Origin of the sequence: Arthrobacter sp. CAN_A212 (assembly GCF_015752345.1) — a bacterium.
In the GTDB taxonomy this organism is placed as follows: domain Bacteria; phylum Actinomycetota; class Actinomycetes; order Actinomycetales; family Micrococcaceae; genus Arthrobacter_D.
Genome location: NZ_JADOUT010000001.1, coordinates 170,761 through 227,568, shown reverse-complemented (window position 1 = coordinate 227,568; position 56,808 = coordinate 170,761). Strand labels below are relative to the sequence as shown.

Annotated in this window: 53 protein-coding genes, 3 tRNA genes and 1 pseudogene (2 of these 57 cut by a window edge); 35 read left to right on the top strand and 22 right to left on the bottom strand. The window is 63.7% G+C overall.

Going from position 1 to position 56,808, the window contains the following annotated elements; translation table 11 throughout:
• From IWX64_RS01125 to IWX64_RS01090, 8 genes are all read left to right on the top strand, one after another.
• Positions 1-1,224: the 3' portion of an FAD-dependent oxidoreductase gene (locus tag IWX64_RS01125; protein ID WP_196865312.1), read on the top strand. The gene continues 201 nt to the left of window position 1, outside the view; the window shows 1,224 of its 1,425 coding nt (coding positions 202-1,425); its start codon lies beyond the left edge, outside the window; its stop codon occupies positions 1,222-1,224.
• A gap of 82 nt (positions 1,225-1,306) precedes the next feature.
• Positions 1,307-1,726, top strand: coding sequence for a hypothetical protein (locus tag IWX64_RS01120; protein ID WP_196865311.1), 420 nt, complete (start codon positions 1,307-1,309; stop codon positions 1,724-1,726).
• Positions 1,727-1,870: 144 nt separating this feature from the next.
• Complete coding sequence (locus IWX64_RS01115) at positions 1,871-3,178, top strand: GAF domain-containing protein (protein WP_196865310.1); 1,308 nt, start codon at positions 1,871-1,873, stop codon at positions 3,176-3,178.
• Positions 3,179-3,338: 160 nt separating this feature from the next.
• Positions 3,339-4,862, top strand: a complete 1,524-nt coding sequence (gene exaC / locus IWX64_RS01110; RefSeq protein ID WP_196865309.1) for an acetaldehyde dehydrogenase ExaC — start codon at positions 3,339-3,341, stop codon at positions 4,860-4,862.
• 9 nt (positions 4,863-4,871) lie between these two features.
• Positions 4,872-5,267 (top strand): DUF779 domain-containing protein, encoded by a 396-nt coding sequence (locus IWX64_RS01105; protein ID WP_395939792.1) that lies wholly within the window; start codon positions 4,872-4,874, stop codon positions 5,265-5,267.
• 284 nt (positions 5,268-5,551) lie between these two features.
• Positions 5,552-6,313 (top strand): TetR/AcrR family transcriptional regulator, encoded by a 762-nt coding sequence (locus IWX64_RS01100; protein WP_196865308.1) that lies wholly within the window; start codon positions 5,552-5,554, stop codon positions 6,311-6,313.
• A gap of 95 nt (positions 6,314-6,408) precedes the next feature.
• The gene (locus IWX64_RS01095) at positions 6,409-8,976 is read left to right on the top strand and encodes an MMPL family transporter (RefSeq protein WP_196865307.1); all 2,568 of its coding nucleotides are present in this window, start codon (positions 6,409-6,411) and stop codon (positions 8,974-8,976) included.
• Positions 8,977-9,040: 64 nt separating this feature from the next.
• Entirely contained in the window at positions 9,041-9,646 is a 606-nt protein-coding gene (locus tag IWX64_RS01090; RefSeq protein WP_196865306.1) for a TetR/AcrR family transcriptional regulator, read from the top strand.
• 121 nt (positions 9,647-9,767) lie between these two features.
• On the opposite strand, the gene IWX64_RS01085 is transcribed toward IWX64_RS01090, so the two are convergent.
• Together IWX64_RS01085 and IWX64_RS01080 are read right to left on the bottom strand one after the other, a co-directional pair.
• Positions 9,768-11,261: a catalase gene (locus tag IWX64_RS01085; protein WP_196865305.1), complete on the bottom strand. Its 1,494-nt coding sequence runs from the start codon at positions 11,259-11,261 to the stop codon at positions 9,768-9,770.
• Positions 11,262-11,310: 49 nt separating this feature from the next.
• Positions 11,311-11,760: a Fur family transcriptional regulator gene (locus tag IWX64_RS01080; RefSeq protein ID WP_196865304.1), complete on the bottom strand. Its 450-nt coding sequence runs from the start codon at positions 11,758-11,760 to the stop codon at positions 11,311-11,313.
• A 91-nt stretch (positions 11,761-11,851) separates the two neighbouring features.
• On the opposite strand from IWX64_RS01080, the gene IWX64_RS01075 reads away from it, so the two are divergent.
• From IWX64_RS01075 to htpX, 4 genes are all read left to right on the top strand, one after another.
• On the top strand, positions 11,852-12,625 hold the full coding sequence (locus tag IWX64_RS01075; protein WP_196865303.1) for an alpha/beta fold hydrolase: 774 nt from the start codon (positions 11,852-11,854) through the stop codon (positions 12,623-12,625).
• Complete coding sequence (locus IWX64_RS01070) at positions 12,612-13,319, top strand: esterase/lipase family protein (RefSeq protein WP_196865302.1); 708 nt, start codon at positions 12,612-12,614, stop codon at positions 13,317-13,319. Before IWX64_RS01075 ends, IWX64_RS01070 begins: the two co-directional genes overlap by 14 nt.
• A 78-nt stretch (positions 13,320-13,397) precedes the next feature.
• On the top strand, positions 13,398-14,678 hold the full coding sequence (locus tag IWX64_RS01065; RefSeq protein WP_196865301.1) for an MFS transporter: 1,281 nt from the start codon (positions 13,398-13,400) through the stop codon (positions 14,676-14,678).
• Between the two features lie 94 nt (positions 14,679-14,772).
• Positions 14,773-15,651, top strand: a complete 879-nt coding sequence (gene htpX, locus IWX64_RS01060; RefSeq protein ID WP_196865300.1) for a zinc metalloprotease HtpX — start codon at positions 14,773-14,775, stop codon at positions 15,649-15,651.
• 126 nt (positions 15,652-15,777) lie between these two features.
• Here the strand turns inward: htpX and putP are convergent, their stop codons facing one another.
• From putP to IWX64_RS01030, 6 genes are all read right to left on the bottom strand, one after another.
• Positions 15,778-17,304, bottom strand: a complete 1,527-nt coding sequence (gene putP, locus IWX64_RS01055) for a sodium/proline symporter PutP (protein WP_196865299.1) — start codon at positions 17,302-17,304, stop codon at positions 15,778-15,780.
• 446 nt (positions 17,305-17,750) lie between these two features.
• Positions 17,751-19,103, bottom strand: coding sequence for an HNH endonuclease signature motif containing protein (locus IWX64_RS01050; RefSeq protein ID WP_334683046.1), 1,353 nt, complete (start codon positions 19,101-19,103; stop codon positions 17,751-17,753).
• A gap of 760 nt (positions 19,104-19,863) precedes the next feature.
• A complete protein-coding gene (locus IWX64_RS01045; RefSeq protein WP_196865298.1) occupies positions 19,864-20,532 on the bottom strand; it encodes a cyclase family protein in 669 nt (222 codons plus the stop codon).
• A complete protein-coding gene (locus IWX64_RS01040; protein ID WP_196865297.1) occupies positions 20,519-21,955 on the bottom strand; it encodes a purine-cytosine permease family protein in 1,437 nt (478 codons plus the stop codon). Before IWX64_RS01040 ends, IWX64_RS01045 begins: the two co-directional genes overlap by 14 nt.
• A gap of 4 nt (positions 21,956-21,959) precedes the next feature.
• Positions 21,960-22,385 (bottom strand): YybH family protein, encoded by a 426-nt coding sequence (locus tag IWX64_RS01035; RefSeq protein ID WP_196865296.1) that lies wholly within the window; start codon positions 22,383-22,385, stop codon positions 21,960-21,962.
• 206 nt (positions 22,386-22,591) lie between these two features.
• Complete coding sequence (locus IWX64_RS01030) at positions 22,592-23,080, bottom strand: YajQ family cyclic di-GMP-binding protein (RefSeq protein WP_019484312.1); 489 nt, start codon at positions 23,078-23,080, stop codon at positions 22,592-22,594.
• A 165-nt stretch (positions 23,081-23,245) separates the two neighbouring features.
• Here IWX64_RS01030 and IWX64_RS01025 point away from each other — a divergent pair, with 165 nt between their 5' ends.
• The 4 genes from IWX64_RS01025 to trxA all read left to right on the top strand — a co-directional run bounded on the left by IWX64_RS01025 (position 23,246) and on the right by trxA (position 24,736).
• Complete coding sequence (locus IWX64_RS01025; RefSeq protein ID WP_196865295.1) at positions 23,246-23,536, top strand: hypothetical protein; 291 nt, start codon at positions 23,246-23,248, stop codon at positions 23,534-23,536.
• A gap of 104 nt (positions 23,537-23,640) precedes the next feature.
• Positions 23,641-23,722 (top strand) — tRNA-Tyr (locus IWX64_RS01020).
• Positions 23,723-23,948: 226 nt separating this feature from the next.
• Entirely contained in the window at positions 23,949-24,092 is a 144-nt protein-coding gene (locus IWX64_RS17220; RefSeq protein WP_196865294.1) for an alpha/beta hydrolase fold domain-containing protein, read from the top strand.
• Positions 24,093-24,301: 209 nt separating this feature from the next.
• Positions 24,302-24,736, top strand: coding sequence for a thioredoxin (trxA, locus tag IWX64_RS01010; protein ID WP_196865293.1), 435 nt, complete (start codon positions 24,302-24,304; stop codon positions 24,734-24,736).
• Between the two features lie 82 nt (positions 24,737-24,818).
• Here the strand turns inward: trxA and IWX64_RS01005 are convergent, their stop codons facing one another.
• Positions 24,819-25,100 (bottom strand): putative quinol monooxygenase, encoded by a 282-nt coding sequence (locus tag IWX64_RS01005; protein ID WP_196865292.1) that lies wholly within the window; start codon positions 25,098-25,100, stop codon positions 24,819-24,821.
• A 10-nt stretch (positions 25,101-25,110) separates the two neighbouring features.
• Positions 25,111-26,145, bottom strand: a complete 1,035-nt coding sequence (locus IWX64_RS01000) for a DNA-3-methyladenine glycosylase family protein (RefSeq protein ID WP_334683043.1) — start codon at positions 26,143-26,145, stop codon at positions 25,111-25,113.
• 368 nt (positions 26,146-26,513) lie between these two features.
• On the opposite strand from IWX64_RS01000, the gene IWX64_RS00995 reads away from it, so the two are divergent.
• Together IWX64_RS00995 and IWX64_RS00990 are read left to right on the top strand one after the other, a co-directional pair.
• Positions 26,514-27,890: a cystathionine beta-synthase gene (locus IWX64_RS00995; RefSeq protein ID WP_196865291.1), complete on the top strand. Its 1,377-nt coding sequence runs from the start codon at positions 26,514-26,516 to the stop codon at positions 27,888-27,890.
• 20 nt (positions 27,891-27,910) lie between these two features.
• Entirely contained in the window at positions 27,911-29,068 is a 1,158-nt protein-coding gene (locus IWX64_RS00990) for a cystathionine gamma-synthase (protein ID WP_196865290.1), read from the top strand.
• 81 nt (positions 29,069-29,149) lie between these two features.
• On the opposite strand, the gene IWX64_RS00985 is transcribed toward IWX64_RS00990, so the two are convergent.
• Both IWX64_RS00985 and IWX64_RS00980 read right to left on the bottom strand, forming a co-directional pair.
• Entirely contained in the window at positions 29,150-29,599 is a 450-nt protein-coding gene (locus IWX64_RS00985; RefSeq protein ID WP_196865289.1) for a hypothetical protein, read from the bottom strand.
• 1 nt (position 29,600) lies between these two features.
• Positions 29,601-30,776, bottom strand: a complete 1,176-nt coding sequence (locus tag IWX64_RS00980) for an amidohydrolase (protein WP_196865288.1) — start codon at positions 30,774-30,776, stop codon at positions 29,601-29,603.
• A gap of 135 nt (positions 30,777-30,911) precedes the next feature.
• On the opposite strand from IWX64_RS00980, the gene IWX64_RS00975 reads away from it, so the two are divergent.
• The 9 genes and pseudogenes from IWX64_RS00975 to IWX64_RS00935 all read left to right on the top strand — a co-directional run bounded on the left by IWX64_RS00975 (position 30,912) and on the right by IWX64_RS00935 (position 39,024).
• The gene (locus IWX64_RS00975; protein WP_196865287.1) at positions 30,912-31,664 is read left to right on the top strand and encodes an SDR family oxidoreductase; all 753 of its coding nucleotides are present in this window, start codon (positions 30,912-30,914) and stop codon (positions 31,662-31,664) included.
• A 42-nt stretch (positions 31,665-31,706) separates the two neighbouring features.
• Positions 31,707-33,251 (top strand): sensor histidine kinase, encoded by a 1,545-nt coding sequence (locus IWX64_RS00970; protein ID WP_196865286.1) that lies wholly within the window; start codon positions 31,707-31,709, stop codon positions 33,249-33,251.
• Positions 33,248-33,918: pseudogene (locus IWX64_RS00965) on the top strand (response regulator). The gene IWX64_RS00970 and the pseudogene IWX64_RS00965 overlap by 4 nt, the downstream one beginning before the upstream one ends.
• A 20-nt stretch (positions 33,919-33,938) precedes the next feature.
• Positions 33,939-34,583, top strand: a complete 645-nt coding sequence (locus tag IWX64_RS00960) for an MOSC domain-containing protein (RefSeq protein ID WP_196865285.1) — start codon at positions 33,939-33,941, stop codon at positions 34,581-34,583.
• A gap of 368 nt (positions 34,584-34,951) precedes the next feature.
• Complete coding sequence (locus IWX64_RS00955) at positions 34,952-36,886, top strand: DEAD/DEAH box helicase (protein WP_196865284.1); 1,935 nt, start codon at positions 34,952-34,954, stop codon at positions 36,884-36,886.
• Positions 36,887-37,015: 129 nt separating this feature from the next.
• A tRNA-Thr gene (locus IWX64_RS00950) sits at positions 37,016-37,087 on the top strand.
• Positions 37,088-37,144: 57 nt separating this feature from the next.
• Positions 37,145-37,218, top strand: a tRNA-Met gene (locus IWX64_RS00945).
• Between the two features lie 144 nt (positions 37,219-37,362).
• Complete coding sequence (locus IWX64_RS00940) at positions 37,363-37,929, top strand: type 1 glutamine amidotransferase domain-containing protein (protein ID WP_196865283.1); 567 nt, start codon at positions 37,363-37,365, stop codon at positions 37,927-37,929.
• A 153-nt stretch (positions 37,930-38,082) separates the two neighbouring features.
• Complete coding sequence (locus IWX64_RS00935) at positions 38,083-39,024, top strand: DUF2797 domain-containing protein (RefSeq protein WP_196865282.1); 942 nt, start codon at positions 38,083-38,085, stop codon at positions 39,022-39,024.
• A 10-nt stretch (positions 39,025-39,034) separates the two neighbouring features.
• Here the strand turns inward: IWX64_RS00935 and IWX64_RS00930 are convergent, their stop codons facing one another.
• The 5 genes from IWX64_RS00930 to eat all read right to left on the bottom strand — a co-directional run bounded on the left by IWX64_RS00930 (position 39,035) and on the right by eat (position 44,803).
• Positions 39,035-39,817 (bottom strand): 3-oxoacyl-ACP reductase, encoded by a 783-nt coding sequence (locus IWX64_RS00930; protein ID WP_245345566.1) that lies wholly within the window; start codon positions 39,815-39,817, stop codon positions 39,035-39,037.
• Between the two features lie 28 nt (positions 39,818-39,845).
• Positions 39,846-41,213, bottom strand: coding sequence for an aldehyde dehydrogenase family protein (locus tag IWX64_RS00925; RefSeq protein WP_196865281.1), 1,368 nt, complete (start codon positions 41,211-41,213; stop codon positions 39,846-39,848).
• Positions 41,194-41,955: a gamma-glutamyl-gamma-aminobutyrate hydrolase family protein gene (locus IWX64_RS00920; protein WP_196865280.1), complete on the bottom strand. Its 762-nt coding sequence runs from the start codon at positions 41,953-41,955 to the stop codon at positions 41,194-41,196. The genes IWX64_RS00925 and IWX64_RS00920 overlap by 20 nt, the downstream gene beginning before the upstream one ends.
• The gene (locus tag IWX64_RS00915) at positions 41,936-43,312 is read right to left on the bottom strand and encodes a glutamine synthetase family protein (protein WP_196865279.1); all 1,377 of its coding nucleotides are present in this window, start codon (positions 43,310-43,312) and stop codon (positions 41,936-41,938) included. Before IWX64_RS00915 ends, IWX64_RS00920 begins: the two co-directional genes overlap by 20 nt.
• 63 nt (positions 43,313-43,375) lie before the next feature.
• The gene (eat, locus tag IWX64_RS00910) at positions 43,376-44,803 is read right to left on the bottom strand and encodes an ethanolamine permease (protein WP_196865278.1); all 1,428 of its coding nucleotides are present in this window, start codon (positions 44,801-44,803) and stop codon (positions 43,376-43,378) included.
• 155 nt (positions 44,804-44,958) lie between these two features.
• Here eat and IWX64_RS00905 point away from each other — a divergent pair, with 155 nt between their 5' ends.
• The 5 genes from IWX64_RS00905 to IWX64_RS00885 all read left to right on the top strand — a co-directional run bounded on the left by IWX64_RS00905 (position 44,959) and on the right by IWX64_RS00885 (position 48,082).
• On the top strand, positions 44,959-45,732 hold the full coding sequence (locus tag IWX64_RS00905; protein ID WP_196865277.1) for a FadR/GntR family transcriptional regulator: 774 nt from the start codon (positions 44,959-44,961) through the stop codon (positions 45,730-45,732).
• A 99-nt stretch (positions 45,733-45,831) separates the two neighbouring features.
• Positions 45,832-46,071, top strand: coding sequence for a hypothetical protein (locus IWX64_RS00900; protein ID WP_196865276.1), 240 nt, complete (start codon positions 45,832-45,834; stop codon positions 46,069-46,071).
• Between the two features lie 54 nt (positions 46,072-46,125).
• Complete coding sequence (locus IWX64_RS00895; protein ID WP_196865275.1) at positions 46,126-46,575, top strand: FAS1-like dehydratase domain-containing protein; 450 nt, start codon at positions 46,126-46,128, stop codon at positions 46,573-46,575.
• The gene (locus tag IWX64_RS00890; protein ID WP_196865274.1) at positions 46,575-47,012 is read left to right on the top strand and encodes a MaoC family dehydratase; all 438 of its coding nucleotides are present in this window, start codon (positions 46,575-46,577) and stop codon (positions 47,010-47,012) included. Before IWX64_RS00895 ends, IWX64_RS00890 begins: the two co-directional genes overlap by 1 nt.
• Positions 47,009-48,082 (top strand): UDP-N-acetylmuramate dehydrogenase, encoded by a 1,074-nt coding sequence (locus tag IWX64_RS00885; RefSeq protein WP_196865273.1) that lies wholly within the window; start codon positions 47,009-47,011, stop codon positions 48,080-48,082. The genes IWX64_RS00890 and IWX64_RS00885 overlap by 4 nt, the downstream gene beginning before the upstream one ends.
• Positions 48,083-48,084: 2 nt before the next feature.
• Here the strand turns inward: IWX64_RS00885 and asd are convergent, their stop codons facing one another.
• The 4 genes from asd to IWX64_RS00865 all read right to left on the bottom strand — a co-directional run bounded on the left by asd (position 48,085) and on the right by IWX64_RS00865 (position 52,643).
• Positions 48,085-49,239, bottom strand: coding sequence for an aspartate-semialdehyde dehydrogenase (asd, locus tag IWX64_RS00880; protein WP_196865272.1), 1,155 nt, complete (start codon positions 49,237-49,239; stop codon positions 48,085-48,087).
• 67 nt (positions 49,240-49,306) lie between these two features.
• Complete coding sequence (locus IWX64_RS00875; RefSeq protein ID WP_196865271.1) at positions 49,307-49,870, bottom strand: dihydrofolate reductase; 564 nt, start codon at positions 49,868-49,870, stop codon at positions 49,307-49,309.
• Positions 49,867-50,628 (bottom strand): thymidylate synthase, encoded by a 762-nt coding sequence (locus tag IWX64_RS00870; protein WP_334683125.1) that lies wholly within the window; start codon positions 50,626-50,628, stop codon positions 49,867-49,869. The genes IWX64_RS00875 and IWX64_RS00870 overlap by 4 nt, the downstream gene beginning before the upstream one ends.
• Before the next feature lie 98 nt (positions 50,629-50,726).
• Positions 50,727-52,643, bottom strand: a complete 1,917-nt coding sequence (locus IWX64_RS00865; protein WP_196865269.1) for a primary-amine oxidase — start codon at positions 52,641-52,643, stop codon at positions 50,727-50,729.
• Between the two features lie 89 nt (positions 52,644-52,732).
• Here IWX64_RS00865 and IWX64_RS00860 point away from each other — a divergent pair, with 89 nt between their 5' ends.
• From IWX64_RS00860 to IWX64_RS00850, 3 genes are all read left to right on the top strand, one after another.
• Positions 52,733-53,320, top strand: a complete 588-nt coding sequence (locus IWX64_RS00860) for a TetR/AcrR family transcriptional regulator (protein ID WP_334683039.1) — start codon at positions 52,733-52,735, stop codon at positions 53,318-53,320.
• 153 nt (positions 53,321-53,473) lie between these two features.
• Positions 53,474-54,883 carry an aldehyde dehydrogenase family protein gene (locus IWX64_RS00855; protein WP_196865268.1) on the top strand — a complete coding sequence of 470 codons (1,410 nt, stop codon included), beginning with the start codon at positions 53,474-53,476 and terminating at the stop codon, positions 54,881-54,883.
• Between the two features lie 136 nt (positions 54,884-55,019).
• Entirely contained in the window at positions 55,020-56,555 is a 1,536-nt protein-coding gene (locus IWX64_RS00850) for an APC family permease (protein ID WP_196865267.1), read from the top strand.
• A 60-nt stretch (positions 56,556-56,615) separates the two neighbouring features.
• Here IWX64_RS00850 and IWX64_RS00845 read toward each other — a convergent pair whose 3' ends face one another.
• Positions 56,616-56,808, bottom strand: the end of a protein-coding gene (locus tag IWX64_RS00845) for an NUDIX hydrolase (protein WP_196865266.1). Its footprint extends 773 nt past the window's final position; 193 of the gene's 966 nt are visible here — the last part of the coding sequence; its start codon lies off the right edge, out of view; its stop codon occupies positions 56,616-56,618.

The window sequence follows — 56,808 nt, the reverse complement described above, 5'->3', positions numbered from 1 at the left end:
AAGGGAATAGTCAACGCCCTGCATAAGGTGCTGGACCGTGGCGACATCCGCTTTCTGGGGAATATTAACTATGGCCGGGACCTCACGCTGTCTGACTTCCGCAAGTTCTACGACGCCGTCATCTTCTCGACCGGTGCGATCAAGGACGCTGAACTGGCCATCCCTGGAGTCGACCTGGAGGGTTCCTTCGGCGGAGCCGAGTTCGTTTCCTGGTATGACGGCCACCCCGATGTGCCGCGTGACTGGCCCCTGGACGCCCAGGAGATTGCCGTCATCGGGAACGGAAACGTTGCCCTTGACGTCGCCCGGGTGCTGTCCAAGCACGCCGATGATCTGCTCGCGACCGAGATCCCTGACAACGTCTACGCCGGATTGAAGGCGTCCCCGGTCACTGACGTGCACGTCTTCGGCCGCCGCGGCCCGGCGCAAGTGAAGTTCACTCCGCTGGAACTGCGTGAACTCTCGCACTCCCGCGACGTGGATATTGTGCTGTACCCGGAGGACTTCGACTTCGATGAAGCCTCCGAACAGCAAATCGCCAGCAACAACCAGACCAAGACGATGGTCAAGACCCTCACCAACTGGCTGGTCGACGACGAACCAACCGGCGCTTCCCGCCGGTTGCACCTTCACTTCCTCCACTCACCCGTCGAGATCACTGACTCCCCGGAAACACCAGGCAAGGTCGCCAACATCCGGTTCGAGCGCACCGCGCTGACCGGCGAGGGGACCGTCCGGGGGACAGGCGAGTTCATCGACTACCCGGTGCAGGCGGTCTACCGTGCCATCGGCTACTTCGGGTCGGAGCTGCCCGAGGTCGGATTCGACAGCCAGCGCGGCGTCATCCCCAACGAGGGAGGCAGGGTCATCGACCAGGAGGGCACCCCGGTCCCCGGCATTTACGCCACGGGCTGGATCAAGCGCGGCCCGGTGGGGCTCATCGGCCATACCAAGGGCGACGCGCTGGAGACCATCGGGTTCCTTCTTGAGGACCGGTTGAACCTTCCCCCGGCCCAGGACCCGTCCGAAGACGCCATCATCGACCTCCTCACCGAACGCGGCATCCGGTACACCACCTGGGAAGGCTGGCTCAAGCTCGACGCCCATGAGCTGAAGCTCGGTGCCAACTTCGTGCCCGACGGCGGCACCAATGCCGAGCTGGTCAGGGAACGTGTGAAGGTGGTTCCCCGCGACGAGATGATCGCCATTTCCCGCGACGAGTAGCCTGCCAACCCAAGCCGGTACCGCCCGGTGCATCGGCGCAGGAGCGTCGTCGGTGCGCTGTCGGCAGACCTAGACTGGGTCCATGACACGCAGGCACATGCAGCTAGCTTTCGTCCTCGCCGGGGCGGCGCTTACCGTCGGGTGCAGCGGTGCCGAGGCCGAACCCGACCTCGGCACCCAACCGCTCGCCACCTACAGCGACCCCGACGACGCCGGTGATGCAGCGGGGATCTCCGGCCGGCTGGTGCTGGAGGAGGGGTGCGTCTACCTGACCAGCCCCGAGTTCTCCGAGCGGTGGGTGCCGGTTTTCCGCGCCGAAGCAGAACCCGAGTGGCGTGACGGGACCCTCATCTTCGACGGTGAGGAGTATTCAGGTGATGAGACAGTAGGCCTGGGTGGTAGCGAATGGGGCGGCGACGACGCCGACCTGTCGATCCCCGATGCCTGCGACGATTCCCCACGCTGGGCGGCCTGGCAGGTCCTTCCAGGGGACGCGCTCTAGCCTTTCCGGGATCACCCAGCCCCAGGGTCAGCCAGCCCCAGCGGCCGGTGCAAGAAAAAGCGTGAGACACCCGCGACAGCGGGACTCCGCCGGCACTAGACTGATGCAACCCCACCGGCGGGGAGACCATGAAGCGGAGTGTCGATGACGCAGCAGCAACTGCCGATTCCGGGGGGACTCACGTCGAGAACCCTGCAGCAGTACGCCCACCGTGCACACGAACGGCTCGGTAGCGCTCCTCCTTCCGGTGTGCGCTCGCTCGTCAGGGACTCCTGGCTCCGGTCGCTGCAGCATCTACCCAGCCCCGACGCCGCCCGGGCGCCCCTGTTCTACACGGACGAGGAGCTCGAAGCTTACCGCCGGGGGCACCCCCTCGCGGTGGTCCTGCCCATCATCCGCAAGCTTCTGGTCCAACCCAGTCTCGACAGTGGCCTGCTGGTCGCGGTGGGTGACGCGGACGGGCGGCTGCTCTGGGTGGAGGGAGACCGCCAGCTCCGCCGTCGCGCGGAGGAGATGATGTTCGTCGCCGGCTCGGACTGGTCGGAGTCGGTTGTCGGAACCTGCGCTCCGGGTACCGCACTGGCGCTCGGACGCAGCGTACAGATTGCCGGGGCCGAGCATTTCAGCCCCCAGGTGCATCCGTGGAGCTGCACCGCCGTCCCCGTCCATGATCCTGACACGGGGATCGTGCTGGGCGTGGTGGACATTACCGGTACCGATGACGCGGTGGCAGTCCACACCCTCTCCCTCATCGAAGCAACCGTCGCGGCAGCGGAAGCACATCTCAGCCTGCATCGACTGCGGGCCAGCCAGCCGGCACGGAAGCGGGCCGCGGCGAAAACGCACTCCGTCTACCGGGACGGGCTGCAGATTCTGGGACGTGATCACGGGGTCATCCAGCTGGGCCGACGGTCGGTGGAGCTCAGCGCCCGGCATGCCGAGCTTGTCGCTCTGCTTGCCCTCCACCCCGGCGGTCTGAGCGCCGATCAGCTCGCGGCGATGGCCTATCCCGAGCATGTCTCGGTTACCACCGTGCGGGCCGAGATGCTGCGCCTGCGACGGGTGCTTGCTCACCAGCTACCGTCCCTGGTGCCATGGTCGCGGCCGTACCGCCTGCCGCGCGAGCTGACGGTCGACGCGTCACAGGTGCTTGATTACCTGCAGCGGGGAGCACACCGGATGGCGCTCAACCTGTACCGCGGCCCCGTGCTGCCCCGGTCCGAGGCGCCGTCGATCGTGCGGCTGCGCACCGAGGTCAGCTTCCTGCTCCGCGAGGCGGTACTCAACGACGGGGCTGCCGACGCCGTCCTGCAGTACCTGCAGCTCGCTGAAGCGCAGGACGACGTCCAGGCGTGGACGGCCGCACTGAAGGTGCTGCCTCCACGTTCGCCGCGCCGGGCCGCCGTCGTCGCGCATGTCGAACGGCTGGAAGCCGAGCTGAGCCTGCGCTGACGCCTCGCTGACACTTCACCGGTCGCTCCCGCGGTGCGGCACCGCCATGCGTCCCGGTGCCGGGTCCGCGACTGCCGGTGCAACCCCCGTGCAACCGGTGCCCGCCTACAGTTCGGAGGAAGGACGACGACGTCCCTTTCGGAACCCAAGGAGTCAAACAATGACTGTGTACGCCCAGCCCGGCCATGACGGATCCAAGATCACTTTCAAGCCGCGGTACGAGAACTGGATCGGCGGCGAATGGGTTGCCCCGATCAAGGGCCAGTACTTCGAGAACATTTCACCCGTCAATGGCAAGGCTTTCTGCGAGGTAGCCCGGGGTACCGCCGAGGACATCGAACTGGCCCTCGACGCCGCCCACAAAGCCGCCCCCGCGTGGGGCAAGACGTCGGTGGCAGAACGAGCGGCGATTCTCAACCGGGTCGCGGACCGGATCGAAGAAAATCTGGAAATGCTGGCGGTCGCCGAGACCTGGGACAACGGAAAACCCATCAGGGAGGTCCTTGCGGCGGATCTGCCCCTCGCCGCCGACCATTTCCGCTACTTTGCCAGCGCCGTCCGCGCCCAGGAGGGACGCCTGTCCCAGCTGGATGAGGACATGACCGCCTATCACTACCACGAGCCCCTCGGCGTGGTGGGCCAGATCATCCCCTGGAACTTCCCGATCCTGATGGCCACCTGGAAGCTGGCGCCTGCGCTCGCAGCAGGCAACGCCGTCGTCCTCAAGCCGGCGGAGCAGACTCCCACCTCGATCCTGGTCCTGATGGAGCTCCTCAGCGACATCCTCCCGCCGGGCGTGCTGAATGTGGTGAACGGGTTTGGTGTGGAGGCAGGTAAGCCGCTGGCATCCTCGAAGCGGATCCGGAAGATCGCCTTCACTGGTGAAACCACCACCGGACGGTTGATCAGCCAGTACGCGAGCCAGAACCTCATCCCCGTCACCCTTGAGCTTGGCGGGAAGAGCCCCAACATCTTCTTCGGCGATGTCGCGGACAAGAATGATGCGTTCTACGACAAGGCGCTGGAGGGCTTCGCGCTGTTCGCGTTCAACCAGGGCGAGGTGTGCACCTGCCCGTCGCGAGCGCTGGTGCAGGACTCCATGTACGACTCCTTCATGGCGGACGCGGTCGCCCGGACCGAGAAGATGATCCAGGGCAACCCATTGGACACCGACACCCAGGTGGGTGCGCAGGCGTCCAACGACCAGTTGGAGAAGATTCTCTCCTACTTCGACATCGGCAGGCAGGAAGGGGCGAAGATCCTCATTGGCGGCGAGCGGATCACGCTCGACGGCGACCTCTCCGAGGGCTTCTACGTCAAGCCCACGATCTTTGAGGGAACCAACTCCATGCGGGTGTTCCAGGAGGAGATCTTCGGCCCCGTGGTGTCCGTGACCCGGTTCAGTGACTACGACGAAGCGCTACAGATCGCTAACGACACCCTCTATGGGCTGGGCGCCGGCGTCTGGTCCCGCAACGGCAATGTGGCCTACCGGGCAGGCCGGGAAATCCAGGCCGGCCGGGTCTGGGTGAACAACTATCACGCCTACCCGGCGGGTGCGGCGTTCGGCGGCTACAAATCATCGGGCATCGGTCGCGAGAACCACACGATGATGCTGGACCACTACCAGCAGACCAAGAACCTGTTGGTCAGCTACAGCGAAGACAGGCTGGGTTTCTTTTAAGGAGCGGGTGTGAGCATCGAGGCCAGCATTGTCCTACCCGGTGAGGATTTCTCACGGGTAGCACTGACCGAGCCAGCCGTGGAGTTGCTGCGGAAACTATGGGAAATCCATGGCCCGTTGATGTTCCACCAGTCGGGCGGCTGCTGCGATGGCTCCTCGCCGATGTGCTACCCGGCGGGGGAGTTCATCACCGCGGAGGCCGACGTCCTGCTGGGTGTGCTGGACATCAGTGGCGGAACCCCTGGGGAGACGCAACTCATCGAGTTCTGGATGTCCCGTGAGCAGTTCGAGTACTGGAAACACACCCATCTGACGGTGGACGTGGTGGTGGGACGGGGGAGCGGCTTCTCGGTCGAGGCTCCGGAGGGGAAGCGGTTCCTCATCCGCTCCCGCCTGATGTTCTAGCTGCTGGTCCGATCTCGCTGCCGAAACCGGCGGACGCGCCCGATACTCAGGGAGCGTCCGCCGGTTTGGTCAGCGTCCGCCGGTTTCTGGAGCGTCTGCCGGTTCTGCAACGTTCGCTGGTTTCGACGGCAACTGCGACCGCGTCGGCGACGGCGACGGCGACTGTGTTGGGCGGATGTGACGAAACGTGAGCAGAGGCACACGTCATATGGTTGCACAGCATGCAAACTTGCACTTAGTGTAACTATATGAATAGTCCAGTGACGGCGACGGGCCCTGCCCTCATGCCTGCTACGAGCGACCCGTCCGACTCAACCACCTCCGACGCCGACTCCTCCGCTGCGGCCACCTCCGGCACTGGCACCTCCGACACCGTCACTTCCGGCGGGGCCACCTCTTCCGGCCGGGCCACCTCCGGTGCAACCACCTCCGGCGCGGCCACTGCGCCAGGCCGCCGGGAGCAGAACAAGCTCGACACTCGTCGTGCCATCGCGGGCTCAGCCCTCGATCTCGCCCGCACCCACGGGCTGGGCAAATTTACTGTGGACCAGGTCGCAGCGGAGGCCGGAGTCTCCCGCCGCACCTTCTTCAACTATTTCCACAGTGCTGAGGAAGCCCTCACCACCTCCACCGACGCGTTTCTGGAGCTGGCCGCGGCAGAATTCATGGCCCGGCCCACTGCTGAGCCCCTGCTGGACGCCATGATCGCCGCGCTGGCAGCTATCTCGAAGACCGACAACCTGGGTGTCTGTGGCGAGCTTTTCCGGATGGCCGAGGGCAGCCCCGAGTTGATGCGCAGCCAACTGCACTCCTGGGAGCGGGCTGAAGCCCGGATCCGCCAGGTAGTCGACGAACGCACAGGCGGCAACCTGGACCCGCTGTACCTGCTCGCCTTTGTCGGTGCCGTCCTCTCCTGCGTCAAAGCAGCCATGCAGGTCTGGGCCGCCTCCGCGAACGAATCGCTCAACGACTCGGCCGATGATCTGGAGGAACAGATTGTCGACGCGTTGACAATGCTGCGCGACGGCTTCAACAACCCCATCTAAGCCCGATGCTCACCATTTAAGCCCGCCGGTCATCGCCGACCAGCCCCACCCAGCTTTTATAGCCTCCACCCACCGAACGAACCGAGGAACTTTTCATGGCACACCTGCTGTACCGCTTAGGCAAGTTTGCATCACGACAGCGCTGGTGGATCGTGTCAGCCTGGCTTGCCATCCTGCTGGCCGTCGGCGGATCAGCGGCCGCGTTCTCGGGCACGCTGAGCAACAACTTCACCATCCCGGGCACTGAGTCACAGCGTGTGCTCGACGAGCTGCGGGAGACCATGCCCGAAGCCATCGGAGGCATGGGCACCATCGTGTTCGAGAACTCCGATGGGGTCATCACCGAGGAGCAGCAGTCCTCCGTTGAGGAGGCGCTCGCCGACCTGGAACAGGTTGAGGGAGTCGAAGCGGTCATCAATCCCTTCGACGTCTCCCGACAGCTCGACGAGGGCAGGGCCGGAATCGATGAAGGCCGGGCGGAGCTCGAGCAGGGCACCGTCGAGCTGGAGGCCGGCGCAGAGCAGGCGGCAGCGGGCCAGGCCGATCTCGATGCCCAGCGCGCAGAGTTCGAAGCCAGCCGGGAGTTGCTCCCGCCCGAACAGGCGGCAGCCATCGAAGCCCAGCTTGACGAAGGTCAGGCGCAACTCGATGCCTCCCTCTCCGAGATTGAGGATGGCCGGAGCCAGCTGGAGGAAGGCAGCGCCGAGATTGACCTTGCCGAGCGCACTCTCGATGCGTCGTCGGGAATCCAGTTCGTGTCCGACGACGGCTCCGCAGCGGTTGCCAGCGTCCAGTTCGATTCTGCGGTAGACGCCGTCACGCTGGAAACCCGCGAAGCGGTTCAGGCCGCGGCGGACACCGTCACCGACGCCGGCGTCAACGTGTTCTACAGCAAGGAGATCGTCCAGGACATCTCGGAGATCTTCGGGATCGCCGAGATAGTGGGGCTGCTGGTCGCCGTCATCGTGCTGATCGTCATGCTGGGAACGCTGGTTGCTGCCGGACTGCCGCTGCTGATGGCCATCGTTGGCGTTGGGGTCGGTGTGGGCGTGACCTTCGCTCTGACCGGCGTCATCTCGATGAGTTCCATCACCCCGGTCCTGGCGTTGATGCTGGGCCTCGCTGTTGGCATCGACTACTCCCTGTTCATCGTGAACAGGCATCGAACCCAGCTGCTTCGGGGAATGGGCATGCAGGAATCGATTGGCAGGGCCACCGGAACCGCTGGTAACGCCGTCCTGTTTGCGGGCATTACCGTGATCATTGCCCTCGCCGCGCTGGCCGTCCCCGGGCTGCCGTTCCTCACCCTGCTGGGTCTGTCCGCCGCGGGCACCGTTGCCGTCGCCGTCCTCGTGGCGCTGACCCTGACCCCGGCGTTGCTGGGATTCATGGGCCGTAAGGTCATTTCCCGCCGGCGGTGGGCCAAAGCCGAGGCCGAATCCGATCTCGACGCCTCCCACGAACAGGTCCAGGCGGAAGAGGACCGGAAGGCAGCCAGCGGACGTGGTTGGGGTGGGTTTGCCACCCGGAAACCGATCCTCACCCTGATTGCGGGCGTTGCAGCCCTGGCTGTGATCGCGCTGCCGGCCCTCGATCTGAGGGTGGGCCTGCCCGACGGCGGCTCGGAACCAGCCGACTCGACCGCCTTCCAGGCCTACGAACTGGCCGGAGAGTACTTCGGCGAGGGAACCAACGGTCCACTGCTGGTGGTAGCGAATCTTCCGGCTACCGATACCGACGCGGAACTGAGCGAACTGCAGCTTGAGGTCGCCGACCGGCTGGCCACCGTCGACAACGCTGCTGCCGCCGTGCCGGCCGGCGTGAGCGACGACGGACGTACGGGCATTTTTCAGGTGATCCCCACCGAGGGACCCGCCAGCGAGAGTACCGAAGAGCTGGTCCGCGAACTGCGGAGTTCGGCACCGGCCATCGAGTCGGACACCGGTGTGCTGATCTCGGTGACCGGCCAGACAGCTGCCAACATCGACGTCTCCGAGAAGCTCATGGAGGCGATGCCCCTGTACCTGGGGATCGTCGTCGGCCTTTCCTTGGTGCTGTTGCTCCTGGTGTTCCGTTCGATCCTGGTACCGCTGATCGCCACCGCCGGCTTCCTGCTGTCACTGCTGGCCAGCTTCGGTGCAACGGTCGCCATCTACCAGTGGGGCTGGTTCGGTGACATCTTTGGTGTGACCAACCCGGGGCCCATCCTGAGCTTTCTGCCGATCATCCTGATCGGTGTCCTGTTTGGGCTGGCGATGGACTACCAGATGTTCCTGGTGTCGGGGATGCGCGAAGCATGGGTTCACGGTGGCAGCGCGAAGAGCGCCGTCCGCGTGGGCTTCAGCCACGGCGCACGCGTGGTGACCGCTGCGGCGATCATCATGGTGGCCGTCTTCGCCGGGTTCGTGTTCTCCCACCTGACCATGGTCCGGCCCATCGGCTTCGGCCTGGCCTTCGGGGTGCTGGTCGACGCGTTTGTGGTCAGGATGACCCTGGTTCCCGCTGCGATGTATTTGCTGGGCCGGCACGCCTGGTGGCTGCCGAAATGGCTGGACCGCATCCTGCCCGACGTCGACGTCGAAGGCGCTCGTTTGTCGCGCACCGAACCCGTCGCCGACGGCGCAGACGAGTGCCGCTCCGACCGGGTGAGCATCAAGAATTAGGCAGAACGTTACTCAAACGTTGTACGTGTTGGCCCGATCGATAAGCCAACGTACTATGCAAAGTATGGCGCGACCACCGAACCCGGAACGCAAGACAGAACTGCTTGACCAGATCCTCGACCACCTGCTGGACAAGACTCTTGCAGGCCTGAGTTTCCGGACACTGGCGGATGGTCTTGGCATCAGCAGTTACGTGCTGGTTTACCATTTCGGCAATCGTGAGGAACTGGTCAACCAGATCGTCACCCATATCGAGCGTCGCCACGATTCGGTGAAGGTGCCCCGCCCGGAAGATCTCAGCCGCGAGGACTTCCGGGAGTGGTCCCTGGCCACCTGGCGGTGGACGCAGATCGAACGCAACCGGCAACTGCAGAGGCTCGAGTTCGAAGCGTCCCTTCACGATGCGGTCAGCGATTCACCACGCGAGAGCGCTGCGGCGAAGTACGAGTACTGGCATGGCTTCATCAGGGACTGGCTGTTGTCTCAGGGCATGCCCTCCGATTTGGCAGACACGGCGGCGCGGATGCACCTGTCGGGGACCTACGGCCTGCAGTATGACTTCGTGGTCAACCGCGACCGGTCGGCTACGGAAGCCGCGCTGCTGCTGATGCTTGACTATTTCTTCGACTACCTTGACCAGGTAACCGCGCCGGAACAGCAGCGGGTCTGACCCGATCCACTCCGTACCTGTGCCGGACACCGAAGATTCCAGGCAACAAGAAAGGCGGGCCCCACCGGGACCCGCCTTTTTTGTTGCCCGCTAGGGGCTGGTATCCGTTCAGACCAAGCAGTTAGACCTTATTGGCGGCTTCGGCCTGGCTGTTCCCGCCGGAGGCGTCAGCGCCGAGGGCCGCCCGCAGCTTGGCGCCGAGTTCGACGTCGACGTTGGTCCAGTACTGGATGGCCCGTTCCCGGATGGCGTCGATGGTCACGCCGCCCACGGCACCGGTGATGGTCTCGAGGAAGCGGGCCCGCTCGCCGTCGGAGAAGACCTCGCGGTACAGGGTGCCTGCCTGACCGAAGTCGTCGTCCTCAGTGTGGAGGGAGTGTGCGGCGCGCACCAGATCGCCGTCGTTCTCCCAGCCGCCATGAGGGCCGTACTGTGCCGGGTCAGCGGCCGGACCGCCCACCGAGTTCGGAGCGTAGACCGGAGTGGACGGCGAGTTAAAGTCGTACCGTGCCGCTCCGTCCTTGGAGTAGTTACGGACCTCGTTCTTCGGCGCGTTCACGGGCAGCTGTGCGTGGTTGGTGCCCACGCGGTAGCGGTGTGCGTCGGCGTAGGAGAAGATCCGTGCCTGCAGCATCCGGTCAGGGCTGGCCGCGATGCCGGGGACGAAGTTCGACGGCGCGAATGCAGCCTGCTCGATCTGCGCGAAGTAGTTCTCCGGGTTCCGGTTCAGGGTGAGCTTGCCGACGGGGATCAGAGGGTAGTCGCCCTGAGGCCAGACCTTGGTGAGGTCGAACGGGTTGAAGCGGTAGTCCTTGGCGTCGTCGTACGGCATGATCTGGACCTTGAGGTCCCAGCTCGGGAAGTTGCCGGCAGCGATGTTCTCGGAGAGGTCGCGCAGGTGGTGATCGGCGTCCGACCCGGCAAGCGCCTCGGCCTGGTCTCCGGTCAGTACCTCGTGGCCCTGGTTGGACTTGAAGTGGTATTTGACCCAGGATTTCACGCCGGCCTCGTTGATCCACATGAAGGTGTGCGATCCGTAGCCGTTCATGGTGCGCCATGAGTTGGGGAGTCCGCGGTCACCCATCAGCCAGGTCACCTGGTGTGCTGACTCGGGGCTGAGGGTCCAGAAGTCCCACTGCATGTCGGCATCGCGCAGGTTGGTTCCCGGCAGGCGCTTCTGGGAGTGGATGAAGTCGGGGAACTTGATGCCGTCGCGGATGAAGAAGACGGGGGTGTTGTTGCCGACCAGGTCGTAGTTGCCCTCGTCGGTGTAGAACTTCAGGGCGAAGCCGCGGGGGTCGCGCCAGGTGTCGGGTGAACCCTGCTCGCCGGCAACCGACGAGAACCGCAGGAGCGTCTCGGTGACCGCGCCTGGCTGGAACATGGATGCCTTGGTGTATTCGCTGACGTCCGAGGTGACCTCGAAGGTACCGAATGCGCCACCACCCTTGGCGTGGACCACACGCTCGCGGACACGCTCGCGGTTGAACTGCGCGAGCTTCTCGATCAGGTAGTGATCGGTCAGGGGGATAGCGCCGTCGCGGCCGAGGCTGGACGAGTTGGCGTCATCAATGACTGGTGCTCCGGATTGGGTAGTGCTGAAGTTCGAAGACATCTGGCTCCTTTGGTTGCTGTGGTTAGGAATGGGGGTGGTTGAGGGGGGCTTAGCGGCAGTCAGCGCAAAGGCCCTGATAGACGACATCCGCAATCTGGATGGTCATCGGGCTGCTGCCTGCTGGCCACTGCGGGGTCAGGCAAGGCGCGTGACCGACGGCGCAATCGACGTCCTCGATACGACCGCAGCCGGTGCACACCGCGTGATGGTGGTTGTCATCGACGCGGGTCTCATACCGGGCGGGGGAGTGGGGTGTTTCGATCCGGCGCAGCAATCCCAGGGCCGTAAGATCGGCAACCACCACATACACGGACTGCACGGTGATCTCCGGCAGGTCGACGCGGACGCTCGCGGCGATATCCTCGGTGGTGGAATGGGGAGAGAGTTCGACCGCTGCCAGAACCGCCAGGCGTTGACGCGTCACCCGGCGGCCGTGAGCGCGCAGGGCTGTTGCCCATTGCGCAACAGCTGCGCTCGGTGGTGTCGCGATGTCGGTCATGACCTCAGTCAATCATCTATTCTGACAAACTCATAATAGGCGCGCCCGTGGCTGTCGGGTAGGTCGGGGTTGGGTACCGTTGAGGAAATAGATGAAAGAGGTTGCAGTGGGCCGGACCATGTGGGAGCACTCCCAAACCGTCGTCGTAGGTGAGGTGTCCTGTGCTGTGCGAACGGTCGGGGCGGGCAGCCGCGAGGTGATCCTGATTCACGGAATAGGGGTCTCAGCCCGCTACTTCGAGCCCTTGGCCGCCCACCTGGCCAGGACCTGCACCGTCTACGCCATTGAACTCCCGGGATTCGCCGCGCTACCGGCGCCGCGTCGCCGACTCACCGTGAAGGAATTCGGGGGCATTGCTGCTGAGGTGATGCGGGTCCTGGGGGTGCGGGACGCCGTCGTCGTCGGACACTCAATGGGGTCCCAAGTTGCTGCCGAGGCGGTGCGCGCGGCCCCCGATCTGGTGTCAAGCCTGGTCCTGCTGGCCCCGACCATCAACGACCGGGAACGGACGGTGGCGACGCAGATGATGCGGCTCGCGCAGGACACGCTGCGTGAGTCCCCGGCGGCCAACTACATTGTTGTTTCCGACTATTTCCGTGCCGGGATGAGGTGGTATCTCAAAACCCTCCCGTCGATGCTCCGCCACCGGTTGGAGGACGCTCTGCCCACGATCACCTGCCCGGTCACGCTGGTTCGCGGCAGCCGTGACCCTATTGTTCCTGCCGACTGGATGCACCGCCTCGCTGAGGCGGGGAACGACGTGACCACCGGAGAAGTCCCCGGCGAGCCACACGTCATGATGTATCGGTCGCCCGAGGCCACCGCCCGATTCTTTAGTGGTGAAACCTCACATGCTGCTCGCTAGGCGCGGATGGTCCTGGGTCCTGGACTATGTCTACGTGGGTTTCTGGCAGGTGCATGGCTTCCTTTTCCGTGAGGATCCCTCTCAGTACCTGACCCCGGAGATTGGGCCATCGGAGCAGCCGGGCCCGCCGGTGCTGCTCATCCCGGGAATCTACGAGACCTGGCAGTTCATGCGGCCGGTCGCGGCGCATCTGTCAGCCGCTGGCCACCCTGTGCACGTGGTCCAGCAACTCGGCTACAACCGGGGCACCGTCCAGTCCATGGCTGCGCTCGTGGCCGAGTACCTCGGCAGGCACAATCTCACCGACGTCGTCCTGGTGGCCCATAGCAAGGGTGGTTTGATTGGCAAATACGTCATGACCCAGCCCGACGGCGGCGACCGGGTACGTCAACTGATCGCCGTGAATACGCCGTTCTCCGGTTCGATCTACGCCAACTTCTTTGTGCTGCCGAGCATCAGGGCCTTCTCGCCTCGGAACACGTTCCTGCGGACGCAACTCGCCAACATCGGATCCAACGCACGGATCACCTCCGTCTACAGCCGGTTCGACCCCCATATCCCTGAAGGCAGCCAGCTTCCCGGCGCGGAGAACGTTGAGCTGGAAACAATGGGTCACTTTCGGGTCATCGGTGACCGGCGGTTGCTCGAGGCCGTGGATCGGGCGATCGCCGACTATGGGCCCCACACTGCCTGAACGGTGATTCCCGGAGTGCCGCTCACCCTGGGGATCGGTGGTTGCTGGAGGAAACCACTTCGCCGCTACACTTCATGAGTGCCCAAACTTCTAGCTGATATCACGCCGCTCAAAGAGAGTCCCGCGTTCAGGAGACTGTTCTTCGGGATGGCGCTGTCGGCAGTCGGCACCCAGCTGACCTTGGTCGCGGTGAGCCTGCAGGTCTACAGCCTGACCGAGTCCAGCCTCAGTGTCGGGCTGCTCGGGTTGTTCGCGCTGGTGCCGCTGGTGGTGGCGGGACTCTACGGAGGCGCGATCGCTGACGCGCACGACCGGCGGAAGGTAGCCCTGGTCTCCGGGGTGTTCCTGTGGGGCAGCACCATGGCGATCGCTGCACAGGCGTGGGCCGGGATCGAGAATGTCTGGCTGTTGTATGCGCTGGTCGCGGTCCACTCCGGTGCAGCAGGCATCAACCAGCCCACCCGGACGGCCATCATCCCCCGGCTGGTCCGCCCCGAGCTTCTTCCCGCCGCCAACGCGCTGAGCATGATCACCTTCGGGCTGGCGATGACCGTGGGCCCGCTGTTTGCCGGGCTGCTCGTGGCCCAGGTGGGCTATGGCTGGACCTACACCGTTGATGTTGTGACCTTCACGGCTGCCCTGTGGGCGCTGTTCAAGCTGCCGCCGTTGCCTCCCGAGGGCAAGGTGCGGCGGGCGGGACTGGCGACGGTGCTGGAAGGGTTCAGGTATCTGGGTACCCGGCCCAACATCCGGATGACCTTCCTGATTGACCTCGCGGCAATGGTGATGGCGCAGCCGAGGGCGCTGCTCCCGGCCATCGGCGCGGTGCTGATCGGTGGCGGTGAGCTGACGGTCGGGATACTGCTGGCGTCGGTCGCTGTCGGAGCGGTGCTTGCCGGATTGTTCTCGGGCCCGCTGGGGCACATCCATCGGCAGGGTCTGGCGGTGATGTGGGCTGTGATCGGGTGGGGTGCTTCAGTGAGTGCGTTTGGCCTGGTGGTGGTAATGGCCGGTTCCTCTCAGGCCGCCGCGTCCGATGAACTGTCCCCCTGGATCATCCCGGCGGCTATCTGCCTGGTGTTCGCCGGCATCTCCGACTCGGTCAGCGGGGTGTTCCGCAGCACGATCCTGCAGTCCGCCACCCCTGACGCAATGCGTGGCCGTCTGCAGGGCGTGTTCATCGTGGTGGTGGCGGGCGGTCCGCGGCTGGGTGACATGGTGGCTGGCGGCAACGCGGAGTGGCTGGGGGAGGGCTGGACGGCGGTGTTCGGCGGGCTCCTTTGCATTCTGTTGGTGATTATTCTGATGAAGCGTCAGCCCCGGTTCGCGCAGTACGATTCACGTAACCCTGAACCGTAGTCAAGGGCAGAACCGGCTGAGTGTGTGGAACAGCGGTGCAACGTGGCGCGTTGTACTCGGTGATTGACCGTTACCCAAGGAGTTGTCAGTTTCAGTGCACAATCATTTCAACGGACCCAAGACAGTGATGTTGTTCGGTGCCCTCATGGGCATCTTCTTGGTTTTCGGTGCGGTTATTGCCGGGGCCACTGGCAGCTCGTCATTCATCTGGATCTTCGCCCTGATCGGCGTCGGATCGGTCGCCTACAGCTACTGGAACAGCGACAAGCTGGCGATCCGCGCGATGAAGGCGGTCCCGGTGACCGAGCAGCAGGCGCCGGCCATGTACCGGATTGTGCGGGAGCTCAGTACCAAAGCCAACAAGCCGATGCCGCGCCTGTACGTGTCACCCACGATGGCGCCGAACGCGTTTGCGACCGGCCGTAACCCGGAGAATTCAGCCGTATGCTGCACCCAGGGCATCCTGTCCCTGCTCAATGAGCGGGAATTGCGCGGGGTGCTGGGACACGAACTGATGCATGTCTACAATCGGGACATCCTTCTCAGCTCCATGGCGGCTGCAGTAGCGGGTGTGATCACGTCGGTGGCGCAGATGTTCGCCTTCACCGGGATGATGGGCGGCAACCGCAATTCGGGCGGCAACCCGATCGCGGCAATCCTGCTGGCCGTTCTCGCGCCCTTCGCTGCGGTACTGGTGCGCTCGGCCATCGGCCGGACCCGCGAGTACGACGCCGACGAGGATGGCGCCAAGCTGACCGGCGACCCCCTGGCGCTGGCCTCCGCGCTGCGCAAGCTTGAACGGGGAACCCAGCAGGCTCCGTTGCCGCAGAGCCAGCAGCTCGTCAATACGTCGCACCTGATGATCGCCAACCCGTTCAAGGGTGGCGGGGTGCAGAAAATGTTCGCGAGCCACCCACCCATGGGTGATCGGATCCAGCGGCTGGAGCGGATGGCTGGTCAGCCTCTCCGCTAAGAACCCGGTCCCTCAGCATGCAAACGACTTGGTAGGCCACTGACTTTGTAGGCCACTGACGACGGCGGCGCCACCCTGGCTGGGAGGCGCCGCCGTCGTCGTACGTGGTGGTGTTCTGGTGCTGACCTAGGCGGTGGTGATTCTGTCGTCGGCGGCCTTTTCAGCAGCGATTCGCTTGAAGGAGCGGGTGCCCTTGACGGCAAGATCGAACTCGGCTTCGATCTCGGAGTTGGACTTCCAGGTGAGTTTGCTGACGACGATGGCGACGATCAGGTTGAGGAAGAAACCGGGGACAATCTCGTACATCGTGTCGGCCAGGGGCGAGTTGCCCCAGGTGAAGACGACGACAGCGCCCGAAACCATTCCGGCGAGGGCGCCAGGCATGGTGAGCTTCTTCCAGTAAAGAGCCAGAAGGACGGTGGGTCCGAAGGCGGCGCCGAAGCCAGCCCAGGCGAACGCGACCAGCGAGAGGATCGATTCGCTGCGTCCCGAGGCAAGAATGATGGCGACGATCGCGACCACCAGAACGCCCAGGCGGCCAAGGATGACACCCTGCTTGTTGGTCAGGGTGCGCTTGGAGACCATGTTGTAGAGATCCTCAACGAGGGCTGAGGAGCAGACCACCAGCTGCGAGGAGATGGTGCTCATGACCGCTGCGAGGACCGCCGCAAGGATGATGCCGGCGACGAAGGGGTGGAAGAAGGCTTGCGACAGGTCCAGGAACACGGCTTCGGGGTCGGTCAGGGACAGGTCCGGGTTTTGCTGGAAGTAGGCAATACCGACCAGTGCTGTCGAGATGGCGCCGATGACAGTGATGACCATCCAGCCCACACCGATCCGTCGTCCGGCAACGGCATCCTGCGGGGTGCGCATGGCCATGAAGCGGACGATGATGTGCGGCTGGCCGAAGTAGCCGAGGCCCCAGGAGGCAGCCGAGATGATGGCTACCGTGGAGCCGCCGGCGACGATGTTCAGGAACGACGGATCGACCTCGCGGATGGATGTGGTGAGGCCGTCGAACCCGCCCACCTGTATCAGGCCGATGATCGGCACCATGATCAGCGCGACCAGCATGAGCAAGCCCTGGGCCACATCGGTGAAGGTAGCGCCCATGAAGCCGCCGAAGAGGGTGTAGGCGATGGTGATGGTGGCAACGATGATCATGCCGACGGTGTAGTTGGAGTTAAACGAGCTTTCGAAGAAGAGGCCGCCGGCCACCATGCCGGAGGAAACGTAGAAGGTGAAGAACACCAGGATGATGATTCCGGAAACGATCCGCAGGATGCGGCTCTTGTCTTTCAGCCGGTTCTCGAGGAAGCTCGGCACAGTAATCGAATTGTTCGACACCTCGGTGTAGCTGCGCAACCGTGGAGCAACGAATTTCCAGTTGAGCCAGGCTCCGATGGTGAGGCCGATCGCTATCCAGACCTCGATCAGACCGGAGACGTAGATGGCTCCGGGCAGTCCGAGGAGAAGCCATCCCGACATGTCGGAGGCTCCGGCGCTAAGGGCTGCCACGCCCGGCTTGAGTCCACGGCCGGCGAGCATGTAGTCGTCGAGGTCCGAGGTTCTCTTGAAGGCATACCATCCGATTCCGAGCATGGCGCTCATATAGATCACCATTGCGATGATTTGGAATGTCTGGTCGGGCATGACGAGGTCCTCTCATATTTTGCTTGGAATTTGCTGGGTGCAGCCGTCGACTATGCCAAAGACGAGCGCCATTCGCTAATAAAGTGATAGGCATCACACTCTGCGGACGCGCTTTTTCGCGGTTTTAGGAAGTATGCTGTCTAGTTTTAGATCGGCGTGCCGGGAGGTCATCTGATGCGTTGAAGTGTCGCGCCGGGGTGCCTGAGACACTCCGCTGCGCGGTGACTTCTGGCTGGTCAGCGAGGGCCCGACCCGCCAGTCTTGGCGCTTTGGCGGGTGGCATCGATCGCAGCTTTCTTGACCATAAGTGTCTTGGGTATAAGCGTCTTGGGCTTGAGCGCCTTGGGCTTGGGCTTGGGCTTGATGGTTGTTCAGCGTGGAGGTGGCAGGCCAGCTCGACCATTGATCTTCAAGCAAGCCTCGCTTTTGGCGCGCTCCGTGCGTGGTTAGAAGGGTGGCGGGTCGTCCCGTGGTGCCGGTGGTGGGTCTGGTCGGGTGAGGTAGGTTTCGCCCATGGGTGAGATGGCGATGATCATTCCGGGTTCGGGTTGTTGGTAGTGCCAGTAGCCTTCGGATTTGAGTTTGTGGTGGCGTTTACACAGTGCTGCCAGGTTGCCGTAGCTGGTTTTCCCGCCTTGTGACCAGGGTTTTGTGTGGTCGAGTTCGCAGAACACCGCCAACCGGTTACACCCCGGATGCCTGCACGTCCGGTCTCTGACCCGGACCGCATCCTTGAGGTCCTGGGGGACCCGATAGGTGGTGGCGTCGGCACCGAGTCTGGCACCGGTCAACGGGTGGGTGAGGATCCTCGTGAATGATGGTGCGTGCCCGGCCAACCGGCGGGCGGTGTCGGGGTCAATCGGCCCGTACCCTTCCAACTCACCCGGGGTATCCCCGCCGAGGAGGGTCATCACGGGGACAGTAACGAAGACCTTCGCCTGAACACCCCAGTAGGCAGTTGCATCGCCACGGCCCACCTGCTCACCCGTGCCATCCGGCACACCTGTTCCATCCGGTGTATCCGGGCTATCTTGACCATCCGGTTCGCTGGCGCCGTCGCCGGTTGCGGCTCCGCTCGCGGCCTCGTCGGCGGGTTCTCCGGTGGCGGGGCCATCGGGGCTTACGCTCATGTGTCCGGTGGCGCCGGCGCTGGTGAGGACATCGGCGAGGACGTCGGCGCGTAACTGGGTGAGGGTGCGGGGTTCGTCGGGGCCTTGTAATGCGCGGGCGGCGGTGTCGACGCGGTGGAAGATCCCGGCAGCCTGATCGACCGGGAGATAGGCTTCGAGCCAGGCCATCCCGTCGTAGGCAGGGGTCAAGTACACCCCGCGTTCCTTCACCGCTTTACGGTGCCGGCTGGCAAAGGATTCTGGGTGGAGTTTTTCCCTGAGCCGGTTCGCCTGCTGGCGGAACTTCACCACAGTGGTCAGGGACGCCATCCCGATAAGCCGAGCCTCGAAGGCTGCGGTGACCGCCGGGTCGATGTCGGGGATGCTGGTCGCTTCCTCCACGACGGCCCAGGCGTGCCGCCGGCTGAGTTTCCCGGCCTCCAACGCTTCCAGGGTGGCCGGGTAGTACCGGGTGAGCAGGGTGCTGTGTTCGACCAGGAACCCGGCCGTCCGCTCCGGCAAATGCAACGCCGCACTGATCTCAGCGGCGGTGAGCGTTGTTTCGTAACCCCAACCCCGGGGGTCGTGGCGGGTCTGTTCGGTTTGCAGGTCAAGGACCCGGGTAACAACTTTGGCTTCCTGGGCGTCGAGCCAGGACCGTGCTTCGTCGATGTCTTTCAACGTGTCCAACGCCTGACAGGCGTCCAAACCACCCACCGCCGCCAGTTGAAGCTGCCCAGTCAGTGCGGGAGGTGCACTACTGGAGCGGACCCGTTCATCCGGGTCGTCTCCCAGGTGAAAGGAACCCCACGATTCAGAGAACAACCACCCCGAATCAGGTTCAGTTGAATCCGACCCAGCCGAATCTGACTCCGTCGATTCTGGTTCTGATGGGTCGGACTCCGGAGAAACTGCGTCAGCCGGGTCCGTGTCGTTCGGGGGCTCGGGCTGCTCAACTACCGGGGCCGTCCACGCCGACTCGACACCCAACGGACCAGCCGGCCCATACCCCGCGGAAGACCCCGCGGAAGACCCCGTGGAAGCGCCCGCAGAAGACCCTGAGGAAGCCCCCGTGGACGTATCCGCGGACGTCTCCCCAGCCGTCTCTGTGGGAATATCCGTGGAAGTATCCGCAGTCCCGCTATCGGAAGCGGAATCCGCGCCAGAATCGGGGGATGATCCCGGTCCGGTAGAAGAAGCTTCGCTGCTTTCCATACCTCAATTCCATCATCCGGCACTGACGAAATAAGGGGGAAATCAGGGGTGCTCAACAAATTTTTTCAACTATTTTTGGAGGCTATAAATAGAGCTCATATTGTGGACATTCAGGCCCCTGTGGCCTAACCGCGAGTGTCGCATCGACCTAGGGTTTGACCCTGCCGCTAGGCGATCGTATACCCCGCCGCGCGGCGAAATCTGGCGGGTCTGGACGCGCTGGACCCGCCAGATTTCACTCTCCGGCGGGGGCGGTCTGTTGGATAGCGACAGCGCGAACGGGTGACCCGTCCATCCCGAGGAAAGGCAAGGGCAGCACCGAGACCCACGGATCGGCCCAATCGACTGAGTCAAGATTGGTCAGGTTCTCGATGATCACGCCATCCGCGCCCAGCAGCTCACGGTGGAACGGCAGATCGACCTCGGCCCCTGACAAGTCGGTGGGGTCCGGGTTGAGGGTATCCACGCCGACCACCGAAACTCCTCGATCTAGCAGGCGCCGGGCAATATCGCCGTCGAACGCTGGATGGCGCAGATAGAGCTCGGTACCGAAATGTTTCGACCAGCCCGTCTGAAACAACACCATCGCGACTGATCCAACATCTGCCAGCTGTGCCTCGACGTCGTGCCAGCCGTAGACGTGACCCGGCCCGACGGCGGGAAGCCGGACGATCCGGGCGGGTCCAACCAGTCGCTCGAGGTCGATCTGGTCCACCGATGCGCCCCCCTCCACCGTGTGCAGCGGAGCGTCCAGATGGGTTCCGGTGTGGGTGCCCGCGTGCACCTCGGCCACCTGGAACCCGTTGGCGGCGATCTCGGCTGCAACCGTGATCGTCACCTCCGGGTCACCAGGAAAGACTTGCATCCCGGAAACAATGGGATGCGAGAGATCAACGACCCGCATGGCTGAGATTGTCGGCCTCGGGAGTGCTATCGCTGAGGTGCGCGTGGGTGGGGGTCCCGGAAACGATCCGCCGAGCCACAATCGCCCACCCCAGGTATAGGCCAGCGGAAATGATGAAGGTGGGGATGGTTGCCCCGATAGGGCTCGGCACCGAGTACGTCAGGATCAGTGACGCTGTGGCGCCGATTACCCATACGGCAACAGCTGCCAGGTTGACGCCCTTGAAGTACCAGTAGTCACCACCGGATCCGCGAAGGATGTCCTTGTTGTAATGGCGTTTCCGGACGATGTAGTAGTCCACCAGCATGACCGCGAACACCGGAATGAACAGTGATCCGATGAGAACCAGGAAGGAGGTGAACTGATCCAGCAGCGCCAACCAGGTGGAGCCAATGATGGAAATCGCGCCGAGGACCAGCGCCGTCGGCAGGAACTTGACCTTGCTGGACGGAACCATGTTCACCACCGACGAGACCATCCCGTACACCACCATGGTGTTGGTCGCCATGACCGACAGGAAAATGACGACCGCTAGCGGTGTTCCGAAGGCGGCAACGATGGCGGTGGGATCAAACGCCACAGCTTCGCCGCCGTCGAGCACCAGGTACGCCACGGTGGTGGCGCCGAGCACCATCGCGAGCACGGTGGACAGGGTGTAGCCGATGCCCGAGCCGATCATGCCCGCTGCCTGGGACTTCGCCAGGCGGTTGAACTCCGCCGACAGGACTGTCCAGGAAATCGCGGTGGCGATGACGACGTCGAGCACTACCACTCCTGACCAGCCAAGCTCAGGATCGGCGGGCAGATCAATGAACTCAGACGGCGCAAAGGCAGTGAACGCGCTGACGAAGATGTACGCCATGAACGCGAGAATCACCAGCGCGAGCCAGGGCTCAACCCGGGCGATGCCTGCGTGACCGAAGATCGCCAGGCAGACGACCAGCAGTTGGCATAGCACTGAGAACAGGATGGGGTTGGAGAACCCGGTCGCCTGCTCCACGAGGAAATTCACGGTGACGCCCGCCAGCATCGCCTGCACCCAGCTCCAGCCCATCAGGATCACCACGTTGGCGGCGACCGGAAGGAACGAGCCGCGGAGCCCGAACGACCCCTTGGTCAGGGACATGGTTGGAAGGCCGGTGCGGGTGCCCATGTTGCCGACGAGCACCAGAACCGCGCCGCCAATCAGGGTGCCGAGGATGATGAGTCCGACGGCGAGGGGCCAGCTCACGCCGGGAACGAAGAGTGTTCCGGTGAGCAGTGTGGTGACCACCAGGTTGGCGGCAAGCCAGATCATGCCCATCCGCCCGGCGCCGAGCGTCCCACGGATCGGGCCGAAGCCCTCGGAGTTTTTCTCGAGGTGGTCGGATAGCCGGGAGAAGGCTGACCCGGACGAGGGGCCGGTACGTTTGGAGGTCTTCATGGCGCTACCTGATTTCGGGGGAGTCGGAGGGGTCAACTGGTGGGAGTGGTGAGAGATGTTCGTGAATAGCTTGCACTGCGCCGGTGGCGTTCCGGTGGAAAATGATGGTCTCGCGCTCAAGGGTCGTCTCACCGGTGTTGATGGTGGTCATGACATCGTGGCTGAACACGGCGCTTTCCCCGAGGAGCTGGATGGACGGGTTGCTGCTCACGCAGTCGGTCACCCGCCAGCCCTCCGCAAGCCACGAATCCCACAACTCTTCGTAGTCCTTGCGGCTTGGGAGACGCTCGGCCTCGGTATGAAAGATGAAGGTCGCGTCCTCGCTGAAAGCCGCGAAGTATGCTTCGGTATCCGTCTGGGAGAACGCCGTGACGACGCGCGAAGCAGCCGTCTCAACCTCGTGCCGGGTCAGACCAGTGTGATCGGTCATAGGGTGTGGTCCTTCTTCGAAAGGTCGACGACGGCGAACTCGTCTTGTAGCCTGACAGACAACTTTTGTTTTCAAAGTTTGAGTGACACAGCTAACAATGTCAAAGGATTCACCAAATTTACTGCCGCAAATGTCGATGGGGAAGCAGGCGGTACAAAAAAGGTGGCGCTCCCGTAGGGGAACGCCACCTGACCTCGGATGAGGCTCTAACGCATGTTCACGAACTGCAGATCGGCCTCGTCGAAGTTCTTCAGCAGTGCCATGGTGGCCTGCAAATCGTCGCGGGACTTTGAGCTGACACGCAGTTCGTCGCCCTGGATGGTGGACTTCACGCCCTTGGGCGCCTCGTCGCGGATCAGCTTGTTGATCTTCTTCGCAACGTCCTGGGCAATGCCCTCTTTGATAGTCGTTTCCAGGCGGAACTCCTTGCCCGAAGCATAGGGCTCGCCGGTATCCAAGGACTTCAGGGAGATGCCACGCTTGATCATCTTGGACTGCAGAACGTCGAGGACCGCCAGGACGCGCTCCTCCGAGTTGGCCTTCATGAGAATCATCTCCCCGCTAAAGTCCACCTCAGCGCCAATGCCCTTGAAGTCGTAGCGCTGGACGATTTCCTTTTGCGCCTGGTGCAACGCGTTGGCAACCTCCTGCTTGTCTACTTTGCTAACAACATCGAAAGTGGATTCGCTCGCCACAATGTCTCCTAAGGGGTAGTGAGAAGGAACTGCTCCCAGCCTAATCGGTTCTCCATGGATCGGCTTGAGGCTAAGACTCACAGCCGATCTACAGGGAGTGCGGTGTCCACTCACAAATGCCGGTGAAAGTCTTGGGTCCAGCGATCAACCCATCAGGAGAGGGCCATGACTGACAAACCGCGTGTCCGGTACCAGGTTCGAGTCCGGCATGTGGTGGCCGGAACTTTCCTCGTTGCATCATCGGCGGTGTCGATTACCGGCCTGTCGCCAACGCCAGCGGTGGCGGCCGGGGCGTCGTCGTCGGTCGAGGTCTCCTACGAGGCGTCGGCCGGTGCCGAGCGGTTGGCGGGAGTGCGATCCGAGTTGGACGACGCCGTCGCCTTCGGCTCGGTGACGACCGCGCAGGCGGATGCCTTCTATGCGCAGATTGAACGCCGCGTGCACGCCGGACTTTAGGCCCGGGACCGCCCCTCCGGAGGCGATTCGATTCTTGCCCCGATTTTCTGTAAAGTTGTCTTGCCCGCGGTTACCGTGGGTGAACCTCATATTCGAGGACGTTTGGCAGATTACCCGAGCGGCCAAAGGGGGCTGACTGTAAATCAGCTGGCATCGCCTTCACTGGTTCGAATCCAGTATCTGCCACATCGCCGGTATACCGGGAAAGTAGCCCGTCAGGATCTTCGCCAAGATCCAGACGGGCTACTTTTTTGCCCTTTTACTTCCTAGGCGACAGGTTGCGGATCCCGCGACCCGGATCTGCTCGTTGATGACCTCATGATTCCCGGCCCCGCCGGTGCGCCCGACGTGGGACTGCGACTAATCCGCCCAAAGACGCTGCGGGGTAACGCGCCGGCGGTCCTCTGGCTGTATGTCGGCGAAATGGTCATCGGTAGCAACAGCCAGGATTGCCCGCACCCTGGGAATCACCGTGGCATCAGTCGAATATCGCCTCTCGCCGGAGCACAAGGCGCCCGTAGTCCTCGACGCCGCCTACCGAGCTGGAAATTGTTGACGGGGCGTTCCACGGCTTCGATGCCTTGTTCTCCAACAAACCCGTCTCCAGAACCTTCTGGCGTGCCCAGGCAGCTGCCCTGCAGGACCCATTGTTCACCCGATAGGGGCAGGCCGGAACGCCCTCCGCCGATGACATAACTTCCGCCCCTCTTCATTGAGAGCGAACACGGGGAGACATCTGCGGGCAAACTCGTTAGCGTTAAAGGTATGGCAACTATTGAAGTAACCGAGGCAACTTTCCCCGAGACCATCGAAACGAACGATATTGTGTTCGTCGACTTCTGGGCTGAATGGTGTGGCCCGTGCAAGCAGTTTGCTCCCGTGTACGACGCCGTTTCTCAGAAGCACGACGACATCACCTTCGCGAAGGTGGACACCGAGGCCGAGCAGTCTCTCGCCGCAGCAGCCGGGATCACCTCGATCCCCACCCTGATGGCCTTCCGCGAAAAGGTGCTGGTGTTTTCCCAGCCCGGTGCGATGAACGCCACCCAGTTCGGCGAACTGGTTGATGCAGTCAAGGGCCTCGACATGAAAGAGGTCCACGAGCAGGTAGCCCAGCAGCAGGCTGCCGCTCAGGCGGGTGCGCCAACCGACGCTCCAGCAGCGGACGCCCCGGTGCAGGGCGAGCAGAAGACCAACTAGTCTTCGGCTCAGGCACCAGCTAGACCCAACGAAACCCCCGGTCCTTCAAGGACCGGGGGTTTCGTGTGCAGTCAGTATCTAGTTAGTTGCTCTTGGTAATCTGCACCGGCTCGGACAGCAGGCCGCTGAGCGACTCGTTGAGATCCTGCACCGCTGAGCCGCGCGAATGCTTTTCCAGCAATTCCTCTGACTCCCAGCGTTCCGTCAGGAGGATCCGGTCCTCAGTTACGTCGGTAATTTCGTAGCGGATGCACCCCGGCTCGTTGACCACCTGTTCGATGGCGATGTCCAGGGCCAGTTTCACCCGGAACACCTCACCTGGATTGGGGAGAAATACAGCAGTCACGTCAAGTGGTTCACTCATGACATTCAGCCTACCGCTGGCGATGATCCTCGGGCGCAAGCCGTGGACCATAGGTGGGTTTACGGAACCCGCTCGAATACAGCATTCGCACCACCCGCTGCCGATTCCCGCTCCAGGGCGCCAGCAGCTCAAGCATCCCGGCGTCGTCGGTCCGGCGGCCAGTCAGGGCGGCGCCCACGTAGGCCGCCAGATGATAGTCACCCACCGAGATCGAATCGGGGCAGCCGTGCGTTCGCTGCAAGACTTCAGCAGCCGTCCACGGGCCGATCCCCGACACCGAACACAGCGCGGCAGTGACCTGGCTGGCTGACTGGATGGCCGCCAGGCGCTCCAGCCCCGAGGCCAGCGACGCCGCCTTCAGAATGGTCTCCGACCGGTGGGCATCCACACCCGCCCGGTGCCAATCCCAGGACGGGACCCGACGCCACTGAGCAGCGGTGGGCGGCAACCGCAGGCCAGCCGGTGCCCCCTGCGGCCGGGGCGCTTCGTCGCCGTGCCGCACCAGTAGCCAGCGCCACGCACGCTTCGCCTCGATCCCCGTCACCTTCTGTTCCAGGATGACGCGCGCGACGGCGTCCAGCATTCGGCCCGTGGACGGAAGCCGCAAACCGGGAGACAGGTACCTGCCCTTCCGGGCGAGCTCTGGCAGGGATGCCTGGAACCCCGGGGTGTCGAAGTGGCTCCAGTCGTCGTCGGCGCCAAGCAGGATGGGCACCGACTCGATCGCGGCGGATGCCCCGGGGCCCCAAGCCGTCGCGTGGACACGGGCATCGTTCAACGCTCCGCGCTGCTCCAGCCGGACGGTTGCGGCGCCATCGTCGTTCCGGAAAGCCAGCCAGATGCCACCCAGGTGGTGGATGAATGCCGGATCATGCGCACCGCACTGCAGCGACCCCACGGTACGGACAAGGCTGTACGGACCCCCGGGTTCCCACACCAGCGAGTGCGCGCCGGACCCGGCACCCCGTTCGGGTGCGGCTGCCGGACCAGCGCTGGGCTCTGCGCCCAACCCAGGATCGTCACTCTTGGCAGCTGAAACGGTCATACCTCAATGGTGTCACGGCAGGCCGACATCAATCCGGTGAGCAACCTGGACAGCGCGCAGCAAGATGGACAACGGTGAGGAAGATGTCGCTATCGGATGTCTAGGTTGCTCACGAAAACGGTGGCGGGTTCGCAGGGAACCACCTGGACGGTCCCCACCGTCACATTCAGCAATGTGTGAGTTCCCACAGCTCGGCCAGTCCGGTGTGGGTAGGGACCACCATCAGCACAGCTTGCCCGGCAGCAGGCTGGGGCAGCAGGTAAGGGCGCTTCCAGGCAGCCTTTCCGGCCGGTGGTCGAGGCCCATCGAGGTACCCGGCGACTCGGCGGAGTCCGGGAACAAGAGGACTTCGCGGTAACTTTGTAGGTATGAAGTATGCGAACTCCGTAGTGGACCTGATCGGCAACACCCCGCTGGTCAAACTGAACAGCGTGACCGAGGGAATTGCCGCGACCGTCCTGGCGAAGGTGGAATACCTGAACCCCGGCGGCTCGATCAAGGACCGTATTGCCGTCAAGATCATCGACGCAGCCGAAGCCGAGGGTAAGCTCCTGCCCGGCGGCACCATCGTCGAGCCGACCTCGGGGAACACCGGCGTCGGGCTGGCGTTGGTTGCCCAGCAGCGCGGCTACCGGTGTGTCTTCGTGGTGCCGGACAAGGTGGGCGAGGACAAGCGCAACGTGCTGGCCGCCTACGGAGCCGAGGTGGTGGTCACTCCGACCGCCGTGGCGCCCGATAGCCCGCAGTCCTACTACGGCGTCTCCGATCGGCTCAGCCGCGAGATCCCCGGCGCGTTCAAGCCCGACCAATTCTCCAACCCCAACGGTCCGCTCAGCCACTACGAGACCACCGGTCCCGAAATCTGGAACGACACTGACGGTTTGATCACCCACCTCGTGACGGGCGTTGGCACCGGCGGCACCATCAGCGGCACCGGCCGCTATCTGAAGGACGTCTCGGCTGACCGCGCCAGCGGGCCGGTCCGCGTGATCGGCGCCGATCCGGAGGGCTCCATCTATTCCGGCGGCACCGGACGCCCCTACTTCGTGGAGGGCGTGGGCGAGGACATGTGGCCCGACGCCTATGACAAGACGGTCGCCGACGACATCCTGGCCGTCACCGACGCCGAAAGCTTCGCCATGACCCGCCGCCTCGCCCGCGAGGAGGGCCTCCTGGTCGGCGGCTCGTGCGGCATGGCTGTGGTGGCGGCCCTTCGGGTGGCGAAGGACCTGACGGCGGACGACGTCGTCGTCGTCGTCCTGCCCGACGGCGGCCGTGGCTACCTCGGCAAGATCTTCAGCGACGACTGGATGAAGTCGTACGGCTTCATGGAGAGCGGGGACGAGGCGACGGTCGGCGAGATCCTGCGCACCAAGAACGGCAACATGCCGGACCTGGTGCACACGCACCCCACCGAGACGGTCCGCGACGTCATTCACATCATGAACGAGTACGGCGTTTCCAACATCCCGGTCCTGTCACAGGAACCCCCGGTCAAAATGGGTGAGGTGCTGGGCTCCGTCGACGAACGCCTGCTCACCGACAAGCTCTTCCACGGCGAAGCGAAGCTCACCGACAAGATCTCCCTGCACATGAACGACAAGCTCCAACTGATCGGTTCGCTGGAGTCAGTGGCCACGGCGCGGGAGCGTCTGGTGGACAGCGACACGCTGATGGTGACGTTCGTTGGGTCACCGGTGGGAATTCTGACGCGCCACGACTTGCTGACGTATATGAGTATCTGACTTCCCTTCTAAGGAGAACCATGACGCACCACGAGAACCAGGGCTTCAACACCCGGGCCATCCACGCCGGCCAGACGCCGGATCCCACCACGGGCTCCGTCATTCCCCCGCTGTACCAGACCACCACGTTTGCCCAGGACGGGATTGGGCAGCTGCGCAACGGCTACGAGTACGGCCGCGGCACCAACCCGACCCGTGACTCACTGCAGACTCAGCTCGCCGCGCTCGAAGGGGCAACCCACGGGTTCAGCTTCTCGTCCGGTCTCGCTGCCGAGGATTCCCTGATCCGTGCGCTGCTGGCGCCGGGCGACCGGATCGTCATGGGCAACGACGTCTACGGCGGCACCTACCGCTTGATCGACCGGGTGCTCTCACCGTGGGGCATCAGCAATGCTGCCGTCGACATGTCGGACCTCGACGCCGTCAGGGCCGCCGTCGGCGACAACACCGCCATGGTGTGGGTCGAGACGCCGTCGAACCCGATGATGAAGATCTCGGACATCGCCGCGATCGCCACCATCGCCCACGACGCCGGTGCCGTCCTCGTGGTCGACAACACCTTCGCGACGCCGTACCTGCAGCAGCCGCTCTCGTTCGGGGCCGACGTCGTGGTCCACTCCACCACCAAGTACATCGGCGGACACTCCGATGCCAGCGGCGGTGCAGTGATCACCAGCAATGAGGAGATCGCGGAGAAGGTGGGCTTCATCCAGTTCGCCGTCGGCGCCGTCTCGGCACCGATGGAAGCCTGGCTGACCACGCGCGGGCTCAAGACCCTCGGCGTGCGGATGGACCGGCACAGCTCCAACGCCCGGGCGATCGCCGAGTGGTTGCAGGGCCGTCCCGAGGTGGAGCAGGTCTTCTACCCTGGCCTGCCCGGGCACCCCGGCCACGATCTCGCCGCAGCCCAGATGAAGGACTTCGGCGGCATGATCTCCGTGTCGTTCACGGGCGGGGAGGCGGCGGCGCGGAAGGTCGCCGAGTCCACCCACGTGTTCACCCTCGCCGAATCACTCGGCGGCATCGAGTCGCTGATGAACTACCCGTCGGCCATGACCCACGCCTCGGTGGCTGGCACGGACCTTGCGGTTCCCGAGAACCTGATCCGGCTCTCCGTCGGCATCGAGGATGTGCAGGACCTCATCGCCGATCTGGAACAGGCCTTCAGCACCCTCTAGGAGTCTCAGACAGACAACAAGCCCTCAACGGAAAACGCGCCGGCAGTATTCATACTGCGGGCGCGTTTGTCGTTAAGAAAGCTAACGCCTGAAAGGACTCAGGGTCCGCCGGACGAGCCGGACCCACTTGTTCTCCGGCTTCGGGTCCACCGTCGCGAACCATTCGGCGCTGGGCGGCAGCCACAGGGGCACGATCGCCAGCAGCATCACGACGGCCACCACCGAGAGCCCCGGGGTGCCGCGCAGCAGGACCGGCAGCCCGACGATGATCCCGATGGTGGTGAGCAACTCCCGCGCACTGCGCCTACCCCGTCGCAGCCGGAACACCAGGAAGAACTGCAGCAGCGCCAGCACTCCGAGCACGACGCCGAGCCCCACCAGACCGGCGCGGTCCTGGTCCTGCAGTTGGGCAGACCCCAGGAACGAGCCGGCCGCCACCAGGAACAGGACCGCCACCACCAGCCACACAATCACGGCCAGTTTCAGGGTCCACGGCAGTGGCGGCCGGGCAACCCGCGGGGGACGGGCCATGCTAGCCGCGGGGGACGACGACGCCGGCCCGCGTCTCGTCGTCGTACGTGTACACGGCGCGTCCGCCAATCCATACGGTCAGGGCCCGCTGCATGACGTCCAGCGGGTCTCCGCTCCAGAGGACGACGTCGGCGTCCTTGCCTACCTCGAGCGAGCCCATCCGGTCGGCCAGCCCCAGCACCTTCGCCGGGTTGATCGTGATCGAGCGCAGGGCCGTTTCGCGGTCCAGACCCTCCTTGATGGCGAACGTCGCCTGGTGGATCAGGAAGTTGATCGGGATGACCGGGTGGTCGGTGATGATGGAGATCTCGACGCCGGCCGCCGCCAGCTTGCCCGGGTTGGCGATTGAGCGCCCCCGCAGTTCCACCTTGGATTTGGTGGTGAACAGCGGCCCGATCAGCACGGGGATCCCGCGTTCGGCCAGGACGTCGGCCAGCAGGTGGGCCTCGGTGCCGTGGTCCAGGACCAGCTCGTAGCCGAACTCGTCGGCGAGCCGGATCGCGGTGGCGATATCGTCGGCGCGGTGCGCGTGCTGGCGCCAGGGGATTTCCCGGCGCAGCACCATGGCGAGGGCCTCCAGCTTGGGGTCGCGGGCGTTTTCATCGGTCTTGCCCATGTAGTTCTGCGCATCCATGAAGGCCTTGCGGATGATCATTGCGGTGCCCAACCGGGTGGAAGGGGTCTGCTTCTTGTCGCCGTAGACCCGCTTGGGGTTCTCCCCGAGCGCTGACTTCAGGCCGCTGGGGGAGCGAAGCACCATCTCCTCGATGTAACGACCGTGGGTGTGGATAGCGACGGCGAGGCCGCCGATGGGGTTGCCCGATCCGGGGTTGACGTTCACGGCAGTGATACCGCCAGCCAGAGCGTCGTCGAACCCGGGATCGTAGGGGTTCACGGCGTCGATTGCGCGGACGCCGGCGGTGACGGGATCAGTCATTTCATTGGTGTCGTCCCCGGCCCAGCCTTCGCCTTCTTCATGGGTGCCGAGGTGCACGTGGGCGTCGATCAGACCTGGCAGCAACCACTGGCCCCCGGCGTCGTGGATCTCGGCGCCCTCTGGGATGGTGACGTCGGCGCCGAGCGCCGCGATCTTTCCGTCCTCCAGGAGCACCGACCCGTCGAAGGGCGTGCCCTCGATGGGGACAACGTGGGCGTTGATGATTGCTGTGACAGTCATGGGTGGTGACCTTTCGACAGGGAATGATGTGATCTCCAACCTACCTTCTTCGCCCTGCGAGGGGTCAGCTTCCCTGGCAGGGCGAGTGAGCCGCCTAGACTGAAAACCGATCGGGTAGGGGAAGGACAACAGGCAATGGCAAGGAAATCCGCACTCATCACCGGGGTTGGACGAACGGTGGGGTTGGGCGCCGGGATTGCCCGCCGCCTCGCCGTCGACGGCTGGGATCTGGCCCTGAGTTACTGGCACCCCTACGACCAGCGGGTCAACGGCACCGCCAACCCCGCGTCCGAGGTGCAGGAGCTGATACCGGAACTGGAGGCACTCGGGTCACGGGTGATCGCGCTGCCTGGGGACCTCGAGGATTCCAAGACGCCCGGGGAACTGGTCGCTGCCGCCCGGACCGAACTCGGCACGCTCAGCGGGCTCGTGCTCTCCCACACCGAAAGCGTCGACTCCGGGCTGCTGACCACGTCGCTGAAAAGCTTCGACAGGCATTTTGCGGTCAACGTCCGCGCCTCCTGGCAACTCATCAACGCGTTTGCACTGCAGTGCAACGACGGCGGGGGAGCGATCGTTGCCCTCACCAGTGACCACACGGCGGGCAACCTGCCCTACGGCGCCTCCAAAGGGGCACTGGACCGGATCGTGATCGCCGCGGCACGGGAACTCGGCGAGCGCGGTATCAGCTCCAATGCGCTGAACCCGGGACCGGTCGACACCGGCTGGATGACCGACGAGATCCGCCGGGCCGCGATCGATCGGCAGCCCACCGGACGGCTGGGCACTCCGGCAGATATCGGCGGGGTCGTCGCGTTCCTGCTGTCCCAGGACGGCCGCTGGGTCAATGGCCAATTGGTCAAGGCCGACGGCGGATTCTCCGCCTGACAGCTGACCCCCAACCACCGCCTACACTGACAGAATGCTGGCATGGCCTCTACCTTCATGAGCAACCTGGGCCTCGCCCGGGTGGGCACCGGATTCGCCCTTGCGTTGCTGCTCCCGCCCCTCCTCGAATGGGGAATGGTCACAGTGGGCAGCGACTTCCTCGCCGTGGACGTGCTGGTGCAGCTGGCGGGTGTGATCGCCGTCGCGCTGGTGGGTGGGATGTGGCCCGCGCTGCTGGCCGCCGTATTCAGCACCCTGGTCCTTAACTACTACTCGACCGACCCAGTCGGTTCGCTGGAGATCACGGACCCGCAGAATCTTCTGACGCTGGTCATCTTCATCGCCGTGGCAGTGGCGGTGTCACTGGTGGTGGGCCTGGCTGCCCGCCGCTCCCGGGAGGCCGCGGCGGCGAGCGCTGAAGCGGCGACGCTTGGGGAACTGGCCCGCGGCGTGCTGGCGGCCGAGGACACCCTCCAGGGTTTCCTCGCCCACGTGCGCACCCACTTCCAGGTCGACGCAGTAGGTCTGTTCACCCGGGACGCCCGGGGCGGACCCCCACCGGTACTGCTTGCCAGTGACGTCGCCCCCGATAATGCCTCGCCCGACCACCCGACGCCGGGTGATGTTTCGCTGGGCGCCCCAATCGACGACCTGTTCGCAGCTGACACCACCGAAAACCTCCCGGACGAGCTGGTCCTCGCCCTCTACGGGAGGGCCCTGAACACGAGGGAGCGGAGCCTCCTCACCGCTTTCGGCTCCCAGCTCACCGCGATGCGGCAGCGCCAGGAACTGGTTGTCAGCTCCCAGGCCAACCGGCGCCTGACCGAGGGCAACGTCATGCGGACGGCGATCCTGCGGGCCGTCTCGCATGACCTGCGGACGCCCCTGGCGGGCATCAAGCTCGCCGTCAGCAGCCTGCGCCACGAGGCGGTCCAACTACCCGTCGATGAACAGAAGGAACTCCTCGAAACCATCGAGGACTACGCTGACCGGCTGGACGCCCTGATCAACAACCTTCTGGACATGTCCCGGTTGACGGGCGACGCCGTGACACCGCACCTCCGCGCCGTGCACTGGGCCGATGTGCTTCCAGGCGCCCTGATCGGACTCCCGCCGCAGCGGGTCCGGGTCGAGATCCCCGGGAACCTGCCGCCGGTCGTCGCCGACCCCGGAATGCTGGAACGCGTCATCGCCAACCTGGTCGAGAACGCCGACAAGTACGCGGGCGGCGAGGACATTGTCATCAGCGGGTCGGTTGAGGGGATTGTCGGTCACGTCGACGACGGCGTGCCAGCCGGTGAGTTGCGGGTGGTCGACCACGGGCGGGGAGTCACAGCGGACGACGCCGACACCATCTTCCAGCCATTCCAGCGCGCCAGCGACGCCCCCGCCGGTGCAGGAGTGGGCCTCGGCCTCGCCGTCGCAAAGGGGTTCACCGAGGTGATGGGCGGACAGCTCATTGCAGAGGCGACGCCGGGCGGCGGGCTGACCCTGCGCATCCGGCTGCCGTTGGCAACAGGGTTGCGCGACGGCGAGCCAGGCAGCACGGTAACCCCGCACCCGATGGTGGGTCACGGTTCACCATGACATCGGTCCTGATTGTCGACGACGAGCCGCTGCTCCTCCGCGCCCTGCAGATCAACCTCCGCGCCCACGGCTACCGGCCGATCACCGCTGTCGACGGGACGACGGCGCTCGCCGTGGCAGCCGAGCACCGCCCGGAGATCGTGGTGCTCGACCTGGGCCTGCCGGATATGGACGGCATGGACGTGATCACTGCACTGCGGAAGTGGACCCAAACCCCGATCATCGTGTTGTCCGCCCGCCACGGCTCCGACGACGTCGTCGACGCCCTCGACGCCGGCGCCGACGACTATGTGACCAAGCCGTTCGGCCTGGATGAACTCCTGGCGAGACTCCGAGCAGCCAGCCGTCGGGCGACGGCACCCGCCGCGACAGTGGTGCAGACCGCCGATTTCAGGCTCGACACCGGTGCGCGGCAAGCGTTCCGCGGCACCACGGAGGTACGGCTGACACCCACCGAGTGGAAGATCATCGACCAACTGGTGGCCCACCCGGGCCGGCTGATCACGCAGGGGCAACTGCTGCTGGAGGTGTGGGGTCCCGCCTACGCGAAGGAACTGCAGTATCTGGGGTCTACCTGAACCAGCTGCGGAAGAAACTCGAACCGGATCCCACCCAACCCCGGTACTTCATCACCGAAAGCGGCATGGGGTACCGCTTTGAACCCTGAGGATCCCTAGGATGGACGCTATGACAACAGGTTCCCTACTCGCCGTGTGCCGCGTCCATGCCCTGCTGCCCACGCAGGATTCGACCGGGGTCACCGCCATCGACAAGCGGCCCGTCGACGGCCCGGTCGCCGTCCATAAACTGGGTCTCACCGGCGACATCCAGGCCAGCCGGAAACACCACGGTGGCGAATCCAAGGCCCTCTACGCCTACTCCCAACAGGACGCCGACTACTGGGATGAAGAACTGGGGCGGGACATGAGCCCGGGCAAATTCGGGGAGAACCTCAGGGTGGCAGGAATCGACGCGAGCCGCGCCGTCATCGGCGAACGCTGGCAGGTGGGCGACGACGTCGTCCTCGAAGTGACAGCGCCGCGCACCCCCTGCGTTAACTTCGCCCGGTTCCTCAAGGAGCCGCGCTGGGTGAAACGTTTCGCCGAGGAGAACCGGGTTGGTACCTACCTTCGTGTGATCAGTAAGGGACAGATCACGGCGGGGGACACCGTCACCGTAGTCAACCGCCCGGAGCACGGCATTACGGGCCACGATGTGTTCGCGGGGCTCGACGCCGACGCCGCCCAGCGGCTCCTCTCCGCCGAAAAACAGGGTGTGAGGCTCAGCCCCGAGATCCACAAGGTGGTTGCCGCCATCCTGCGCCGGGCGTAGCACCACTGACCCATCCCGTCACACGGGGATGTGCGCAGGCTCACGCGCCGTCGTCGCCCGGATAGGTGCGGCCCAGTGAAGCCATGCAGTACACTTGAAACATCCCCCACACCGGTATTCCCTTAAAATTCCGCCCATTTTGCTGGGCTGGATAGGTTGTGTTGGGGCTCGCAGAGTAAGCATGCGGGCAGATTCATCAGGGAGCGCCGGCTAGAAGAAAACGTCATACAGACCGCTGAGATAGCGGCCGCCAGTTATGACGCGAAATCCTGCCGCGGGATTGAAACAGTGCCGGATTTCTATGTTCATGGGCTGGAATTCCCCTTTTGTTCCAGCTGTCCGGCATCTACCTGAAGGTCAATCCCTCCATGCCTGAAAATAACACTCCCGAAACCGTCATTCCTCCTGACGCCGTCGACGCTCCTCAGAATGTCGAAGCTCCCGAGGCAGACGAAATCAAGTTCACCGACTTCGGCCTCGACGGTCGCGTTCTCGCGGCCCTGAGTGACGTCGGCTATGAAAAGCCCTCTCCCATCCAGTCCGCCACCATTCCGGTGCTGCTGGAAGGGCGCGACGTCGTCGGCCTGGCGCAGACGGGTACCGGTAAGACAGCAGCATTCGCTATCCCCGCGCTGTCCCGGATGGCCGAGCTCGCCGATCTCAACGGTCCCAGCAAGTTCACGCAGATCCTGGTGCTCGCACCAACCCGCGAACTGGCGCTTCAGGTTGCCGAGGCATTCGCCTCCTACGCCAAGCACATCGACAACTTCACGGTGCTACCCGTTTACGGTGGAGCTCCTTACGGCCCCCAGCTGGCCGGCCTGCGCCGCGGCGCACAGGTAGTTGTGGGTACCCCGGGTCGCGTGATCGACCACATCTCCAAGGGTTCACTCGACCTGTCCAACCTTCAGTACCTGGTACTGGACGAGGCCGACGAGATGCTGCGCATGGGCTTTGCCGACGACGTCGAGCAGATCCTCTCCGGAACACCTGACGACAAGCAGGTGGCGCTGTTCTCGGCAACGATGCCTAGCGCCATTCGCCGCATTGCGTCGAAGTACCTCAACAACCCCGCCGAAATCACTGTCAAGGGCAAAACCTCGACCGGCACCAACACGCGCCAGCGCTTCCTGCAGGTCATGGGCCCGCACAAGCTGGACGCCCTGACGCGCATCCTCGAGGTCGAAGACTTCGATGGGATCATCGCGTTCGTGCGCACCAAGATGGCGACCGAAGACCTGGCGGACAAGTTGCGTTCACGGGGCTTCCAGGCCGCAGCAATCAACGGTGACATTCCCCAGCAGCAGCGTGAGCGGACCATTGAAGGTCTCCGCGACGGCAAGTTCGACATCCTCGTGGCCACCGACGTCGCGGCCCGCGGGCTCGACGTCGAGCGCATCTCGCTCGTGGTCAACTACGACATCCCTCACGACACCGAGTCCTACGTCCACCGCATCGGCCGTACCGGCCGCGCTGGCCGTTCAGGTGACGCGATCCTTTTCATCACGCCGCGGGAGAAGTACCTGCTGCGCTCGATCGAGAAGGCCACCCGCCAGCCTGTCGAGCAGATGCACCTGCCATCCTCCGACGCCGTCAACGCGTTGCGGATGAACAAGTTCGCCGAGCGGATCACCGAGACCCTGGCCACCGAGGATGTCTCAATCTTCCGTGACCTGATCACCAGCTACGAGACCGAGCACAACGTGCCCGCCAACGAGATCGCTGCAGCCCTCGCCGTCATGGCACAGGGCAGCAACCCGATCCTCGTCAAGGACATCCCGGTAGCCCCGGCAGGGCAGAAGGAACGCGCGGCGGGGCGCAAGGATGGTTTCGGGTCACGCGGACCAACACGCAGCCTCACCGAGGGGAACGCCACCTACCGCATCGCGGTGGGACGGCGCCAGCGGGTCATGCCGGGCTCAATCGTTGGCGCCATTGCCAACGAGGGTGGCCTGTCCTCCGCGCAGATCGGCGGCATCGATATCCGCGCCGATCACACGCTCGTGGAACTGCCCGCTGACCTGTCGAAGGACCAGTGGCGTGCCCTGTCCAAGACGCGCATCGGCGGCGAGCTGATCCACCTCGAACTGGACAAGGGCCGCAAGCCAACAGGTGACCGCGACGGCTTCAAGAAGCCGTTCAAGAAGCGTGAAGGCGAGGGTGGCGGCTTCAACAAGGATCGCGCCCACGACGGCGGCTTCCGCTCCGGCGGACACAGCGCCGGCGGCGGTGGCGGGGACCGTAAGGAACGTCACGGTAAGGGTGCCGGTGCAGGTGCCGGTGGACGCCGCGAAAAGTGGTAATTTTGTAACTGAATAACCCCGTCGGATCCCTGGTAAAACAGGGATCCGACGGTGGAATCAGCACCCGGCCGCATCGGCCGGATCCTGATTTCGCCTTGATGGCAGAAGCTGGTAAAGTTTTTTGCTGTTGCCCCCCTAGCTCAGTGGTAGAGCGCGTTCTTGGTAAGAACGAGGTCACCGGATCGATTCCGGTGGGGGGCTCTCAAATGGGAGTCCCGTAAGCAGGCCAATGGCCCGGCTGCGGGCACACTCATTTGTGGCGGTGTAGCTCAGCTGGTTAGAGCGCACGACTCATAATCGTGAGGTCCCGGGATCGAGTCCCGGCACCGCTACAGATACAGCAGGTCAGAGGCCCCGAGCCGCTGGCCTGCTTTTTTGTTCCCTCCCTCACCCCGAAAACTAGGCAGCTTGCTTATCACCCACGGGCTTCATAGGGTTGATTTGTACGACATCGACGTTCTGACACAGGAGGAACCATGTCCCCCCATAATCTTTCCGGCAAAAAAGTTGCCTTCCTACTCACCGACGGCGTGGAGCAGATTGAGCTCACCAGCCCCTGGGATGCCGTCAAGCAGGCCGGCGGCGAACCGGTCCTCGTTGCTCCAGGCAGCGGCACCTTGCAGGGCTTCAACGGCACAGACAAGGGTGACACCTTCACCATTGATCTGTCGGTCGCGGACGCCTCGGCCGGGGACTTCCACGCGCTGGTGCTCCCCGGCGGCGTCGTCAACGCGGACCACCTACGCGTCGACAAGGACGCCCAGGAATTTGCCCGTGCGTTCTTCGCCCAGCACAAGCCGGTGGCAGCGATCTGCCACGCACCGTGGCTGCTCATCGATGCAGGGGTGGTCAGCGGCCGCGACCTGACGTCGTACCACACGCTGCAGACCGACCTCCGCAACGCTGGCGCCAACTGGATCGACGACGAAGTGGTCACCGACCAGGGCTTTGTCACCAGCCGCACCCCGGACGACCTTCCCGCCTTCAACGACAAGATGCTCGAAGAGATCGCCGAGGGCGAGCACGAAGGCCAGACCGCCTAGGTCCCCTTTTACGCAGTGTTTAACCGAGGACGCAGTGTTTAACCGAGGACACAGTGTTTGACCGAGTACACAGCGTTTGACTGAAGGACCGGTGGGAAACCGTCGGTCCTTCAGCATGTCCGGGCCCGTCCCCTGGGTGTCTACAGTAGAGGCATGGCTGCCGAACTTTTCCTGTGCCGGGGGGTGAGCTGGCATCGGGAAGGGCCGGTGCTGTCGCTTGCCACTCCGGAGGGGACCGCCCAGGAACTGAGCCTGGATCAGGCAGCCGCGGCCGGCCCGGGCGGCGTGGACCTGGGGTTCCGGATCCTGAGTCAATTCGGGGAACGGTACTGTCTGGGGTTCCACCGGGTCTACGGGCCCGACGCGCGGGAGCACACGCCCTGCCCACGGCAGGACACAGCCGCCCGGGGGTACCAGTGCGGACCCTGCTTCGCCCGCGACGACCTGCGGTTCATGCACGACGTGCACCGGTCCGGAGTGGAGCCGGCGGGCCTGCTCAGCTACCTTGCCCAGAACCACTGGCTGTACGTCGCAACGTTCGCAGACGGCGCCTCCAAGGTCGGAACGGCCGCGGACCTCCGTAAATGGCATCGGCTCGCTGAACAGGGCGCCGTCGTCGCGCGCTATGTGGCCTCCGCCGACGACGGGCAGATCGTTCGCGTCCTGGAAGACGCGGTGACCCGCGCTGTCGGGTTGGCTCAGGCCGTGCGGTCGGCGGCGAAGACCGCTGCCCTGGCTTTGTCGCGTGACGGGGCAACCCTCGACGGGATCAACGCGGAGTTCGCTGGAAGTGTCAGGGCACTGCTCCGCGACGGGCTGGACTTATCAGGGTTTCGGGTGATCGATGAAAAGTGGGTGGCGCCGTCGTCGTGGTCCCGGTTGCTTGCCAGTACCGGACCGCAGCTTTACCCGCACAGTCTCGCCGCCGGTGAGCACGGATTTCAGGTCGAGGCCATGGTCGGCGCCGCCGCGCTGGTTCTGATTCGGGGGTCGGAGGTGCCGTTCCTCGTCGACCTGGCCCGATTGAAGGGGCAACGGATCGAGTTGGGAAGGTATCAATCGGTGGTTCCCGAAGTCCAGGAGGCGTCGTTCTGACGAGCAAGTCTCACTCGGGTGTTACGTACGCGCCGCTAATACCTCCGTCTACGAGGAAGGTCGATGCTGTGATGAAGGAGGAATCGTCGCTGGCGAGGAACGCTACCGCAGCGGCGAGTTCTTCCGGTTCAGCGAAGCGGCCCAGCGGGACATGAATCAGCCGGCGGGCGGCTTTCTCGGGGTCCTTAGCGAAAAGTTCTTTCAGGAGCGGCGTGTTGACCGGACCGGGGCATAGTGCATTGATTCGGATGCCCTGACGCGCAAATTCGACGCCGAGCTCTCGGCTCATGGCTAGGACCCCTCCCTTGGATGCGCTGTAGGATATCTGGGATGTTGCTGCACCCATGACGGCGACGAACGATGCCGTGTTGATGATCGAGCCCTTGCCTTGGGTCTGCATGTAGGGGATGGCGTATTTGCAGCAGTAAAACACCGAGGTGAGATTCACCTCCTGCACCTTACGCCAAGCATCGATACCGGTCTCCAGAATTGAACCGTCCGCGGCAGGGGAAATGCCGGCGTTGTTAAAGGAGATGTCCACACGCCCATAGGTTTCATTCGTGATGGCGTAAAGGTTCTTGACCTCCTCTTCGTTTGTCACGTCGACCTTGACGAAGAGACCACCGACTTGTTCTGCGGCACGCAGGCCGGCGGTCGGGTCGACGTCGGCGATGACGACATGAGCTCCTTCAGCGGCGAATCTGCGGGCGGTCGCCAAACCGATGCCACTAGCGCCACCAGTGATTACGGCGCTGCGGCCCTCGAGGCGGCTGGAGATGATCTGCTGGGTCATTTCTTGCTCCCTAGTGTTGATGTCGGAGTCACGGGTGAGTGGCAATGAAGACGTTCTTGGTTTCGGTGAAGGCATCTAGGGCATCGGGGCCGAGCTCGCGGCCGAGTCCTGATTGCTTGAAGCCCCCGAAGGGCGTGGAGTACCGGACTGAGGAATGGGAATTCACCGAAAGGTTTCCGGAATCCAGACCGCGCGCCATCCGCAGAGCACGACCAATGTCCCTGGTCCAGATGGACCCCGAAAGCCCGTAAATGGAATCGTTGGCAAGGCGGAGGGCATCGGATTCATCGGTGAAGGGAACAACCGCCACGATCGGCCCGAAAATCTCCTCGCGCATTACCCGGTCATCCCGGGAAGGAGTCAGCACCGTTGGTGGAAACCAAAAGCCCTCACCGTGCGGCGCGGTCCCCTGGAAGGCGATGGCGGTGCCGGAAGGAACGAAGCCGGAAACCGTCTGGCGCTGTGCGGCGGAGATCAGCGGACCCATGAACGAGTTCGCCTCGCGGGGGTCTCCGACCTTCAGCGACTTCACCAGTGGTTCCAAAAGTTCAAGGAACTTCTCGTACACAGTGTCTTGTACAAGGATTCGGGAGCGGGCGCAGCAGTCCTGGCCAGCATTGTCGAAGGCCGCGCCGGGCGCAGCGGCGACTGCCTCCTCGAGATCGGCGTCGCCGAAGATGATGTTGGCGCTTTTACCTCCGAGTTCAAGAGTGACCGGTTTGACCTGCTCGGCGCAGCCGGCCATGATTCGCTTGCCAACCGTGGTCGACCCGGTGAACACCACCTTCCGGACCGACGGGTGGGTGACGAATCGCTCTCCCACCACAGAACCCTTGCCCGGGATAATTTGCAGCACTCCCTCGGGAAGACCAGCTTCCAGAGCGAGCCGTCCGATCCGTAGTGCGGTCAGCGGGGTCACCTCGGCGGGCTTCAGGACAACAGTATTTCCAGCGGCAAGCGCGGGAGCGAATCCCCAGGCTGCAATGGGCATCGGGAAGTTCCAGGGCACAATCACGCCAACGACACCGAGAGGTTCGTGAAAGGTGACGTTGATGCCGCCGTGTACTGGAATCTGTTGGCCAAGGTGGCGTTCCGGGGCGGCGGAGTAGTAGTACAGCACATCTCGAACGTTGCCTGCTTCCCACCGCGCATTGCCGATGGTGTGTCCGGCGTTCCGGACTTCCAGCTGGGCGAGGTTTTCAAGGTCGTCGTCCACGGCCGCGGCAAAACGGCGCAAGAGCATTCCGCGGTCGGCCGGGGCAACGTGTCGCCAGGCCTCGAAGGCCGTCGCCGCCTTGGCTATCGCATGGTCGGTGTCCTGCAGGCTGGCCAAGGAAACGGTGTCGATGATCTCCTCGGTGGCCGGGTTCAGGACGTCAAATGTGGTGGTCGACATTGATGGTTCTCTCCGTTCGTGTTCTGGAGTAGGCGCGGGCGGCTTCAATGAATCCCTCAAACAGCCGGAGATCTTCAGGGCCCTGTTCGGGGTGGAACTGCACGCCAAGGACCCATCCTCCTGAGGTCGTTTCGACGGCTTCGATGGTTCCGTCAGCCGCCTTTGCGGTGACATGGAGCTCGGCGGCAACCCGGTCGAGAGCCTGATGGTGATAGCAGGGGGCTGTGGCCCGCGGCCCCAGCAGGGATGCGCATATACTGCCGGGTGTGGTCGTGAACTCGACAGTTCCGAAGACGCCGGGCGCGGGTTGATATCGCGAGTCAGGCAACACATCAGGGACATGTTGAATGAGCGATCCGCCCAGGGCGACGTTGAGGATCTGGGCACCACGGCAGATGGAAAACAGTGGTAGGTCCGCCGCCATAGCCGCGCGGGTCAGGGAGAGGTCATGGCTGTCCCGGTGGGGTTGCGCAAAGGTCAGCGCATGTTGTCGGGCGCCATAGTGTTCAGGGCCGACATCGGTGCCGCCAGCAATGATCAACCCGTCTAGCAGATCGATAATAGAGGGGTCGGAGCCGATGGGCGGCAGGAGCACAGGTGTTCCCCCCGCTGCCACAACCGCGTCGACGTAGGTGCCCGGGAGGAGGGCGGCGTTCGCAGTCCACACTCCCCATGCGGCCTCCTGGTAGTAGGTAGTCAGCCCGATACGCGGGCGGTAGGGCTTAGAGGCGCTCAAAGACACGCCTCCTCTCCCAATCCGTAACAGCGCTGTCGTAGGCCTTCAGCTCCACGCCGGCGGCGTGCACATAGTGGTCAACAACCTCGTCGCCGAAGGATTTCCGGGCAATCTCACTGGCTGCCAGCAGTTCACGGGAGTCGCGCAGGTTTGTGGGAATCCGGTCGGCCTCCGACTGGTAAGCGCTGCCTTGGGTAACTGCCTCCAGCGTGAGCTCATTTTCGATGCCATGGATGGCCGCAGCGATAAGTGCAGCGGCGGCGAGGTAGGGGTTGACATCTCCACCGCCCACCCGGTTTTCCACCCGCAGGCCAGCTCCGTGCCCGACCACTCGCAGCGCACAACTGCGGTTGTCTAGGCCCCATGCAATTGCGGTGGGCGCGAAGCTGCCTTCAACGAACCGTTTGTAGGAGTTGATGTTAGGGGCTACGAAATAGGCCATCTCCTTCAGAGAGGCCAACTGGCCCGCGATGAAGTGTTCCATGACGGGGCTGAAGCCGTGCTCGCGGTCGCCAGCTAGGACGGGTTTCCCATCGAGGTCAGTAAGGCTGAAGTGAATGTGGCAGGAATTGCCTTCCCGTTCGTTGTACTTTGCCATGAAGGTGATGCTTTTGCCCTGCTGGGCAGCAATCTCTTTGGCACCGTTCTTGTAAAACGCGTGGTTATCGCAAGCGGTTAGAGCCTGCGCATACCGGAAAGTGATTTCCTGTTGGCCGTAGTTGCATTCGCCCTTGGAAGATTCGACGATCAGGCCAGCCTTCTCCATACCTGTGCGGATACTTCGGATGACTGGTTCCAGCTTTGCCGTTGCGAGAAGGGAATAGTCGATGTTGTACCGGGTGGAAGGGGTCAGGCCTTCGTAGTTTGTCTTCCAGGCTTCCTCGTAGGTGTCATCGAACATGATGAACTCAAGCTCAGTGCCGATATGGGCGCGGTAGCCCATCGCTTCGAGCCGTTCGATCTGCGCCCTGAGGATTTGCCGGGGGGACTGACTCACCGGACGGCCGTCTGGCCAGAGAATGTCGCACTGGATCATCGCCGTACCCGGCAGCCAGGGGACAAGCCGTAGCGTGGAGACATCGGGTCGCATGACCATGTCCCCATAGCCGTTCTCCCAGGAAGACATCGCGTAACCGTCGATGGTGTTCATTTCCACGTCGACGGATAGCAGATAGTTGCAGCCCTCTGCCCCGTGCCCGAGTACGTCCTCGAGGAAGGAACGGGCGCCGCAGCGTTTACCCTGAAGGCGACCCAGAGAATCGGTGATGGCCACCACTACGGTATCGATCTTTCCGGCGGCGACCTGCTCCCTTAACTCATCGATGCTCAGTTGTGCCTGTGTGCCAATTGCCTGATCGGTCATCTGTTATCCGTCGCTTCGACTTGGTTCGGGGATGGGTGGGGTGAAAGCTGGGTGACGCGGTGCTCAGTTCTTTAGCTCCGCCTCGGCCGCGGCCAGCCGGGCGAATTCCTCTTCGGGAGCGCCGGCGACAATGTGGTGGCGGCTGTAGAACCAGTAGTACAGCAGGGCCGCACCAAAGATTCCTGCCGTTATCGATGCCGCGAGCACATCGACAACGAAGGTGGCAACGACAGCGACGGCGGCCAGCGCCAGTGCAATGGAGGTCGTCACAACGCCTCCGGGGGTTCGGTAGCCACGGGGAAGGTCAGGTTCTTTCTTCCGCAGCACAATGTGGGAAAGGTTGAGCAGGACGTAGGACACGGTGGCGCCGAATACTGCGATGTTGATCAGGAGTCCGCCGTTACCCGTGGCGGCGGCCAGGATGAATCCCACGGTGCCGGGGATGATCAGCGCCCAGTAGGGCGTGCGTCGGCTGCCCGTGAGCGACAGCCACCGGGGAAGGTACCCGGCACGGGACAGGGCGAACAACTGGCGTGAGTAGGCGTAGATGATCGAGAAGAAGCTGGCCACAAGACCCGCAAGGCCCGCATAGTTGACGAATTCGGCGAGGACTGAGTTTTCACCGTAGACATGTCGCAGAGCTTCCGGGAGGGGGTTGTCGGAGGTACTCATGGCCTCCGACCCGCCTGCTCCCGGTACCAGAACAAGCATCAGCGCGCCGAAAACCACAAGGATCAGCATGGCGGCTATGATTCCGCGCGGCATGTCCTTCTTCGGGTCCGCCGTTTCCTCGGCGGCTAGTGGAACACCTTCGATCGCCAGAAAGAACCAGATCCCATAGACGAGGGCGCCCACGACACCGCTGATTCCCATCGGCAAAAATGCGCTGGAAGCGGGGGAACCATCCGGAACGATATCGAAAAGGTTCGCCGCACTGACGTGTGGGAGTAGGCCAATTACCGTGGCCGCCAACGCCACGACGGCGATAGCCGTGATCGCAAAGATCAGCCGAAGGGCCTCGCCCACACCCCGGAGATGGATTCCCACAAAAATCGCGTACGTCACCAGATAAACGGGCCAGGAGTTTGTCAGACCGAAGAGTCCTAGGGCTTCGACGTAACCACCGATGAAGATTGCAATGGCCGCTGGGGCAACTGCATACTCGATCAGCACGGCCATCCCGGTGGCGAATCCTCCCATGGGCCCCAGCGCGCGCCGCGCGAACCCGTATCCTGCGCCAGCGGCAGGCAATGTGGACGATAGTTCGGCCAGACCGAAAACCATGCATGTGTACATGATTCCCATCAGTACAAAGGCGATGAGGAGCCCACCCCAGCCTCCTTGCGCGAGGCCTAGATTCCATCCCGCGAAGTCCCCTGAGATAACGTACGCCACCCCGAGACCGGCTAACAGCACCCACCCGGCGGCCCCACGTTTGAGTTGGCGGTGCTCAAGGTATGTTTTTTCGGAGTCTGGCTGTTTCGATGCCATGCCGGTCCCTCTCTTCGATCTTAATGGTCTTTTATTAGTCCATGAAGTTGATCCCAGTGTGAGCTAAATCACGAAGTTCGTCAATGGTTTCCGCCTACGTCCGATCAGGCTCCGATAGCAATCGTTTTAGTTGCAGACCTGAATAGGATGGTGGCATGGAAGCCGAATCATTTGAGGGAGCGGCTCGGTTCCTTCGACCGGTCAGGCAGGGGAACGCCTTTGAAGAAACGATCGAGCGACTCTTGCGGAACATCAAACTGGGAATTCTTGCGGCCGGCGACAAGCTTCCCCCCGAGCGTGAGCTTGCCGATTTGCTGGGGGTGTCACGGGCCACCCTCCGAGAGGCCCTCGCCGAATTGCACAAAGCCGGATATGTCGAGGTCAAACGCGGCCGCTACGGTGGCACCTACATCGCACAGAACCGCCTTCCGGGGCCGGAAGCATATCCGAACATCAGCCCCGAGGAGGTTGAGGATGTGCTGATCCTCCGCGGTGTGCTGGAGCCGGCCGCGGCTTCCCTTGCCGCCAGGGCGAGGTTGTCCCCTCCCCAGCGTCGGCACCTACTCGATACCTTGGCGGAGGTGGCAGGGGCGTCGGCTAATGCCTATCGGCCCAAGGATGCGAGATTCCACGTGGCCATCGCGGAAGTAGCCGGCTCGCGGAGCCTGGCAACTGCCGTGGCTGATGCCCGTGCGAGAGTCAGCGATCTTTTGGACTGTATACCCCTGCTGGAGCCTAATCTTGAGCATTCCAACAAGCAGCACCAGAGAATTGTCGATGCCATCCTGAGCGGTAACTCCGAGGAAGCGTATGAGGCTACCGAGGATCATTTGCAGGGAACAGCCTCGCTGCTCCGTGGATTTCTTGGCACGTCCCGAAGCTCCACCCCTGAACCCCCCAGTGAATCCGGGCCTAGCCACGGTGAATGAAGCGGGAAGTGCCGCGAGCAGGCTGGTGGTGACCACGGATTGGCTCCCGATGCCTCCGCCTATGCGGGGCGGACGCCTATCCCCAGTAAACTGAATCTCATGTTGAACACCCCCTGGGACACCGGATCGGATCTGTACCGTCGGCTGGTGATCGCTGCCCTGGTGCTGACCGGCGCGGGAATCCTGATTGCCGTGCTCGGCGCCGTCACCGGTAGCAATGCGACGGTGTTCACCGGAATCCCCGTGCTGGCTGCAGGTCTCATCACCCACCTTGCTGGCCTCGTGGTCAGGACACGGGATGCCAGACGCCGGCATCAGGCCCGCGCTCCAAAGAAGTAACCTGCCCTGCACTAGGCTGGGATACGAACGTCGATCGCATCCGGCAGGAGCCCCATGACCATTAATCCCGAGCTGCAGGGCCGCAGCTATCCAGCAGGCGCCGTCTATACGGTGGGCCGCGAGAAGATCCGCGAATTCGCGCGGGCGGTGAAGGCTACCCACCCGTCGCACTACGACGTCGACGCCGCCCGCGAGCTGGGCCACCGCGACCTGGTGGCACCGCCGACCTTCGCGATCATTGTCGCCCAGCTGGCCGATGCCCAGCTGATCTCCGATCCGGATGCGGGCATCGATTTTTCCCGAGTCGTGCATGCCGACCAGCGGTTCATCCACCACCGCGCCATCGTGGCGGGCGACGAACTGGTCGCCGAACTCCACGTTGATACGGTCAGGGCCATGGGAGGCGGCGCAATGATCACTACCCGCGCCGAGATCTCGACTACCGACGGCGAAAAGACCGCCACCACGACGTCGTCGCTGCTGGTGCGCGGGGAGGAACAGTAATGGGTATTGCTATCGCCGACCTCACCGTCGGCCAGGAGATCGGCTCCGCCACCGTCGAGGTCACCCGGCAGGACCTGGTGAAATATGCGGGAGCCTCGGGTGACTTCAATCCGATCCACTGGAATGCCGACTTCGCGCAGGGTGTTGGCCTGCCGGGCGTGATCGCCCACGGCATGTTCACCATGGGCGCCGCCGTCCAGTTGGTCACCGACTGGGTGGGCGACCCCACCGCCGTCGTCGACTACCAGACGCGGTTCACCAAGCCGGTCATCGTCGAAGACACCACCGCTGCGGGCACTCCCGGCGCGGTAATCGAGGTGGCCGGCAAAATCGGTGCCATCGATCTTGACAATTCGACCGTCCGCGTGGACCTCACTGTGTTGTCGGCCGGGCTGAAGGTGCTGGTCAAGGCGCAGGCAGTGGTGCACATCTGGTGACCTCGCTTGCATCGCTGACCACAGCAGGGGTGGGCGGTCCCGCCCGCACCTACGTGGAGGCCCGCTCCGAAGCGGAGATCATCGACGCCGTCCGGTCCGCCGACAATTCCGGCGAGCCGCTACTGATCATCGCCGGTGGGTCCAACCTGATCATCGCCGACGACGGCTTTGCCGGCACCGTGGTGCGGCTGGCATCCACCGGATTTACGGTGAACGACGACAACGCCACCTGTGGCGGTGTCATGGTCACGGCGGAGGCTGGCCAGAACTGGGATGCCCTGGTGGAGTACACCGTGCTGCACGCCTTTTCCGGGCTGGAGGCGCTGTCAGGGATTCCCGGGTCCACCGGAGCGACCCCGGTGCAAAATGTCGGGGCCTATGGTTCCGACGTCTCGCAGACTCTCGCGACGGTCCGCACCTGGGACCGCGAAACCAAAACTGTTAAGTCCTTTACAAACTACGAATTGAAGTTTGGGTACCGGGACTCGCTGTTGAAGCACACCACCGTTGACGGATCGCCCCGCTACGTGGTGTTGACCGTTGAATTCCAGCTGGCGCTTGGACGGATGAGCGCCCCGGTCAAGTACGCCGAGCTGGCGCGGGAGGTCGGTGTGAACATCGGCGAGCGGGCTTATGCCAATGACGTCCGGCGGGCAGTTCTGAAGTTGCGCGCCGCCAAGGGGATGGTGCTCGACCCGGCGGACCGGGACACGTTCAGCACCGGATCCTTCTTCACCAACCCCATCGTGGATGCGGGGACAGCGGCGACGCTGCCCGAGAACGCACCACGGTATCCCACCGCGGAAGACAGTCAGGTGAAACTCTCGGCGGCCTGGCTGATCGACCAGGCCGGCTTTGGGAAGGGCTTTGGGCTGGCAGGTGATGACGGGTTCGCGGCCGCTGGTGGCAGGGCATCCCTGTCGACCAAGCACACCCTCGCCGTCACCAACCGGGGCGGCGCCTCGGCTGCAGACCTCCTGGCGATCGCAGCCCTGGTAGCTGACGGCGTCCACCACCAGTTCGGGATCCGCCTCCGCCCCGAGCCGCTGCTGATCGGCTGCGCGCTCTAGCCCTAGAGGTTTCCCGTGCTGATGAGGAGCATCCGGCGCAGGGGTTCGGCGGCTCCCCACAGCAGCTGATCGCCGACCGTGAAGGCGCTCAGGTACTGCGGCCCCATCTCCATCTTCCGGAGCCTGCCCACCGGAACCGTCAGGGAACCGGTCGCCGCGACGGGGGTGAGGTGGGACAGCGTTGCCTCTTTGGTGTTCGGGATGACCGTGGCCCACTCGTTGTCCTGGTCGATCAGTCGCTCAATCTCAGTGAGCGGAATGTCTTCGGTGAGCTTCACGGTCAACGCCTGGGAATGGGAACGCATGGCACCCACCCGGACGCAGAGGCCGTCAAACGGGATCCGTGCACCCCCGGCGCCATCGGTGCCCAGAATCTTGTTCGTTTCGGCGCCGGCCTTCCACTCCTCGCGGGACACACCGTTGCCCAGATCGGCGTCAATCCAGGGCAGCACCGAACCGGCGAGCGGTACCCCGAACTGCGAGGCATCCATCCCCGGGTTGCGCTGTTGGGCGAGGACCGCCTGGTCGATGGCCAGGATGGCCGACGCCGGATCCTCAAGGTTGGCGGCCACCGAGCCATGGATGGCACCAAACTGGTTCAGCAGCTCGCGCATGTGGCGGGCACCGCCGCCGGAGGCCGCCTGGTAGGTCATCGAGGTGCCCCACTCGACCAGGCCGTTGCGGAACAGTCCGCCGAGGCCCATCAGCATGCAGGAGACGGTGCAGTTCCCGCCCACGAAGTCACGTACACCGCGGGAGAGCCCCGCGTCGATGACATTACGGTTGACCGGATCGAGCACGATGATTGAGCTGGACTCCATCCGCAGCGTCGACGCGGCGTCGATCCACAGGCCGTCCCAGCCACTGTCGCGTAGCTTCGGGTACACCTCGGCGGTGTAGTCACCGCCCTGGGCAGTCACGATGGTGGACAGCTTTGCCAGCGCGTCGACGTCGTACGCGTCCTGAAGAGCAGGGGCGCCCTCAGCGAACGACGGCGCGGCGCCTCCCGCGTTTGAGGTGGAGAAGAACACGGGGTTGATCAGGCGGAAGTCGCCCTCGTCCTGCATCCGCTGCATCAGGACCGATCCCACCATGCCGCGCCAGCCCACAAAACCGACGCTGGGCAGGGACGATGAACTGTTTACTGCTGTAGTCATGCTGCAAGTCTAGGCGAGCGGTTCCACGAGCTCCGATTGGGTTACGAAGTGACGGTGACAGGAGCCGCTAGTCGGTGCCCTTGGTCCAGAGGCTGATCCGGTAGCGGGTGCCGTTGGCTCCGGAGAGCCACCCCTGCTGCGGGGTCACCCCGTCGAGTTGCCAGTCCGGGCCGAGCGTAGGGGCGAACGTGTCGCCCTTGGTGGTCGACTCGATGACCGTGACCACCGCCGCCTGGGCAACCGGCAGCGCCGCCTCATAGATCTGCCCGCCGCCGATGACCCAGATCTGCTCCGCACCAGGGCTGCGCCGGGCCTCCACGAATGCATCGTCCAGGGAGTCGACGACGACGGCGCCCGCCAGCTCGCCCGCTTCAAGTCCGTGCTTGCTCACCACGATGTTGGTCCGGTCCGGCAACGGGCGGTACTTGGCCGGGAACGACTGCCAGGTATGCCGGCCCATGATGACCGGATGGCCGAGCGTGGTTCGCTTGAAGTGTTCCATATCCTCGGGGAGGCGCCATGGCATGCCGCCGTCCTTCCCGATGACCCCGTTCTCGGTCTGGGCCCAGATCATGCCGATGAATGGTTCCCGGCCGATGGCGTCGATGATGCCGCGATTCTGGGAGCTCATACGGCGATCGGCGCCTTGATGGTGGGATGGTGTTGGTAATTCACCACGTCAAAGTCCTCCAGCGTGTAATCGAAGATGCTCTCGGGTTTACGGTTGATCAGCAATTGCGGGCTTGGGTAGGGCTGCCGGGTCAGTTGTTCGTTCACCTGTTCGACATGATTGTCGTAAATGTGCACGTCCCCGCCCGTCCAGATGAGTTCCCCCGGTTCCAGGCCCACCTGCTGGGCGACCATCAGGGTCAGCAGCGCGTAGGAGGCAATATTGAACGGGACACCGAGGAAGGTGTCGGCCGAGCGCTGGTAGAGCTGGCAGGACAGCTTGCCGTCCGCCACATAGAACTGGAAGAACGCGTGGCACGGTGGCAGGGCCATGTTGTGCAGTTCGGAGACATTCCAGGCCGAGACGAGGTGTCGCCGTGAGTCGGGGTTGTCCTTAAGGTCCTGCACTACCTGGGCGATCTGGTCGATATGCCCGCCGTCCGGTGTGGGCCACGAGCGCCACTGGACGCCGTAAACCGGGCCAAGTTCGCCGTCGTCGGCGGCCCACTCGTTCCAGATCTTCACTCCGCGCTCCTGCAGCCAGGACACGTTGGAGTCGCCGCGGAGGAACCACAGCAGTTCCAGGGCGACCGATTTGAAGTGCACGCGCTTGGTGGTGACAAGGGGGAAGGAATCGGCGAGGTCAAAGCGCAGTTGGCGTCCGAACACGCTGCGCGTTCCGGTGCCGGTACGGTCGGTTTTGACCACTCCGTTGGCCATCACATCGCGCAGGAGATCTTCGTACGGTGTGTGGATGGGTTGTGAACTCACGCCCACCACTCTAGTGGTGGGCGTGTTACACCTCAAAAGGCGCGCGGTCAGCTGTGACAGTGCCCGCCAGCAGCCGGCGCGCTCGGTGGGACGTCCAGGACCGGGCTGCGGTCGAAGAAGCCCTCCGGGCGGAGCTTGAAACCCACGGTGTCCACCGGCATGATCGGCCAATCCTCAATCCGGGGGAAGTGCGTCAGTCCGAAGGTATGCCACACCACAAGGTCCTGCCCGTCGAGATCGCGGTCTTGAGCCACATACTCCGGAAGTCCACCGCCGCCGCCATGCTGGTTGACGAAGTCACCGGTGGGGTATTTCTCATCCTCAGCGAACCGCGTCACCCACAGATCCTTGGTGGCGAAAGCCGCACGACGCGCGATGGAGGACTCCGGATCCGCCAACAGGGTGGGCTGGCCCTCCGAGTGCAGCTTGTACCCCACCGGCTCGCCGAGGCGATTACGGGACTCCGGGTTGGAGATCACCCAGGTGCGACCACTTTGCGGATTTCCTTCCCGCACGCTCTCGGACTCCCTGGCCAGCACCGTCCGCTTGCGGGAGAACGCGTTGCCGCGCGGGTTCTCTGGTCCGATGGCCTGCCGGACGATGTCTTCTTCTTCCACCCGGTTGGTGAAACCATCGATGGCCATGTCGAGGCGGGCGCTGAAGAGGTGCTGGTGGAATGGTGCTCCAAGCCCCGGCGCCAACTGTGACATGTTCGGCGACCCGTCCTCCGGATAGGCGCTGGTGAAAACAACGCCTGTGGCTTTGGCCTCGAACTCGATGGTGCCGTCGAGATAGAGGTACCAGAAGAATCCGTAGTCGTAGTTGCCCACCGTGGTGAAGAACGAAATCACGAGGCGACGGTTGCGCCGTGTGTAGTTGATCTCCGACCATAGGTCGCTGTGTTTGGCGAGGACACCCCAGTCTTCCTCGTGGATGCACACTGCGTTTCGGATTTCCCGCGGATTCCCGGCGGCATCGCTGACCGCGGGACTGAGGTAGGTGATGTCACCCAGACAGTCACAACCGAGTTCCAGTGAGTTGGCGTACTGACCGACCAGATACTCTCCGGTGTCGAAGTAGTTCTGCCACGACCGAACAGGGGAGGGGTCACCGTAGGGCACCACCATTTCAGCGATGGATGCCCGCTTGATGATGGGCCGAACCCGGCCCTTGTCTTTGAAGGAGAGGTTGTGGAGCACCACGCCCTCACGGACATCGAAGCCAACGTCCACACTCCAGTTCTCCCAGTCCAGGTGATTACCCCCGGTGAGGGTGAAGCTGGGCCCCTCGGGCTGGGTGATGCTGATCGGCTTCTGCGAGGTGCGCAGCGGCCCCGTTAGTTCGGGATCGGTGTAGTTGCCGTGTTCCCTGGGTATCGGCACCGCGCCTAGATCGATGACCTGCGTGACCTCCTTGCTGACGACGTCGACGTACGCCACCAGCCCGTCGATCGGGTGCGCCCACGCGCTGTCCGTTTCGTGCTCCTGGACGAAGGCGAGCCCGCGGAGGATGCGGCGCCCCCTTTCTTCGGGGTACTCGTACACACCGGCTGACAAGGGTGCAACGCGTACACTGGCGACGTCAAGGTTTCTGGCGGCAAGGGCGGCAAGCCATCGCTCGTCGGTCGACAGCAGTTCCTCCACGGCCGCGAACTCCTCCTCAAGTACCGGGAGCTCACCGGTCACCGCCGTATCCAGTTCCACGCTGGACAACACCGCTGATGTGGTCGTCGAAACGACAACATCCAGCGGCGCGGAACCCGAGGTGTCGTGCAGGAACACGCGGAACCGGCGGCCCTCCTCGCCCGCACCCGATGAACGGCTGGGATCAACGAGTCCGAGATACGCGATCCTTCTCGTTGCACCGAGAAGGCCCCGATCCTGCAGGACGCGCCTGACCTCCAGAATTTCGTCCGCTGTGGCCAGCGCGTAGGAATTGGCAGTCGCTGTGGGTGACGTTGTCATGGGAATCCTCAGTCAGGTGTTTTTCTCTGTTTGTAGACTATGCCGAAGGTAAGATGGATCACAAGAGATCCTCGAAGGAGAATTGCGCAGTGCCAAAGATTGTTGATCATGACCAGCGGCGACTGGAGCTGGTGGATGCGACCTGGCGGATCATTGCGCGGCACGGGATCGAGGGCGCGACGATGCGCGACATCGCCCTCGAGGCCGGATTCTCGAACGGTGCACTGAAGCCCTACTTCCCCACGAAGGATGATCTGCTCACCTTTGCGTTCCGACATGTCTTCAATCGCACGAATAACCGGATTGCCCTGACTACCTTCAACCAGACCGGGCTTCACGCTATCCGTGCCTTGGGGAGGGAAGTTCTCCCCATCGATGAAGAGAAAATCAGCGAGGCGCGCGTTGTCATTCCGTTCTGGCAGAAGGCCGTCACGGACGAATTCAAGATGGCGATTCACCGCGAGTCGATGGAGCAGTGGCGGGTTGCGCTGAAGCGCCATCTCGGGGAGGCGCGGCAGGTGGGTGCGATCACTAGCGCGGTGCCGGACGCCGTCATCAGCGAGCAACTCATGAATCTGTTCCTGGGTGCGCAGATCACGGCAGCCCTATCACTGCCCGAGGACAATCTTCCCGCCTATACCGACCAATTGGATGGGTTTCTGAAGAATCTGTCGTAACGGAAATTCGCCCGCTGTCGAAAAAAGGTGACGAATGAGGGTCGCCGGGTCTACTCTGTAGCCAATGTGTTGCAGAACACATTTCACGGGGGGACCACAGCCTCCGGGTCGCTGTCAGGGACACCTGGCCCAACTACTCAAAGGGGAGTATTCATGGAAACCTACGACGCGCTACTGAAATCAATTACCCCGGCATCCGGACCCACGAGGGCTATCCAGGACCCCGCGACGGGTGAAACCGTCGGCGAGGCACCGGAACACACCGTCGCCGATCTGGAGGCTGCGATCGCGGCAGCCTCAGCCGCCCAGCCGGAATGGGCTTCGCTCGGCCATGCAGCGCGCACCGACATGCTGTTGAAGGCTGCCGACGCGATCGACCGCTCAGCCGAGGAGCTCGCCATCCTGCTCTCCCGGGAACAGGGCAAGCCACTCAACGGCCCCAACGCGCGCTTCGAGGTCGGCGCGTGTTCGGCATGGCTCCGCGCCGCCGCCACCGCGGTCCTCGAGCCGGAAACTGTAGCCGACGACGGCGAGACCTTCGCGCAGATTCACTACCGCCCCATCGGCGTGATCGGGGCCATCGGACCCTGGAACTGGCCCATGATGATCACAATCTGGCAGATCGCTCCCGCTCTCAGGATGGGGAACGCCGTCGTCGTGAAGCCGTCGGAGTACACCCCGCTGAGCGTTCTTGCGCTGATTCACGTGCTCAATCAGGAACTGCCGGACGGCCTGCTGGCCGCTGTCTGTGGTGATGGCGAGGTGGGTAGCCGCATGGTGGAGCACCCGGCGATCGGGAAAATCATGTTCACCGGATCCACCGCCACGGGCAAGGCGATCATCAAGTCCTCCGCTGACAGCGTCAAGCGGCTCACCCTTGAGCTGGGCGGAAACGATGCCGGCATCGTTCTGCCCGATGCGGACCCCAAAGCAATCGCCGAGGGACTTTTCTGGGGCGCCTTTATCAACACCGGCCAGACCTGTGCCGCACTGAAGCGCCTTTACGTGCACGAGGATATTTATGACGCTGTCTGCGAAGCCCTGACCGCAGTCGCCGAGGCAATGCCCATGGGAGTTGGGCTCGACGAAGCTAACCTCCTTGGACCGCTCCAGAACAAGCCGCAGTACGACATCGTGGCTCGCCTGGTGGATGCCGCGAAGGAATCCGGAGCCCGCGTGTTGACCGGTGGCAACCCTGATCCGGATCAGCCGGGATATTTCTACCCGACAACGCTTATCGCTGACATCGACAACGACAACCCGCTCGTTGCCGAGGAGCAGTTCGGCCCTGCCCTGCCGATCATTAAATACAGCACGATCGATGAGGCCATTGCGAAAGCAAACGGTCTGGAAGTTGGTCTCGGCGCCTCCGTCTGGTCGTCGGATGTCACAGCTGCACGCGAAGTAGCCGCGCGGATCGAAGCTGGCACAGTGTGGATCAACAAGCACGGCGCCGTGGACCCCCGCATCCCGTTCGGCGGCATCAAGCAGTCCGGGTACGGGCTGGAGTTCGGTGTCGAAGGGCTGAAGGGCGTGGCAGTCCCGCAGGTCATCAACGGGTAAGACTGACTCACTGGTCAACCGGCAACTGCATCACACAATTTGCTTCCAAGAGAGCAGCAGAAAAGTACTCGTGCGCAGGAGGAAGCTTCCGGAAAGGGTTCCGCATCGTCGGGACAGCTCATTGAGGAGATAGACCATGAACAGACCCGTTACGGCCTCCGACGGCGGATCAAGCGCCATCGATGGACCACGGACCATGCTGCGCCGCGGCAGGCTGGGAGTCATCGGCGTCGTATTCTTCGTCGTCGCCGCCGCGGCGCCACTGGTTGGCATGACCGGCGCCGTCCCGATTGCGATTGTGCTGGGAAACGGCGCAGCCGCACCCGGAGCCTACCTGGTGGTTGGCCTGACGCTGTTGCTCTTCAGCGTTGGGTATTCAGCGATGAGTCAGCGTGTCACCAATGCTGGCGCCTTCTTCGCCTACATTGGGCGTGGTCTGGGACCGAACGTCGGCCTCGGGTCCGCGTTTGTATCCCTGATCGCCTACGTGGCCATCCAGCTCGCGATCTTTGGTTTCTTCGGCGGGTTGATGGCTGGACAGATGGGTGCGCTCGGCCTTGAACTGCCATGGTGGTTGTGGACGCTGAGCGCGTGGGCGCTCGTCACTGTCCTGTCGATGGCAAGCGTCGATGTGGGTGCGAAGGTGCTCGGAGCGTTGATGCTGCTCGAGGTGCTCGCCCTGGCGATCACCGCCGTTGCCATCCTGATCGACGGTGGCCCCGAGGGTTACGACTTCGTGGCCTCCTTCTCGCCCCAGGCCATCCTGGTTGGTGGACTTGCAGGCTCTGCCGGGATCGCCTTCGCCTTTGCTTTCGCGTCGTTCATCGGATTTGAAGCAACAGCGATCTATGGCGAGGAATCCAAGGACCCGAAGCGGATTGTGCCGCGCGCCACCTACCTGGCGGTGGGATTGATCACGGTCCTGTTCGCTGTCACCGCATTCGCGCTGGTGACGGGGATGGGAGCGTCGCGGGTGGTCGAAGCCACGGTGGAGTATTCGACGGTGGACGGCGTTCCGCTAGCCGACCCAGCCGCCGTGCTCTTCTCCCTGGCCACCGAATACGTGGGCGGGTGGATGGCCACGGTGATGAGTGTGCTCGTACTCTCGAGCCTGTTTGCAGGACTCCTCGCATTTCAGAATGCGGCCAGCCGCTACGTTTTTGCCCTCGGCCGTGGCGGAGTGCTGCCCCGCCCACTGGCACGGGTCAATGTCAAAGGTGCTCCCCAAAGCGCTTCCGTGACGACGTCCGCGGTCACGGGGATAGTGATCCTGCTCTTCACTCTGTTCCAACTCGAGCCCATCCTGAACATGTTCTACTGGTTCAGCGGCCTGGCAGTGGTAGCAATTGTGCTGATCGAAGCGATGGTCTGTCTCGCTGTCATCGCGTTCTTCCGCAAGAACAAAGGCACGGAGGGTATCTTCGTAACGATCATTGCCCCGATTGTGGCATTCGTAGGACTCCTGATCGGCGAATATCTCCTCATGTCCCGCTTCGGTCTGCTGGCCGGGACAACCGCCGAGGGCGTGGATCCCTCGGTGACGCCGTGGGGGCTGAGCCCGTTGGGCTGGGTCCTGATTGCCCTGCCGTTCGTCGTCCTCGTGATCGGCTACCTCTACTCACGCGTCGCCGCCCCGGAAAACGAGGAATTCATCCGCGACGAATTGTCCTGAAGGTCTCAATGAGGGAAGAGTTTGAATCTCCGCGCAGTAACGCTCAACGGCTGGTCCGGTTTAGTCGTCGTAGGCCCTGAACTGTTCAACGGCGACGATGCGGCCGGGGACCGTGCTGCTGACATGGCTGATAAGCACCTCGCCGGGGGCCAGGAAAGGGTCATCGACCGGTAGGGCTGCGGCCAGCTCCTTCGTCATGTGGCGCCGGAGGACGCCGAAAACTACTGGTAAGACGGGGCGGTGGGTGCAGAGC

Coding starts and splice junctions, on each gene's coding strand:
- IWX64_RS01080 (WP_196865304.1), bottom strand. CDS start 11,760: ATGACCGACATCGCGACACCACCGAGCGCAGCTGTTGCGCAATGGGCA.
- exaC (WP_196865309.1), top strand. CDS start 3,339: ATGACTGTGTACGCCCAGCCCGGCCATGACGGATCCAAGATCACTTTC.
- trxA (WP_196865293.1), top strand. CDS start 24,302: ATGGCAACTATTGAAGTAACCGAGGCAACTTTCCCCGAGACCATCGAA.
- IWX64_RS00935 (WP_196865282.1), top strand. CDS start 38,083: ATGGCTGCCGAACTTTTCCTGTGCCGGGGGGTGAGCTGGCATCGGGAA.
- IWX64_RS00900 (WP_196865276.1), top strand. CDS start 45,832: ATGTTGAACACCCCCTGGGACACCGGATCGGATCTGTACCGTCGGCTG.
- putP (WP_196865299.1), bottom strand. CDS start 17,304: ATGCCCGACCAGACATTCCAAATCATCGCAATGGTGATCTATATGAGC.
- IWX64_RS00905 (WP_196865277.1), top strand. CDS start 44,959: ATGGAAGCCGAATCATTTGAGGGAGCGGCTCGGTTCCTTCGACCGGTC.
- IWX64_RS01070 (WP_196865302.1), top strand. CDS start 12,612: ATGCTGCTCGCTAGGCGCGGATGGTCCTGGGTCCTGGACTATGTCTAC.
- IWX64_RS00930 (WP_245345566.1), bottom strand. CDS start 39,817: ATGACCCAGCAGATCATCTCCAGCCGCCTCGAGGGCCGCAGCGCCGTA.
- IWX64_RS01090 (WP_196865306.1), top strand. CDS start 9,041: ATGGCGCGACCACCGAACCCGGAACGCAAGACAGAACTGCTTGACCAG.
- IWX64_RS00985 (WP_196865289.1), bottom strand. CDS start 29,599: ATGGCCCGTCCCCCGCGGGTTGCCCGGCCGCCACTGCCGTGGACCCTG.
- asd (WP_196865272.1), bottom strand. CDS start 49,239: ATGACTACAGCAGTAAACAGTTCATCGTCCCTGCCCAGCGTCGGTTTT.
- IWX64_RS00865 (WP_196865269.1), bottom strand. CDS start 52,643: ATGACAACGTCACCCACAGCGACTGCCAATTCCTACGCGCTGGCCACA.
- IWX64_RS00850 (WP_196865267.1), top strand. CDS start 55,020: ATGAACAGACCCGTTACGGCCTCCGACGGCGGATCAAGCGCCATCGAT.
- IWX64_RS01040 (WP_196865297.1), bottom strand. CDS start 21,955: ATGAAGACCTCCAAACGTACCGGCCCCTCGTCCGGGTCAGCCTTCTCC.
- IWX64_RS00875 (WP_196865271.1), bottom strand. CDS start 49,870: ATGAGCTCCCAGAATCGCGGCATCATCGACGCCATCGGCCGGGAACCA.
- IWX64_RS01120 (WP_196865311.1), top strand. CDS start 1,307: ATGACACGCAGGCACATGCAGCTAGCTTTCGTCCTCGCCGGGGCGGCG.
- IWX64_RS00970 (WP_196865286.1), top strand. CDS start 31,707: ATGGCCTCTACCTTCATGAGCAACCTGGGCCTCGCCCGGGTGGGCACC.
- IWX64_RS01095 (WP_196865307.1), top strand. CDS start 6,409: ATGGCACACCTGCTGTACCGCTTAGGCAAGTTTGCATCACGACAGCGC.
- IWX64_RS01100 (WP_196865308.1), top strand. CDS start 5,552: ATGCCTGCTACGAGCGACCCGTCCGACTCAACCACCTCCGACGCCGAC.
- IWX64_RS01085 (WP_196865305.1), bottom strand. CDS start 11,261: ATGTCTTCGAACTTCAGCACTACCCAATCCGGAGCACCAGTCATTGAT.
- IWX64_RS00940 (WP_196865283.1), top strand. CDS start 37,363: ATGTCCCCCCATAATCTTTCCGGCAAAAAAGTTGCCTTCCTACTCACC.
- IWX64_RS00870 (WP_334683125.1), bottom strand. CDS start 50,628: ATGGCCAACGGAGTGGTCAAAACCGACCGTACCGGCACCGGAACGCGC.
- IWX64_RS01035 (WP_196865296.1), bottom strand. CDS start 22,385: ATGACCGATCACACTGGTCTGACCCGGCACGAGGTTGAGACGGCTGCT.
- IWX64_RS17220 (WP_196865294.1), top strand. CDS start 23,949: ATGTCGGCGAAATGGTCATCGGTAGCAACAGCCAGGATTGCCCGCACC.
- IWX64_RS00855 (WP_196865268.1), top strand. CDS start 53,474: ATGGAAACCTACGACGCGCTACTGAAATCAATTACCCCGGCATCCGGA.
- eat (WP_196865278.1), bottom strand. CDS start 44,803: ATGGCATCGAAACAGCCAGACTCCGAAAAAACATACCTTGAGCACCGC.
- IWX64_RS00960 (WP_196865285.1), top strand. CDS start 33,939: ATGACAACAGGTTCCCTACTCGCCGTGTGCCGCGTCCATGCCCTGCTG.
- IWX64_RS00895 (WP_196865275.1), top strand. CDS start 46,126: ATGACCATTAATCCCGAGCTGCAGGGCCGCAGCTATCCAGCAGGCGCC.
- IWX64_RS00995 (WP_196865291.1), top strand. CDS start 26,514: ATGAAGTATGCGAACTCCGTAGTGGACCTGATCGGCAACACCCCGCTG.
- IWX64_RS00990 (WP_196865290.1), top strand. CDS start 27,911: ATGACGCACCACGAGAACCAGGGCTTCAACACCCGGGCCATCCACGCC.
- IWX64_RS01005 (WP_196865292.1), bottom strand. CDS start 25,100: ATGAGTGAACCACTTGACGTGACTGCTGTATTTCTCCCCAATCCAGGT.
- IWX64_RS01075 (WP_196865303.1), top strand. CDS start 11,852: ATGAAAGAGGTTGCAGTGGGCCGGACCATGTGGGAGCACTCCCAAACC.
- IWX64_RS01045 (WP_196865298.1), bottom strand. CDS start 20,532: ATGCGGGTCGTTGATCTCTCGCATCCCATTGTTTCCGGGATGCAAGTC.
- IWX64_RS00980 (WP_196865288.1), bottom strand. CDS start 30,776: ATGACTGTCACAGCAATCATCAACGCCCACGTTGTCCCCATCGAGGGC.
- IWX64_RS00955 (WP_196865284.1), top strand. CDS start 34,952: ATGCCTGAAAATAACACTCCCGAAACCGTCATTCCTCCTGACGCCGTC.
- IWX64_RS00890 (WP_196865274.1), top strand. CDS start 46,575: ATGGGTATTGCTATCGCCGACCTCACCGTCGGCCAGGAGATCGGCTCC.
- IWX64_RS01115 (WP_196865310.1), top strand. CDS start 1,871: ATGACGCAGCAGCAACTGCCGATTCCGGGGGGACTCACGTCGAGAACC.
- IWX64_RS01000 (WP_334683043.1), bottom strand. CDS start 26,145: ATGACCGTTTCAGCTGCCAAGAGTGACGATCCTGGGTTGGGCGCAGAG.
- IWX64_RS00975 (WP_196865287.1), top strand. CDS start 30,912: ATGGCAAGGAAATCCGCACTCATCACCGGGGTTGGACGAACGGTGGGG.
- IWX64_RS01025 (WP_196865295.1), top strand. CDS start 23,246: ATGACTGACAAACCGCGTGTCCGGTACCAGGTTCGAGTCCGGCATGTG.
- IWX64_RS00925 (WP_196865281.1), bottom strand. CDS start 41,213: ATGTCGACCACCACATTTGACGTCCTGAACCCGGCCACCGAGGAGATC.
- IWX64_RS00915 (WP_196865279.1), bottom strand. CDS start 43,312: ATGACCGATCAGGCAATTGGCACACAGGCACAACTGAGCATCGATGAG.